The sequence below is a fragment of the Caldalkalibacillus thermarum genome (assembly GCF_014644735.1).
Lineage (GTDB): Bacteria > Bacillota > Bacilli > Caldalkalibacillales > Caldalkalibacillaceae > Caldalkalibacillus > Caldalkalibacillus thermarum.
This window is the reverse complement of sequence record NZ_BMKZ01000002.1, coordinates 1-57,671: the sequence shown is the minus strand read 5'-3', so window position 1 is coordinate 57,671 and position 57,671 is coordinate 1. Positions and strand designations below refer to the sequence as shown.

The following is a 57,671-nucleotide window of genomic DNA, read 5'->3' as shown; positions in this document are numbered from 1 at the left end:
TTACTATACATATGAGAATGCCACAGAGATGGTGGTCCGCTTGGAGGCAGCAAACGGGGATGTTTGGTATAGCTTAAACGATGAAGCAGCTGGTCAGGAAATAGATCAGTTATTACTGACACAAGGGTCAAGTAAGGAGTGGGATCTTTCCAGTTACGAACAAGTAAGATTCCACTTTGGCAATACCCCTGGGGCACAATTATATATTAATGACCAGCCTGTTGATCTCTCCGGTCTGTCCCAGGTTCATCATATTGTGATTAACTTTAATCCGGCGGAGTAAAACTATTTAGCCATGTTGCTAACCCCAATATGGCTCTTTTTTTCTTTAAAACATGTTGCCGTATTTTGACATGCTATATCCCATATATTATACTGATATCAGTATCTTGAAGTCCTGTGACCAAGTGACGTTTCCTACATCACCGCCCTTGATGACTTGGAGGAAAACTGCATGAATCTAGCGAATAAAATTACATTGGCCAGGGTTTTTCTGGTTCCAGTCGTCATGCTGTTCTTGCTCATTCACTTTGACCTTGGTTCGGTCACCTTTGCCGGTGTGTCCATTACATATTCTGAAATCATCGCCACTGTTGTCTTTATTATTGCAGCCAGTACCGATGGCCTGGACGGGTATATTGCCCGCAAAAAGAAAATGGTGACTAATTTTGGCAAGTTTTTAGATCCTTTAGCCGATAAATTATTGATTACGGCAGCCTTAATTTCCTTGGTGGACCGAGGCAGTATTGAAGGGTGGATGGCCATCGTGATTATCAGCCGTGAGTTTGCTGTTACAGGATTGCGGCTGGTGGCGGTAGCAGAGGGCCATGTGATTGAAGCCAGCCCGTTGGCCAAGTTAAAAACACTGACTCAAATTGTTGCCATCGTGGCTGTTATGCTGAATAATTTTCCGTTTAGTCTCGTTGGCATTCCCTTTGCGCCGTTTGCCATGTGGGTGGCTGTCATCGTCACGATTTGGTCAGGAGTTGATTACTTTGTTAAAAATCGAAAAGTGATCCAATTTAAAAGGTCGATATGAAAGTCACGGACAAGGTTGAGGCAGGCACCTTGTCTTTTTTACACTTAATGAGGGTCAACCACTAAGATGTGAGGAGTGGAAGTGTGAAGGCGGAGATTATTGCGGTTGGTACGGAGCTGCTGTTGGGACAAATCGTCAATACTAACGCCCAGTTTTTGTCTGAACAACTAAATGCCCTGGGCATTTCTGTTTACTTTCATTCTGTTGTAGGTGACAACCCCGACCGTTTGGCTGCACAGCTGGCTATTGCCCATTCCCGCTCTGATCTGGTGCTTTTAACCGGGGGGCTGGGACCGACCAAGGATGATTTAACCAAAGAGGTGGTGGCCCGTCATGTGGGACGCTCCTTAAAGCTTGAGCCACAAGCCCTGAAGAGGATTCAACGTTTTTTTGAAGCCAGACAGGTGCCGATGACTGAGAATAACAAGCGCCAGGCCCTGATTATTGATGGGGCCCGTGTCTTTCCCAATGAGACCGGGTTGGCCCCAGGAATGGCCGTTAAACATGAGGGGGTTCATTATTTGCTGTTCCCAGGTCCGCCGGGCGAACTGAAGCCGATGTACTTTAAATATGCCCGTCCATACCTTGTAGAGCTTTCGCCTGACCAACACGTGGTTCACTCTAAAGTGATGCGATTTTGCGGAATTGGTGAGTCAGCACTCGAAAGTCGGCTTTTAGATCTTATTAATAACCAGACCAATCCCACCATTGCCCCGCTAGCCAAAGAAGGGGAAGTAACCTTAAGGCTCACCAGTTTCGCCAAAAGCAAAGCCGATGCGGAGCAGAAGATGGCCAGTCTGATCCGTGAAATCCAGGCGCGGGTGGGGAAGTACCAGTATGGCTGGGATGAGGAGACACTGGAAGAAGTGCTTGTCCGCCAGTTGCATCACAACAACCTTACTGTGGCTGCCGCGGAAAGTTGTACCGGGGGACTGGTATGCCATTCTATCACCCGGGTAAGCGGAGCCAGTCAGGTGTTTCCCGGGGGCATCGTTTGCTATGCCAATGATGTGAAAATGGGCGAGCTGGGTGTTCCTCCTGAAGTTTTGGGCCAAGATGGCGCGATTAGTGAAAGAACGGCACGAATTTTGGCTGAAGAGGTGCGCAAAAAATTTAAAACTGACTTGGGAGTGTCAGTTACTGGCGTAGCTGGCCCTGAGCAACAGGAAGGAAAACCGGTGGGGCTGGTGTTTATCGGTGTGGCCGGTGAACATAAGACAAGGGTTTATAAAGTGAATGTGGGAGGCTTGCGTCACACCGTTCAAACGCGGGCAGCTAAATTAGCTTTGTTTTACCTGATCAGAACCGTTAAAGAACTGGTAGGGAACCAATCTGGTTGAGATGGTCTCAAGAGGGAATAAATGTTCGATTTTGCTATTGGCAAATGGACAAAAAGAGGGTATGATAATTGTTAAAGAGAATATTCGGTATACATAGCTCTGTTGAAATCATACGGATTTTAAATTTAAAGACAAGGGAGAGTTGGATGAATGATGTCTGATCGTCGGGCAGCCTTAGACATGGCTTTGCGTCAAATTGAGAAACAGTTTGGAAAAGGATCGATTATGAAATTGGGGGAGGCGGCCGTTAACAATCAAGTCTCCACTATTTCCAGCGGGTCACTTGCTTTGGATATTGCTTTAGGTGTAGGCGGCTATCCGCGGGGGCGGATTGTAGAAATATATGGGCCTGAGTCGTCAGGTAAGACAACGGTGGCTTTGCATGCCATTGCCGAAGCCCAAAAAATGGGAGGACAAGCTGCATTTATTGATGCTGAACATGCCCTTGACCCCCAATATGCCAAAAACCTAGGGGTTAACATTGATGAGTTGCTCCTGTCTCAGCCTGATACAGGGGAACAAGCTTTGGAAATTGCTGAAGCTCTCGTGCGCAGCGGTGCTATTGACATTATTGTCATCGACTCAGTGGCAGCACTGGTTCCCAAAGCTGAGATCGAAGGGGAAATGGGAGATTCCCATGTGGGTTTGCAAGCCCGGCTTATGTCCCAAGCTCTGCGCAAACTTTCCGGAGCCATCAGCAAATCAAAAACGATTGCCATCTTCATTAACCAGATTCGTGAAAAAGTTGGCGTGATGTTTGGCAACCCGGAAACCACTCCCGGTGGGCGTGCCTTAAAGTTCTATGCCAGCATTCGCCTTGACGTGCGCAGAGCAGAGACGATTAAACAAGGGAACGATCTGATCGGTAACAAGACCAAAATCAAAGTGGTCAAAAACAAAGTGGCCCCGCCTTTCAAGTCATGCGATGTGGATATTATGTACGGTGAGGGCATTTCCCGTGAAGGCAGCGTGCTGGACATGGCTTCAGATCTGGATATTATTCAGAAAAGCGGGGCCTGGTATTCTTATAATGATCAACGATTAGGACAGGGCCGCGAGAATGCCAAGCAATACTTAGTGGAACATCCGGACCTGTGTTTGGAAATCGAAAATAAAATCAGGCAACACTTTGGACTGGAAGCTGTCACCTATCCTGAGAACCAAAATCAAGAGGTAAAGGAAGAATTGACCCTTGACTTAGACTCATGACGTTTGGAAGGGGGAATCTCCCCCTTCTCTTTGTTTAATCACCACAAGAAAAAAGGTGATCGTGATGAGCAGGAAAATAACGAAAATTAAACAGCATGGCCGTGATGCTCACCGCTATGATGTTTATCTTAATGATGAATATGCTTTTTCGGTTCATGAAGACGTTCTGGTGGATAAACGGCTGCTCAAAGGCAAGCAAGTCAATCAGGCCGACTTACAGGAGATTCTAAGGGAGGAAGAGAAAAAAAAGATTGAACATGCTGGTTTGCGCTTGCTCAGCTATCGTCCCCGTACAACGTTCGAAATGAGAAGTTATCTCCAGCAGAAAGGGTTTGACCAGGAGCTGATAGAAGAAGTAGTACAAAAGTGGATCAATGAAGGTTACCTGGATGATGAAGCCTTTGCTTGGCAATGGATAGAGGAACGGGTGAAAACCAAACATAAAGGGCGCTATCTTCTCCGTCAGGAATTGAAAGAAAAAGGAATTGAAGAGTCTGTTATCCAGCGGGCATTAGAGCAGATGGATCAGGAAGCTGAGTATGAGGCCTGTTTTACTCTGGCCAAAAAACGGGCGAAAAAGTATGACAGTTCAGATCCAAAATTACGGAAATACAAACTATTCACTTACCTTAGCCGGAGGGGATATCCGTCACATGTGATTGAAAGGGTCTGTAAACACCTTGTAGATGAGGAACAGGAAGATTGTTAGCCGGACCCATCAACTTGACATGATGTTGGGACAAATATACAATTATAATGCACATTTATTGTGTGCACAGCCAGACAAACATAGTTGACAGAGAGCTTTTTTCTTTTTTTTGCCAAAAACATGGTGCATGGATGGACGTAACCGTATGAGAGGGAGTCACCGAGCCAGCAATGAGTGCAAGAGGAGGTGAAATGATGACGATAACGATTTCCTTGCTCCCAGGCATCTCCATTTTGCTGGTCTCAGTTGCTGTCGGTGTAGGTGCTGGGTACTTGATTCGCAAATCGATTGCTGAGGCAAAAATTAAAAGTGCCGAATCAGCTGCTGAGCAAATCATAGATGACGCTAAAAAGGAAGCCGAAAGGTTAAAGAAAGAAACAATCTTGGAAGCGAAAGATGAAGCGTTTAAGATTCGCTCGGAAGCGGAGGAAGAGTTTAAACTGCGCCGACAAGAAATTCAACAACAAGAGCGCCGGATCATCCACAAAGAAGAAGCGCTGGACCGCAAATTAAATGCTCTGGAGCAAAAAGAAGAATCCCTCAGCCAAAGGCAACGGCAAGTTGAAGAGATGGAAAGCAAAGTAGAAGCATTATATAAAGAACAGCAGGCAGAGCTGGAACGCATCGCTAATTTGAGTCATGAGGAAGCCAAACAGATTATTCTCTCCAATGTGGAGAAAGAAGTCCGGCATGAAGCCGCCATGTTAGCGAAAGAGATTGAAACACAAGCAAAAGAGGAGGCAGAGAAAAAAGCCAGGAAAATTTTATCATTAGCCATACAGCGTTGTGCTGCCGATCATGTGGCAGAGACAACGGTATCGGTTGTCAATCTGCCTAACGATGAAATGAAGGGCCGGATTATCGGCCGTGAGGGACGTAACATCCGGACGTTGGAAACATTGACGGGTATTGATCTGATTATTGATGATACGCCTGAAGCGGTTATTTTGTCAGGCTTTGATCCGATTCGTCGAGAGATTGCCAAAACGGCACTGGAGAAATTGGTTGCTGATGGACGCATCCATCCGGCACGAATAGAAGAGATGGTGGAAAAAGCACGCCGTGAGGTGGATGAACGTATCCGTAACTACGGCGAACAAGCCACCTTTGAAACGGGTGTTCATGGTCTTCATCCTGACCTTATTAAAATCCTGGGACGTTTGCACTTTAGAACAAGCTATGGCCAAAATGTGCTTAAACACTCCATGGAAGTGGCCTTCTTAACGGGCCTGATGGCTGCTGAGTTAGGGGAAGATGTGAACCTGGCTAAGCGGGCTGGCTTGTTGCATGATATTGGTAAAGCCATCGACCATGAAGTGGAAGGCAGTCATGTGGAGATTGGTATTGAATTGGCCAAAAAGTACAATGAACCTGAAGTGGTGATTGACGGGATTGCTTCCCACCACGGAGATGTGGAGCCCGCTTCGGTCATTGCCGCCTTAGTTGGGGCTGCTGACGCCCTTTCTGCTGCACGGCCAGGAGCACGGCGTGAAACACTGGAAACATACCTTAAACGTCTGGAAAAATTAGAGGAAATTACTGAATCATTTGAGGGTGTAGAGAAATCTTACGCGATTCAAGCTGGCCGTGAAGTACGGATATTGGTTAAACCAGATATGGTTGACGACCTTGAAGCTTATCAGCTGGCCCGGGAAATCAGTAAAAAAATTGAGGCTGAACTGGATTATCCCGGCCATATCAAGGTCACTGTCATCCGTGAAACGCGAGCGGTGGAATATGCAAAATAAAGCAGAGGGTAAAAAAATAAAGTGGCCTAAGTGCCACTTTATTTTTTCGACTGCTAAAATATTTTTTTCGACTCGACTGCTAAAATATAATAAAATTAAAGTAATAAAGGAGGGAATCCATGAAGGTTTTGTTTATTGGCGATATTGTTGGTTCGCCCGGCAGGGACATGGTTAATAAGTACTTGCCAAAGCTTAAAGCTAAATACCAGCCAACCGTTACAATTGTTAACGGTGAGAATGCAGCGGGCGGAAAGGGGATTACAGAAAAAATTGCCAAGCAATTATTTGAAGTTGGGGCCCAGGTCATTACACTGGGTAATCATACTTGGGATCAAAAAGATACAGGAGACTTCTTGGAGCAAGCCACCAATGTGATTCGCCCCGCAAACTTTCCGGAGGGAGCTCCGGGAAGAGGATATACAATTCTAAATGTAAACCAGCACAAAATAGCGGTGATCAATCTTCAAGGACGCACTTTTTTACCAGCCATTGATTGTCCGTTCCGAAAAGCTGATGAATTAATTGATCTGGTTAAAAAAGAAACACCCATTATTTTCGTAGATTTTCATGCTGAGGCCACAAGTGAAAAGGAAGCGATGGGATGGTACTTGGACGGAAGAGTGTCCGCAGTGGTAGGCACCCATACCCATGTCCAGACAGCCGATGAGCGCCTGTTGCCTAAGCAAACCGCTTACATAACAGATGTAGGCATGACAGGTCCCCGCAATGGTATTCTGGGCATGAAAAAAGAAGCGGTTTTATACCGGTTTTTGACCGCATTACCCGCCCGCTTCGAGGTTTTAAAACAAGGTCCTGTCCAATTGAATGCCGTATTGATTACCATCGACAGTGAAACGGGAAGAGGGCTTGATATTGTGCGGATCCGGATTGATGATGACCATCCCTTCAATTCTGATCAATAGCAACAACCAAAAGGAAAAAAATTTAGAATTTTTAAGTCCAAAAGCAGGAATTATTACCGGCCATCGCGAATAGTATTTAGAAGTGATATCAAACATCACACTAAATGAGGAGGAACAAATCATGGAAGTGTTAAAAGTTTCAGCAAAATCTAACCCTAATTCTGTAGCTGGTGCACTTGCTGGTGTGTTGAGAGAACGTGGCTCCGCTGAAATTCAGGCGATTGGTGCCGGTGCACTTAACCAAGCGGTAAAAGCCGTAGCAATTGCAAGAGGATTTGTAGCACCAAGTGGTATTGATCTCATTTGCATTCCTGCTTTTACTGATATTTTGATTGATGGAGAAGAACGGACGGCGATTAAACTGATTGTGGAACCTAGATAATCCTGTGGGGACCTGTCTGCCTTTTAGGGCAGGCAGGTTTCTGTTTTCAGATAGTGGTTTTTCTAAAAAAACCATGCTCATTTAAATCTAATTGCGACTGAAAAAAGGATGAATCAAGAGTATAGAGCAATTTAAAAAAATACGTTACAATAATAAAAAAAATACGTTACAATAATAATAGATGAAAATCAACAGATGAAAATCGGCCTTTTTTTAAATGAAAAGGGTTGCAATTTTAGGCCGATAAGTCTACAATTGTAAAAGTTTAAAAAGTAGTTTTCCAAGCAGTTTTCTATTTTTCTATAATATTTATTTTTATTGCTTATAAATACAGTGTCGATAATGATGGTAAGGGTAGAAGGAGTGGAAATAGTCATGATGAATCAACTTTCGTGGAAAGTTGGCGGGCAACAGGGAGAGGGAATTGAAAGTACAGGGGAAATTTTCGCTGTTGCCCTCAAACGCATGGGTTATCATTTGTATGGTTATCGCCATTTTTCATCTCGTATCAAAGGGGGACACACGAACAACAAAATCAGGGTCAGCACCAAGCCGATCCGTGCCATTTCAGACGATTTGGATGTCCTGGTTGCCTTTGATCAGGAAACGATTGACCTAAATATTCACGAGCTGGCTGAACACGGCATTGTGATTGCGGACAGCAAGTTTAATCCCAAGCTGCCAGATGGAGCCCATGGGACTTTGTACTCTGTCCCTTTTACCCAAATCGCGGATGAATTAGGCAGCTCATTAATGAAAAATATGGTTGCTGTTGGTGCTTCGGCTTCCGCACTAGGGATTAACATTGAAGCGTTTCATGATGTGGTTAGAGAAATTTTCAAACGTAAAGGCGACAAAATTATTGACATGAATATTCAAGCCTTAAATAAAGGCTATGAAGTGTTTAGCGAGCAGGCAGGAGGAGAGCTGGAGAACCTGCGGCTGGAGCCGGGGGATGGCAAAAAACGCATGTTTATGATTGGTAATGATGCTATTGCCCTTGGGGCCATTGCGGCTGGTTGCCGCATCATGGCAGCCTATCCCATCACCCCTGCTTCTGAAATTATGGAATATCTAATTAAGAAGTTACCTGACCTGGGTGGAACGGTGGTACAAACAGAAGACGAAATTGCAGCCATTACCATGGCCATTGGTGCTAACTTTGGTGGTGTAAGAGCTATGACAGCTTCAGCAGGACCGGGCCTCTCCTTGATGATGGAAGGTATCGGTCTGGCTGGAATGACCGAAACACCGGTGGTCATTGTCGATACACAGCGAGGCGGCCCCAGTACAGGTTTGCCGACTAAGCAGGAACAAAGTGACATCAATGCTTTGATTTATGGTACCCATGGTGAAATACCTAAAGTGGTCATTGCACCAAGTACGGCAGAAGAAGCATTTTATGATACTGTAGAAGCTTTCAATATTGCAGAAGAGTTGCAATGCCCGGTTATTATCGCTTCAGATCTGCAATTATCTCTGGGCAAACAAACGGTTGATCCTTTTGATTACAGCCGGATTGAAATCCGCCGCGGCAAGTTGCTCGATGAAGTGCCTAAACAAGAAGACGAGTTGTTTAAACGTTATGAAGTGACCGAGGATGGCATCTCTCCCCGGGTGCTTCCCGGCACCAAAAACGGTTTGGTCCATGCCACTGGAGTGGAACACGGGGAAAACGGCCGTCCGTCAGAAGATGCTGTCAATCGCAAATTACAAATGGATAAACGTCTGCGCAAATTAAAAAACCTTAAATTTTATAAACCTTTAACGATGGATGCCAAATATGAGCATCCCGAGATTCTCGTCCTGGGAATGGGTTCAACTGTGGGAGCGATTAAGGAAGCAAAAGAGCGTCTGGAAGCGGAAGGGCACAACATAAACCACGTGCATGTCCGCTTGTTGCACCCATTCCCCGCTGAAGAATTAAAACCTTACCTCGAAAAAGCCAAGCAAGTCCTGGTCGTTGAGAATAATGCGACAGGACAGTTGGCCAATCTGGTTAGACTGAACGTAGGATATGCTGAAAAGATTCGTCAATTAAATAAATATGATGGTAACCCGTTCTTGCCCCACGAAATTGAAAAAGGACTAAAGGAGCTGTTATGAACATGGCTACTTTCAAAGATTTCCGCAACAAGGTTAAACCAAACTGGTGCCCTGGCTGCGGCGATTTTTCCGTTCAGGCTGCCCTGCAGCGTGCTGCTGCTAATGTGGGATTGGAACCTGAAGATTTGGCTATCGTTGCTGGTATTGGCTGCTCAGGCCGTATCTCAGGATATATCAATTCCAACGGATTTCACGGCGTGCACGGAAGAGCGCTGCCTATTGCCCAAGGATTGAAACTAGCCAACCGCGATTTGACGGTGATAGCAGCAGGTGGAGACGGAGACGGCTATGCTATTGGTTTGGGTCATACCCTCCATGCCATTCGCCGTAATATTGATATCACCTATATTGTCATGGATAACCACATCTATGGCTTAACCAAAGGGCAGACATCTCCCCGCTCCCAGGTTGGCTTCAAAACGAAAAGCACGCCTGAAGGGCAAATCGAATCGCCCATTGCCATTCTTGAAGCAGCATTAACAGCAGGTGCTACGTTTGTGGCCCAGGGCTTTTCTAGTGACCTGAAAGGTCTAACCTCATTAATTGAACAGGGCATCAAACATAAAGGGTTTGCTTTGATCAATGTGTTTAGTCCTTGCGTCACTTACAACAAAGTCAACACTTACGATTGGTATAAAGAAAACTTGACTGATCTGTCTGCTATCGAGGGTTATGATCCTCACAACCGGCTGCAAGCCATGCAAGTCTTGATGGAACACAACGGCTTGGTTACCGGGCTGATCTATCAAGATCTTGAAAAACCGTCTTATGAAGAGCGTCTAAAAGGATTTAAGAAAGAACCGCTGGCTCATCAGCCATTGCATTTGAATGAAGAAAAGTTTAATCAGCTGGTTCAGGAGTTTATGTAAAAAATAGATGTGAAAGAATAAGGTAAAAGGGGGAAGGGTAACCTTCCCCCTTTTTTACGGTTCAAGTGGTCATGAGTCAAAGAGGATCGTAACAGGAGGTAGAAAGTGTGAAATTAACAGTCATTGGTTGTTATTCTCCGTTTCCCGCCCCCGGTCAAGCCACACCAGGTTACCTGTTCGAAGATGGCAGCGGAACGCGCATCCTGTTTGATTGCGGCAGTGGGGTAGCCAGCCACATCCAACCCTGGATTCACCCGGCACAAGTGGATGCGATCATTCTGTCCCATTACCACCATGACCATGTAGCCGATGTGGGAATTTTTCAATACGCTGCTTATATGTCCTTGTTGAAGGGCTTCCGTTCCCATTCACTCGTGATTTATGGGCCGTCACTTCCTGAGGTTAAAGCCAGATGCAGGGCTTATAAGGACGTTAGTGTAGCTGTGGATATTGCCCAGGGCGAAGAGTTAGAGCTGGGCCGCTCCCGTTTCCGCTTCTTTCAAACTGACCATCAGGGGCCATGTTTTGGCTGGAGCGTGACGGATGGACAATTCTGCCTGGTTTATGGAGCAGATAGTGGTCCTGACACGGATTGGAGCCAACTTCCTTCCCAGCCAGACGTTTTGATTTTGGAGGCTTCATTTTTAGAAGAGAATAAAAGGACGGGAATTAAGCATCTTTCCGCCAAAGAAGCGGCTGTGGTTGCTGAGCGGCTGCACGCAAAACACTTGGTTTTGACCCATTTTTATCCTACTGTTGATCCCCAACAGTATGTGGAAGAAGCTCAGTCGTTTTTTACAGGAACAATCACTGCTGCGTACAAAGGTCTTTCCCTTTCACTGTCGTAAGTTTCTGAGGTTCCCTGTTCCCGCGAATATACACCTAGAATGGACAATGTGTTTTACATCTCCTGTCGTTCAGTGATATAATCCTATTGCAATAGCATTTGTATTATGTAAGCGGTTGAAAGGAGATGTACGCGGTGAATGGAAAGATGAAAGCGATTGTGAAAGACCGGCCCGGCCCGGGGGCAAGACTGGAAGAAGTGGATATTCCCAGCATTAAGGAGAATGAAGTATTAATCAAAGTTGAAGCCACTTCTGTTTGTGGGACAGATGTACATATTTATGCTTGGGATGCTTGGGCAGAAAGCAGAGTACACCCCCCTTATGTTTTTGGTCATGAATTTGCTGGCACCGTTGTGGAGGTAGGCAGCCAAGTTCAGCATGTGAAGGTAGGGGATCAAGTTTCGGCAGAGACACATATAGTCTGTGGCACATGCCCCCAATGCAGAACAGGAAAAGCACATATATGCCAACAAACAAAGATTATTGGCGTAGATACAACAGGGTGCTTCGCGGAATATGTTGCCTTGCCAGCGGCCAATGTATGGAAGAATGATCCTGCCCTTCCCTTTCACATTGCTTCCATTCAGGAGCCGCTTGGTAATGCTGTCCAAACTGTGTTATCAGGTCCCGTGGCCGGAAAAACGGTTGCTGTGGTCGGCTGCGGCCCAATCGGGCTTATGGCTGTTGCAGTGGCTAAAGCATGCGGGGCGGCACAGGTTTATGCTCTTGATGTTAATGATTACCGCCTGCAGATTGCTGAAAAAGCAGGGGCATCAGCCCTCATCAACAGTGTAAAAGAAGACCCTGTACAAAAAATAATGGAATTAACTGATCATGCCGGAGTGGATGTGGTCTTGGAAATGAGCGGCCATCCCGTAGCTATTAAGCAGGGATTCAGAATGGTTACGAATGGAGGACGGGTCTCCATGCTGGGACTGCCCACCAGAAACGTTGAACTGGATATAACCAACGATATTGTGTTTAAAGGGATCCAGGTTCATGGCATTACAGGGCGTCTCATGTATGAAACCTGGTATCAGACAGCTGGCTTATTGCAGTCGGGCCGCGTGAATGTGGAAGAGATTATCACCCATCGTTTTCCTCTGGATCAATTTGAACAAGGCTTTGAACTGATGATGAATGGAAAATGTCTTATCCTCCATGTTGACTGATCAAGATGTTGTCATTAGCGATGAATTGAATCATGCATCCATTATCGACGGCATCCGCTTAACGAAAGCTAAGCGCCGTATTTATAAACATTGCGATATGAATGATCTGGAACAAGCATTGCAGGAGACCCAAAGCTGTCGTGTCCGCCTTGTGGTCACGGACGGTGTGTTTAGTATGGACGGCAATATTGCGCCACTGCCTGATATTGTGGATTTGTGCGAAAAATATGACGCCTTAGTGATGGTTGATGATGCCCATGCCAGTGGCGTGTTGGGCAAGAATGGCAGAGGGACAGTGGATCACTTTAATTTACATGGACGGGTACATATTCAAGTAGGAACCCTTAGCAAGGCGATCGGGGTTTTAGGGGGATATGTGGCCAGCACTCAGACGGTGCGGGACTACCTCATTCACCGGGCGCGCCCATTTTTATTCAGCACCTCACATCCACCTGCCGTCACAGCCGCCTGTCTGGCAGCAATTGAAGTTTTACTCGAAGAACCGGAGCTTATTGACCGCTTGTGGGACAACACCAAGTTTTTTAAAAACAGTTTACAGCAACTTGGGTTTGACACCGGAAACAGTGAAACCCCGATTACTCCAGTGATCATCGGCGACGGCGCAAAATGTATGCGCTTCTCCGATGAACTGTTTGAAGCAGGCATATTTGCCCAAGGTATTGTTTATCCAACTGTCCCCAAAGGGAGCGCCCGTATCCGGACCATTGTCACTGCCAGTCACTCTAAAAGGGAACTTGAGCAGGCCTTGGACGCCTTTGAAAAAGTGGGCAAAAAGCTGGGGGTTATTTAATCCCCGGCTGTTTTCAATGAAGTTCATCATATAGAGATATGACAAAATTGTGAAAAACTTGTCGGTGGGTAGTCGGTGTGCTATTATGTATCTGAGCTTGAATGATGAAATAATAGGAATCAAAAGCCGTTTTGCCACGCTTCAACATGCTGCTCCGGAAGCCAGCGTTAAAAGTGGGTAAATGGCAGACAATGACAAAAGAGAAAGAAAGTGGGGTTGATGAATTAATGAGTCGTAGCATGTGGCGAACACTATTTTTATTTTTAGTGCTCGCACTCGTTTTAACAGGTTGTGGCAAGCCATATCTGTCTGCATTGGATCCGGCCGGCCCGGTGGCTGAGAAACAGTTGTCTTTGATTAAGCTCAGCCTTTACATTATGATCGTTGTGATTGCTGTGGTCATGATCATTTATGTCTATGTTTTGGTCAAGTTTAGACAACGCCCCGGTCAAAAGGGCTATCCCGAGCAAGTGGAAGGGAGCCATACACTGGAGATTATCTGGACTGTCATTCCGATTATTTTACTTATTATTTTGGCCATACCGACGGTTGTCACCACGTTTACCCTTGCTGAAACCTACTCAGAAGAAGAGGAAGGCGATGCATTGTTAATCAAGGTGACCGCCCATCAATACTGGTGGGAAGTGGAATATCCGGAACAAGGTATTGTCACTGCCCAGGATATTTATATTCCGACCGGCCAGCGTGTTTATTTTGAATTAACGTCCAAGGATGTGATTCATTCTTTCTGGGTTCCCAGCTTGGGAGGTAAAACAGACACAAACCCGGGACTGACCAATAACATGTGGCTACAGGCCGACGAGCCTGGTGTGTATCACGGTAAATGTGCAGAACTTTGTGGTCCGTCGCACGCCTTGATGGACTTTAAAGTGATTGCTGTGGAGCCGGAGGAGTTTGAACAATGGGTAGCAACCATGACCAATTATGATGACACACCCAAAACAGTGCTGGCAGAACAAGGACGTGCTGTGTTTGAACAATCCTGTATTGCTTGCCATGCCACTGACGGTGTGACCAAGTCTCCATATCCCAACTTAGCTGGCATTGGGGATCGGGAGAAAATTGCAGGCATTTTGCAAAATAATGAAGAGAATCTAGCGCGTTGGATTGAAAATCCTGAAGAGGTTAAAGAAGGAAACTACATGCCCTCAGCCAGTGAATTAGGCTTGAACGAAAATGATATCGAAGCCTTGGTTGAGTACTTAATGCAGTTAAAGTTGCAATAGCACTGGCAATGTAAGGCCTTAAGCTGGATATTGTTTGTGATGAAGGGGGTAATGATGTATGTCTACACATGCTGTTGGCCAGAGCCATGTCTCAACAGCGGAACCAAAAGCTGGCTTTGGAAGTGTTTTATGGGATTGGCTGACGACTGTTGATCATAAGAAGATCGGTAAAATGTACTTCTCCGCAGGCTTTTTCTTCTTTTTACTTGGTGGAATTGAGGCTATCTTAATTCGTTTGCAACTCATGTACCCGGAAAATACGCTTGTTAGCGGTTCCACATTTAATGAACTGATTACTATGCATGGAACAACTATGATTTTCTTTGCGGCCATGCCCCTTCTGTTCGGTTTGATGAACGTCATTGTTCCGTTGCAGATTGGGGCCAGGGACGTTGCTTTCCCCTTTTTGAATGCTCTGGGTTTCTGGTTGTTTCTGTTTGGAGGCATTTTGTTGAACCTGAGCTGGTTTATGGGTGGCGCACCTGATGCCGGCTGGACAGCTTATGCACCATTGTCCACTCAATATAGTGGTTCTGGACTTGACTTTTATGTGCTTGGTTTGCAGATCTCTGGTGCGGGAACACTCATCAGCGGGATTAACTTTTTGGTGACCATCTTAAACATGCGGGCACCTGGCATGACTTTGATGCGCATGCCTATGTTTACTTGGACAACGTTTATTGCTTCTGCATTAATCGTGTTTGCTTTTCCACCGTTAACGGCCGGGTTGTTCCTGCTTATGTTCGAGAGAATATTTGACGCTCAGTTTTTCAACGTTGCCGGTGGAGGAAACGTCATCATTTGGCAGCATTTGTTCTGGATTTTCGGACACCCCGAAGTATACATCTTGGTATTGCCTGCATTCGGGATTATTTCTGAAGTGATCAGCACTTTCTCCAAGAAGCGTTTGTTTGGTTACACCTCCATGGTCTTTGCTACCATATTAATCGGTTTCATCGGTTTTATGGTTTGGGCTCACCATATGTTCACTGTTGGTATGGGTCCCGTAGCTAATGCTCTGTTTGCTGTGGCGACCATGGCCATTGCTGTGCCGACCGGGATTAAAATTTTCAACTGGCTGTTCACCATGTGGGGCGGCCGGATTCAGATGACAACGGCCATGCTGTTCTGTCTCGGTTTTCTGCCCACCTTTGTGATGGGTGGTGTCACCGGTGTTATGCTGGCTGCAGCTCCTGCTAACTATCAATACCATGACTCCTATTTTGTGGTGGCACATTTCCATTACACGATCATTGGTGGCGTTGTGTTAGGATTGTTTGCCGGTATCTATTACTGGTGGCCCAAAATGTTTAATAAGAAGTTAAACGAAACCCTGGGTAAATGGATGTTCTGGTTGTTCCTGATTGGCTTCCATCTGACTTTCTTTATTCAACATTTCCTGGGATTACAGGGCATGCCTAGACGCGTATTTACCTATCTTGAAGGTTTGGGTTTGGAAACCGGTAACTTTATCAGTACCGTGGGTGCCCTTTTAATGGGAGTGGCAACCATCCTGTTTGTGATCAATGTAATTTATACCCATTTGCGGGCTGACTTGGCTGAAGCTGATCCTTGGGATGGACGTACATTGGAGTGGGCAACCAAAACACCGATTCCGGAATATAATTTTGCCCAAACCCCTAAAGTGCGTGGATTGGACCCGCTGTTTGTGGAGAAAACTAAAGGTAACGGCAAAATTATTCCTGCTGAGCCTTTAGGTCCTATTCATATGCCTAATCCATCCATTTTACCGTTTATTATGGCTTTTGCGCTGTTCATCGCCGGATTCGGTTTCTGCTTGCATTCTTTCTATGAATCCAATGTGATTCCGTTTACCATTGCCGGTGTTGGCATTGCCGGAACGCTGCTGTGCATGTTCTTGCGCTCTGTCATTGAAGACCACGGTCATCATATCGAACCGCATGATGAGGGTATGGATAAGGGGGTTGGGGCATAATGCAGGTGAACCAGACTAACAGTCTTCCTGCCCATCCTGAAAAAGCCACGTTGGAAGGTAAAAACAAAATTCTTGGCTTCTGGTTCTTTATCGGAAGTGACGTTGTCTTATTTGCTTCCCTGTTTGGGACCTACTTGGGCCTGAAAGGGTCAACGCAAGGTGGCCCTGGGCCCCAGGATCTGTTTCATTTAGAATACGTAGCGCTGATGACATTTATTCTGTTGCTCAGCAGCATGACCAGTGTTTTGGGAATCAAAGCAATGCAGCGCAATGACTTTGCCAGAATGCAGTTGTGGTTCTGGATCACCATTTTGTTGGGTTTGGCATTTCTTGGATTGGAGATTTATGAGTTTTATCAGTTTGTCGTTCATGAGGGACTTGGGTATACGACAAGTGCTTTTGCTTCTGCTTTCTACACCCTTCTTGGCTTCCACGGGGCTCACGTGACCTTTGGTGTGCTGTGGTTTGCAACCCTGTTGATCCGCTCCCGCACACAAGGTATTAATACCTACACGGCACCTAAATTTTATGTGGCTAGCCTGTATTGGCACTTTGTAGACGTAGTGTGGGTGTTCGTCTTTACCCTGGTTTACCTCATGGGAAAGGTGGGTTAAGCTGATGGCCAATGTGAATCATACCTCACACGGGCGGCATACAGTTGACGAAACCATTAGAGACAAGCAGGCTGAAAAGAAAGAGAACATGCAGCTCTATGTGTCATTCGCCTTAATGATCGTGTTAACGGCGATGGCCTTTGTTGCAGTGGCCAGTGAGCAAATTCCGGCCGGTTTTGCGGTTCCCTTCATTCTGTTGCTGGCATGTATACAGTTTATTTTGCAACTGTTCATTTTCATGCACTTGAATGAGAAAGGCAGCGAATATCCCATTCTATTTATGTTCAGCGGTGTTTTTGTGGCTATCCTGACCATTGCCGCTTTGATGTTATTGATTTGGTGGTAAAACATATATCTGATGATCATTCAACCCCTGGCATGTACTTTGACAATTCCTTGTCATTGCTTGCAAAGGACATGCAGGGGTTTTAAAATATGGTTGAACCCATAAATGATTAATTGGTTGTTTAATCGGCTTTTGTGCAGGCTGGAGAAAGGAGATCTCGGCCATGACATTGCGTGATGCGCTGAACAATTACAGCTTTTTTGAGCTGTGGCGTCCAGATATATTGGCTGTACTGCTTGTTGTTGGGATGCTCTATCTGCTTTTGACAGATCGGCTGCGAGAACAATTGCCCTTTGCAACCGCTCCCGTGTCCCGGGGGAAAAAAGCGGCTTTTCTGTCAGCACTGCTGATATTGTATCTTGTCCACGGCACACCGATTCATGTGCTGGGATACTATTATTTGTTTAGTGCCCATATGCTGCAGATGGCTGTCAGTTACATGGTGGCGGCACCGCTATTGATTATTGGTATCCCACAATGGGGATGGAATGCTTTGTTAAGTGTACGGACTGTGAAAAGCGTGTTTGCCTTTATGACTCATCCTTTTGTAGCCGTGATAAACTTTAATGCCTTTTTGTCTTTTTACCATGTACCCATTGTGTTTGACACAGTGATGCAATACCACTGGCTGCATGCCGTTTATCATTCTTTTCTCTTTGTGGCAGCCTGTTTCATGTGGTGGCCCATTATCAGCCCATTGTCTGGTGAACGGCAATCGACCTTTTTGCGCAAATTTGGCTACATTATTACAGGAAGCGTTTTGATCACGCCTGTATGTGCACTGGTTATATTTGCCCAAAAGATCCTGTATACCACCTATATCGACGCACCCCAAATATTTGCTACACTCTCTCTTTTGGATGACCAGCAATTGGGGGGCGTGATCATGAAGCTGGTCCAGGAAGCTGCGTTCGCAACAGCCTTAATTATCATCTATTTCCAGTGGGCGCAAAAGGAGCGTAGCAGACGAGAAATTGATCCCGTTGAAGAAAAAGATTTAGGCTATGTAACCAGTCATTCTCAGTCCAATCATGTTGTGATCAAACAGCCTTCTACCCAACGGAGCAACTAAAACTTTATTTTGTCAGTATTTGTCAGTGTCAGAAGAGCTTAAGGATACTGGTAGTTGAAGGAGAAGGGATTCCATGGCATACATTTTACCCCTGATAAGCACTTTATGTATAGTGATCAGTGCCATTCTGGTCGCGATAGGCTGGGTTGTGATCCGGCGTGGGGATACGAAGCGTCATATTCAGGTGATGGCATTTGCTTCAATCTTTGCTGTGATATTTTTTGTTATTTATATGTCCAGAACCATTTTTATAGGCAATACCGCTTTTGGCGGCCCAGACCATGTCGCGCCATATTATCATCTTTTTTTGCTTTTCCATATTGTTCTGGCCACATTAGCCGCTGTATTGGGCCTGTTAACACTTTACTATGGTTTTAAGAAACAATATAACCAGCATAAACGGATTGGACCCTTAACCTCGGTGATCTGGTTTTTAACAGCTGTGACCGGCGTTACTGTTTATCTCTTACTTTATGTGATTTATCCACCCGGTGAAACAACCAATATGTTGCGGGCCATTATCGGCGGATGAGGGAGACTGGCAGACAGTCTCCTTTTGTTATCTGTTGTGTTTTCTCGTTTGCTATATGATGCTAAATTAACCAAACTGTTCGTTTGCCCATCATTTTAAATTTCGTTATAATGTATATGTTATAGAAAACAAATGCATCCTTGTTGTAGGAGTTGATATAGATGGCAAAAGACTACAGCAAATACTTTGATTCCTTTAAAGTCATTTCCGAAGAGAATAACCGTAAACGGATACGCATAAAAGGACGCCAAGTGACCATTTATTCTGAGCCGGACTTTAAAGAAGGACGCCGGCGCGGCAAAGAAGATATTAAGGTGTTTCAAGCAGAGATACCTGAAGAGATGCTTGATATCGGCAAGGGTAAAAAGTACTTGCTGGTTACTTATGGGTGTCAAATGAATGTACATGACAGTGAGCACATTGCCGGTTTGCTGGAAAGCATGGGCTATACGCCAACAGAAGATGAAACAGAGGCGGATGTAATTCTTTATAACACCTGTGCCATCCGTGAAAATGCAGAAGACAAAGTGTTTGGTGAGCTTGGCCGGCTTAAACGTTTAAAAACAGAAAAACCAGAGCTGATCTTGGGCGTATGTGGCTGCATGTCCCAAGAGGAGGCGGTGGTGAATAAGATACTGCGCAGCTATCATCATGTCGATCTGATTTTCGGCACGCATAACATCCACCGGTTGCCGGTTCTTTTGCGTGATGCCATCCTTTCCAAAGAAATGGTCATCGAAGTGTGGTCCAAAGAGGGAGATATCATTGAGAATCTTCCTCAGAAAAGAGAAGGGGGCATCAAAGCCTGGGTCAATATCATGTACGGCTGTGACAAGTTTTGCACCTACTGTATCGTGCCATTTACCCGAGGGAAAGAACGCAGCCGCCGTCCAGAAGATGTGCTGGCTGAAGTGCGTGAACTGGCCCGACAAGGCTATAAGGAAATTACGGTCCTAGGACAAAATGTGAACGCATATGGCAAAGATTTTACAGACCGCCGCTACCGTTTGGCCAATCTGTTTGATGACATCCGCAAAATTGATATTCCCCGGGTCCGGTTTACAACAAGCCATCCGTGGGATTTTGATGATGAACTGATTGAAGTGCTAGCCAAAGGCGGCAACCTGGTTGAGCATATTCACCTTCCTGTTCAATCAGGAAACAATGAGATTCTCAAACTCATGGGGCGGAAATATACACGGGAAGAATATTTAGAGCTTGTCCGTAAAATCAGGGCAGCCATTCCAAATGTTTCTCTGACCACAGACATTATTGTCGGTTTCCCCAACGAGACAGAGGAGCAGTTTGAGGACACTCTCTCCCTGGTTAAAGAGGTAAAATTTGATTCGGCGTTTACCTTTATCTATTCTCCGCGCCATGGCACTCCGGCTGCTCAAATGGAGGACAATGTACCAGAAGATGTGAAAAAAGAGAGGCTGTACCGCCTGAATGCCCTGCAAAATGAAATCAGCCGCCGTAAGAATGAAGCCTTAAGAGGACAGGTTGTTGAAGTGTTGGTTGAAGGGGAAAGCAAAAATAACCCAGATGTCCTGGCCGGCCGGACACGAACCAACAAACTGGTCAACTTTAAAGGTTCTAAAGATGCAATTGGCAAGCTTGTTCATGTAAAAATCACTGAACCTCAAACATGGACATTAAAAGGAGAACAGGTTCAGCCAGTGGAGGTATGATTTATGTCAAAGTCTGAAATTGTGACCCGGAAAGAAATTATTGAGCAAGCGGAAAAATTGGCCGTTCTCATTGCCCAGTCTGCAGAAGTGGATTTCTTTAAACGGGCCGAGCAACAGATTAAAAAAAATGAAAAAGTGCAACGTTTGATTGCCGAGATCAAGCGCTTGCAAAAGCATGCTGTTCACTATGAACATTACAAAAAAAGTAAGGCTTTGGAAGAAACAGAAGCCAAATTGGAACAACTTCACCAAGAGTTGGATCAGATTCCCATTGTCCAAGAGTTTAAACAATCCCAGAGAGATGTCAATGATTTGTTACAGATGGTGACCAATATCATTTCTAATACGGTTACCGATAAAATTATTGAATCAACAGGTGGCAATGTGCTCACAGGAGAGACCGGAGGAGGGTCTAACTTCTCTTGCCCCATTCGATAATCCCTGCTCTGTTAAACTGACACAAAGGCCTCCTTTGTCGCGTTCTTGATACAGGCACTGGATTTCATTGAAGAAATTCAGTGCCTTTTTTGCACCATAGACGATTGTCATGCATACAATTAACTGAACGCGATGTATGGAGGAGGTAGCGTTAATGTCTCAAACAGAAAGAGATATTCAATGTCGTGAAATTGTTACCAAAGCAGTTTGTGGTAGGGGTCGTAAATTTACTCAAGCTACTCACACCATCACTCCAGCTCATGCACCCACCAACATCTTGGGCTGTTGGATTATTAATCATACCTATACAGCTTCCAATGGGGGAGACATAGTTGAAGTAAGTGGTTCTTACGACATCAACATTTGGTACTCATACAACAAAAACACACAAACACAAGTGGCAACTGAAACAGTCAGCTATGTTGATCAAGTTCCGCTCACCATGATGGATAAAAACTATCTGGATGGCGAATTAGAGGTTGATGCCAGGGCGACTCAACAACCAACAGCGTGTGAGGCGACAATTGCAAACACTGGAGATGCTGTCCTTGTTCAAGTGGAACGCGAGTTTTTGGTTGAGGTGATCGGTGAGACTAAGGTGTGTGTCGTGGTTTGCCCAGGTGGTTGTGAAGGATTGGATGATGACAAGGAATTTTCCTTTGAGGATGATCAAGAGTTCGAAGAATTGGATCCTGACATTGTGATTGATGAATTGGATTAACTTAATATTTATTATGTAAAGTGGAGGGTTCATCCTCCATTTTTCTTTGCTCACTCTTTTAGTGGCGTCGCATATCTTGATACGTAGGAGGGTTGATCGACTCTAAGCAGAGGAGCTCGTATTCATATGACCGTCAAATTGGAAGAGCTGGACTTTCCCTATGTCATCGCGGATCCTGATCAGGTTGACCGATACCCACCAGGAAAAATTGAACTTCGCTTATATGTGCCTCCTCCTACTGAAACGGAAAAGCAACTTGAACAAAACTTGCTGCAGTCAGGCGGAATTGCGGTTGTTAGAGATAAAGATCCAAGACCGAAAAAAATATTGCGCTTTGCCATTTGCCAATTGGAGTGTTTTGCTCTTTGGCAAGCAGACCAAAGCGGAGAAGAAAACAGCCCCCTGTTAAAAACCCGGCCTGGCCGGAGAAGTTCTTTTCGTGCTTTGCCGCTTCAAACCTCTACACGGGATGTCAGAAAATCTCGGCAATTGGCTATACGTGCTTTATATTCATTAGGCTATGATTTAGGATTGGTTGATGTGGGGGTGTTTTCCGTCAAACCCCGGTACCGTGTGTGGCGTATGAGCAACCGTATTCCTCCTGGCAATAAGGAAGCTTTGAATCGTCTGATTGAAAGACAAGTAACAGAATATGCCCAACACCATAATCCCGTTCTGGGAGCCGATTTAGAGTTTGTTTTAAGGCACCGGAATGGGAAGTATGTTTTAGCTTCTAACTATTTTCCCAAGTTGGGCAGGGTGGGCTACGATTCAATCTGGATTCCTGGCCGGCGCAACAAACATCCTATTGCTGAACTTAGACCTAAGCATAGTCCTGATCCCAGGGAGCTTTTTAAAAATATTTTTCTGTGCCTGCGGCTTGCGGAGAGGAAAATCAATAACCCTGACATCCAATGGCTGGCCGGGGGCAAACCGCTGAAGGGTTTTCCCATAGGGGGGCACCTTCATTTTAGCGGTGTTCCGCTCAATACCCGTTTTGTCCGTGCGCTGGATAATTATCTGACACTGCCTTTATTTTTAATGGAAAGCCCTATCTCTCTTTCCCGTCGCCCGAAGTACGGCTATATAGGGGATATACGTGAGCAATTTCACGGGGGTTTTGAATACAGGACACCTCCAAGCTGGCTGGTTCGTCCCCGGATCGCAAAAGGGGTGGTTTGTTTAGCCAAGGTATTAGCCAATGATTACCAGCATCTGGAGTGGATGCCGCTGAATAATTGGCGAGTTCAAACAGATTTTTACCAGGAGGAACAAGATAAATTGAGAGGCATTGTTCACCAACTGTGGCAGGAGTTAAAGTTGCGCTGTCCTTCTTATAGGGAATACCAGCACGAGCTAGATCCATTCTATCAGCTGATTGAAGCTCACTATCGCTGGGATGAGTATCAGGATATTCGGCCTGCATGGCGCTTGACTTCACTCTAGTCTATCTATGTTATAATCAATAAATAGATTCAAGTATAGTGGAGGAAAGCCATGGTACACTACACACCGATGATGGAGCAATATTTGTCGATTAAAAAGGAATATCCTGATGCTTTTTTGTTTTTTCGTCTGGGAGATTTCTATGAATTGTTCTTTGAGGATGCTAAGCGGGCAGCCCAAATCCTGGAGATTACGTTAACCAGCCGCCCAGCGGGAAAAAGTGGTGAAAAAATCCCGATGTGCGGCGTTCCCTATCATACAGCCAACCAATACATAAAAAAGATGATTGATCAAGGCCATAAAGTAGCCATCTGTGAGCAGGTAGAAGACCCCAAAGAGGCCAAAGGGGTGGTCAAGCGCGAAGTCGTGCGTGTGATTACCCCGGGCACCTTAATGGAAGAGAGCATGTTAGCTGAAGATGAAAATAATTTCATGTTGTTTTTGACCAAAGCACCTGACCTGTATGCTGTGGTAGGCTGCGATTTGTCTACAGGCGAAGTGACAGGCACCGAAATAGGGGATTGGGGGTTGTTTGTTGAAGAGGTCAGTCATTTTCAACCTAAAGAAGTCATTATGTCTACTTCCTTTTCACAAAATGAAATCAAGGGTTTGAAACAACACTACCCAGGCATTATAACCGTGCGGGAAGTTGGTTCAGCGGACGTCGTCAATGCTTCTGAATGGCTGAGGCTTCAAACGGCCTCAACACAGAGCGAAGTGATCAACGAAGCTCTGGTGCTCATGTATGAGTATTTGCTGGATACCCAAAAAAAGGTTGTTGATCATTTGCAACCGTTCCATTATTACCGGCCTCAGGCCTATTTATCATTGGATACCCATGCCAAACGTAATCTTGAGTTATTGGAAACATTGCGTGAGCGCAGCAGGAAAGGATCATTATTGTGGCTTTTGGATCAAACCTCTACAGCGATGGGTGGACGACTGCTTAAAAAATGGCTGACAAGACCCTTGCTTGATCAGGAGTTAATAGAACAGCGCTTAGATATTGTTGAGACATTGGTGAACAACCCCTTGGTTCGTGAAGAAATCATGCTCATTTTAAAAGAGGTTTATGACCTGGAGCGTTTGGCGGCCAGGGTGGCTTTTGGCAACGTTACACCAAGGGATTTGTTGCAATTGAAACGGTCTTTACAGGCGCTTCCCGATCTGTTGGAGCAGCTTGACCAGTTGCCGAACAATTGTATGCATCCCCTTATCGATTCCATAGACCCTTGTCCGGAGTTGGTCAGATTACTGGACCAGTCCCTTTCAGAGGATGCTCCAGTTACGATTAAGGAAGGGGGCATCTTTAAGCCAGGATATAACGAGGAGCTAGACCAGCTGAACAAAGCAAGCCGGGAAGGAAAGAACTGGATCTCTGAACTTGAACAGAAGGAACGGGAACGGACGGGGATCAAATCGTTAAAAGTAGGTTATAATAAAGTGTTCGGCTATTATATTGAAGTGACTAAAGCCAATGTCCATCTTCTTGATGAGGGACGTTACCAACGTAAGCAAACCTTGAGTAATGCCGAACGGTTTATTACGCCTGAGCTCAAAGAGAAAGAAGCATTAATTTTGGATGCCAGTGAACGGGCCATTGAATTGGAGTATCAGTTATTTATAGAATTAAGAGATAAAGTGAAAAACTATACGGACCGTTTACAAAAACTGGCCGGTATCATTGCCCAGATTGACTGTTTATGCTCTTTTGCCAAGGTCAGTGAGAAGTACCATTATGTTCGACCCCGCTTTAGCCAGAATGGAGAACTGGTGATCCAAGAAGGGCGCCACCCTGTGGTGGAACAGGTGCTGCCTAGCGGGGAGTTTGTGGCCAATGATCTCTACATGAATGATAAAGACCGGCAGATCTTGTTGATTACTGGTCCTAATATGGCTGGTAAGAGCACGTATATGCGACAGCTGGCCCAGATCGTCATCATGGCCCAAATGGGCTGTTTTGTCCCGGCTAAAGAGGCAACTTTACCTATCTTTGACCAAATTTTTACCCGTATTGGGGCAGCAGATGACCTGGTTGGCGGTCAAAGCACGTTTATGGTTGAAATGATGGAAACCAAACGGGCGATTACCAAGGCTACCCCGAACAGTTTGATTTTACTTGATGAAATTGGCCGGGGAACGTCAACGTATGATGGCATGTCATTGGCGCAAGCCGTAATAGAGTATATTCATCACCAAGTGCAAGCCAAAACCTTATTCTCTACCCACTATCATGAATTGACCGATCTGGAACAGGAACTGGAGCGAGTTAAAAATATTCATGTGGCTTGTTCTGAACATGAAGGGCGTATTACGTTCTTACATAAAGTGTTGGAAGGGAAAGCAGATCGCAGTTATGGAATCCATGTTGCTGAGCTGGCAGGTATGCCCAAGGCTGTAATAGAACGGGCAGCTGCTATTTTACAGGTATTAGAGTCCAAAGCAGAAACAGCTGTGGCCACCGATCAGCACGGAACGCACAGGGACAAGGGTCCTGTGCAGCTCTCTCTGTTTGGAGATGAAGCACAGGAAGAGCCGTACAGGCGGGAGCCAAAATGGCAGCAAGAAATTTTAGAGGAAATTGAAACATTGGATTTAATCAATATGACACCCCTTGAAGCATTAAACACCCTTTACCGCCTGCAGCAACACCTGAAGCGTAAAGGGGGTAGAACATGAACCACATCCAGGTGATGAGCGAAGATCTGGCCAATAAAATTGCTGCGGGGGAGGTAGTGGAGCGTCCTGCTTCAGTCGTTAAGGAACTGGTTGAAAATGCCATTGATGCCCAAAGCACAGTCATTGACGTGGAGGTAGAGGATGGGGGCTTAAAGCGGATTAAGGTGACAGATAATGGGACCGGCATGTCCCGTCAAGACAGTCAATTGGCTTTTGAACGTCATGCCACCAGCAAAGTTAAAACGGAAAGGGATTTGTTCCGGATCAAAACCTTGGGATTTAGAGGAGAAGCGTTACCCAGCATCGCTGCCGTCTCCAAAGTGACGCTAGAGACTTGGAACGGACAAGACGAAAAGGGAACGCTCATCCGTTTGGAGGGAGGGCAAGTGACAACGGTTGAAGATGCCCCTCTCCGCCAAGGCACCATGGTGGAAGTGACCGACTTGTTCTTTAATACCCCTGCCCGCTACAAATATTTAAAAACCGTTCACACTGAGTTAAGCCATATCAGCGACTTGATCAACCGTTTGGCCCTGGCCCACTCCACCATCTCTTTTCGCTTGCGGCATAACGGAAGAACCCTGCTTTCAACCAGTGGGAATGGGAACCTGTTGCACATATTGGCTCATATTTACGGACATCAAGCAGCCAAACAGATGCTTCCTTTTCAGGCGGCCCATCTGGATTTTGAAGCAGAAGGCTTTTTGAGCAAGCCTGACCTAACCCGGGCGAACAGGCATTATCTGACCGTTATTATTAACGGCCGCTTTGTTAAGCATCAAGGGATTAACAGAGCCATTTTACAAGCCTATCACACCTTATTGCCGGCACACCGTTACCCGGTTGTACTCTTGAGCCTGAAAATGGATCCCAGCTTACTGGATGTCAATGTCCACCCAGCAAAACTGGAGATCAGGCTGAGTAAAGAGAATGAACTGTTAGAATGGCTGGAGGAAGAAATAAAACGAACGTTACAGGAACATTGCCTCATTCCTTCGCCTTTATCCAGTATGAAACGGCGTACACAAGGTCAACACAAGCCTGTCCAGCAAACGCTCGACCTGAGTTTGCCACAGGAAAAACCTTCTCGTCCTGAGGAAGTTCAAAAACCAAATGATGGCAACTCTGTTCATCAATCCCATGTACAGCATTCTTCTCAGCCTGACCAGATTCACGATCAAAGCGGCGAATATGCCGAAACAGAAGGTTTACCTGTGAAAGAGGAAGAAAAGCTTGGAAAACAGACATCTCATCCTGTCGCAGAACCCCCCGCAGTAAAGGCAATGGAGCAACCTGTTGCTGAACAAATGAAGCGGCCAGCTGAGAAGATCCCCCTATTGTACCCTATAGGCCAGCTTCACGGCACATACATTCTAGCCCAGAATGAAGAAGGGCTGTACATGATCGATCAGCACGCCGCACAAGAACGAATATGGTATGAACATTTCACAGAGAAACTGAATCAGACAGAGCGAGCCAGTCAAGAACTGGCCATTCCGCTGGTTCTCGAATTTACCGCAGGTGAGGCTGCACTCATCAAAAAGCATCAACCCATACTGGAAAAAGCAGGTCTATTTTTAGAAGAATTTGGGCATCATGCATATATGATCCGGTCTCATCCTAATTGGTTCCCACAGGGTGAAGAAGAAGCGTTGATTCGGGAAATGATTGATTTTGCTATTCATCACAAGGGAAAATTGGAGTGGATGACCTTTAGGGACGAAGTGGCTAAAATGATGGCTTGTAAACAATCCATTAAAGCGAATCAGTATTTGACCCGCAAGGAGATGGAAGCTTTGCTTGAGAAGCTTCGACTCAGTTCCAATCCCTTCACTTGTCCCCATGGACGACCTATTACGGTGTTACTCACCAAATATGAGATCGAAAAAATGTTTAAAAGAGTGATGTAGCCATGTTAGTCACCACAGCAAGAAAACAAGACCATCTCGAATCTAAAGCCAAGCAAGTGGCCCAAAGGCTGGGTGTTCCGTTCGTTAAGCGGCGATCTTACTCCATTCAGGCTCTGTGCCGTACGTATGAAGCGGATCATATTGTACTCGTGACATCAGAAGGAATCAAATGTGCTTTTTGTGATGGGAAGGAGAAGCCTTTTTTCTTTCATCCTAACTCTGCAATGTTGCGCATCCGCCGCCTGATGAGGGGGGAAGAGGACCCTTTAGCAAAAGCAGCGGGGCTTAAAGAGGGTATGTCCGTTTTAGATTGTACCCTTGGCTTAGGTGCCGATGCCATTGTAGCCAGCTATATTGTTGGCGAAAAAGGCAGGGTGGTAGGCATAGAGTCTGTTCCAGTACTGGCCTGTATTGTGCAAGACGGTCTTAAAACATTTGAGACTGAGCAAAAGGCCGTCAATGAAGCGATGCGGCGCATTGAAGTGATTTGTAATCATCATTTGTCTTACCTCAAACAATGTGCTGACAATCAGTTTGATGTGGTCTATTTTGATCCCATGTTTGAACGAACCGTTCAGCGCTCGATGGGAATCGCCCCATTAAAACGGCTGGCTAACTATGAAGAACTCAAACCTGAAGCGATCCAAGAGGCAAGGCGGGTGGCTAGAAAGCGTATTGTGCTGAAAGACTCCCGGGAAAGCCCTCGTTTTGAAGCTTTAGGTTTTACTCCCCTTATTCGTCCCCATGCCTCCTTTTGGTTTGGGATTATAGACTTGGAGTCCGATCATCATGAATAAAGACCGGTTGTTATCTATTGTGGGTCCCACGGCAGTTGGGAAAACAAAATTAAGTATTGAGCTGGCCAAAGCCTTTGATGGGGAAATCATTTCAGGAGATTCGATGCAAGTATATAAAGGGATGGATATCGGGACAGCCAAGATTAAGGAAGAAGAAAAGGAAGGCATTCCCCATTACTTGATCGATATCCTTGAACCCCATGAGGACTTCTCTGTCTCTCACTTTCAGAACTTGACAAAGTCTTATATCAAGGAAATCAATAGAAGAGGGCGGCTTCCCATCTTGGTCGGAGGGACAGGGTTGTATGTGCAAGCGGTCACCCATGACTTCCACTTTGCTGAGAAGAACAACCCTGCCCTGCGGGAAAAGTGGAAAAGATTTTTAGCTGAACACGGCAAAGAGGCTCTTTACAAAGAATTGCAAACTCGTGATCCGGCCTATGCGGCCAGGCTGCATCCAAACAATACCAGGCGGGTGATACGAGCGCTGGAGATTCTGGAGACAACAGGCAAAAGCATGGCACACTATCAACAGGACTGGCACCGCCGTTCTCCCTATGATCTTGTCATGATTGGGTTAACTATGGAACGGGAAAAACTGTACCAACGCATTAATCAACGGGTAGACCAAATGATGGAACAAGGTTTGGTGGAAGAAGTCAAACAACTGCTAGCACGAGGGGTGCCAAAATCGTCTACGTCCATGCAGGCAATCGGCTATAAAGAGATTGTTCGTTATTTAGAGGGCGAATTGACATTGGATGAAGCCGTGGAATTGATCAAGCGCAACACACGGCGGTATGCCAAGAGGCAGCTCAGCTGGTTCCGGCGCATGGACGAGATTCGCTGGTTTGAGGTAACCGATCATCGCCAGTTTTCTGCGGTGGTCAAAAATATTATCCACTATGTGGCAGGAAAATGGCAGATGATCTAGAATAGATTAAAGTAAGCAAAAAATGAGGAGGAACATAGAAAGATGAAACAAAACGTCAATATTCAGGATTTCTTTTTAAATCAGATTCGCAAAGAGAATATTCCCGTTACAGTTTATCTTGTGAACGGGTATCAACTTAGAGGCTTTGTCAAAGCCTTTGATAATTTCACTATCGTGATCGATTCTGAAGGAAAGCAACAACTTGTGTATAAACATGCCATTTCTACCTTTACACCAGCCCGTCCTGTATCCCTCAATCATGAGCAGGAAAAATAAAAACCCCATCATATTAAGGAGGTGAGTGCGGATGAATATGTTTTTCCAAAATCAGATGGATCTGATGATTCGTCCGATGCGAGAAGAGCTGACCCGGCACGGCTTTGTAGAATTAAAAACACCGGAAGAAGTAGACGAAGCGTTTAGGTCTGCCAAAGGGGTGGCGCTGGTAGTGGTGAACTCTGTTTGTGGCTGTGCAGCCGGATTGGCCCGCCCCGCTGCTGTTCAATCCCTTAATTACGACAAAAAGCCTGATCATCTGTTCACCGTCTTTGCCGGACAGGATAAGGAAGCAACAGCACGAGCCCGGGAATATTTTGAAGGTTATCCGCCTTCATCACCTTCATTTGCCGTGTTAAAAGATGGAAAAATCGTGGGCATGGTACAGCGCCATGAAATCGAGGACAGTGATATGGAGAGCATTATCGCCAAGCTGCATGCCTTATACGACAAAGCCCACGAAGCGTAATCACAAAGATTAACATACAAAAAACGCTTGGACTTCCACATCAGCCAAGCGTTTTTTGTTATGCTTTAGGCTTCCAGTTGTTGCTTGAGATCTTCACTGGAATGCTCCCACATGTTTTGATTATGATTTTGGAGAAAATCCTTGAGGATTTTCTTGGACTTCTTATCCATATGGTTAACCACGATTTTGCGTTTAAGCGCTTTGTCCATATGATTGACATGTTCGGCTAAATTCTTGTAGCCCCGCCGTGCTTCCCGGTCCACTGTCATCTCACAAGCAGCTACCCCGGCGTAATAGGGTCCATGCTCATTACGATCCACAGTGACCCATACGATCCAGTAGGGGCGGCCATTGGGCACCTCTTCTTTATTAGGGGTAAATTTGATCCGCTTTTCCACTTCACTTCTGGCATGTAAAGCACCCATGTCTACAAAAGCCCGTTCATTCTCTACATCAATGATGACAGGAGAAACATTATTCAAGTTGAGTGTGCCTACCCCAAAACCGCCATGTCCATCTGTAGAATCATTGTTCAAAATTGTAAATTGTGATTTGTTCTTTTTATTTTTGTTTAATAAATCCATCGTTTTCACCCTTTCAAAAGCTAATGGGTTATCACCGCTTTTAGTTCATATTTTATCATATTTTTGAACAGATAGATACGCAGCCTGTAAAGTATAATTGGTGTACAGTGCCACAATAAATTGCCACAATAAATGAAGAGGATCATCGTTCTTGTGTCTGTTTATTTGACGCGTTATAATAATCATAAAGACTCCATAAGGAGGGAGCTTAAAAATGATCACCATTACCGAGAGTGCTAGTGCTAAAATTAAAGAAATGCTGGCTGAAGAAGAAGGTAACCCATACCTGCGTATCGGTGTCACCTATGGCGGATGCAGCGGATTGACCTATGGTATGGGATTTGATACAGAAAAAAAAGATGGCGACGAGGTGTTTGAACAAAACGGAATCACCATCGTTGTGGACGCAAACAGCAAAAAATTTTTGGCAGGGACCAAAATCGACTACAAAGAAAATTTGATGGGCGGGGGTTTCACCATCGATAATCCCAATGCCATTGCCACCTGTGGTTGTGGAACTTCCTTCCGGACAGCGGAAGATGCCGGAAAACCGGAAGAGTGTTAAACACGTGAACGCAAGCCTTCCTTACACTTAAGCGGTGGAGGGGAGGCTTTAATTTTTATGGGACTGTCTGATCTCATGGTTTTGATAAGGGGTGAGCGCTTTTGAAGTTTAAGGTTTATCATTATCACGATTATCAGCCCAAGAAAAAATTAAACAAGAAAAAAGCATACTGGCTTGCTGCAGCCGGTCTGTTTTTGATGATTTTCGTGATTGGTGACTTTTTATTTTCTTTGTTGGCTGAATACATATGGATGGATTCATTGGGTTATAGCGATGTCTTTATCACCATCCTATCTGCACGTATCCTGCTATTTGCTGCAGGTTTCCTGTTATTTAGCTGTACGTTATTCCTGACCCTGCTAGGCATCAGACGCGCCTATTTACACCACTTTTTCCCTGAGGAATTACCATTCATATTCCGTCAGCGCAAGCTGTTTATGATCAGCAGTCTTGTTATGGCCTCCCTTTACGGTTTATTGGGTTCAAGTGTTGTCCAAGGATTAGGTTGGGAGCGGTTTTTAACCTATCAAAACCAAGTGTCATTTCAGGTCAGAGATCCTATTTTTGGTCATGATATCGCCTTCTATGTTTATTCTTTGCCTTTCTGGAATTTTGTGGTCAGTTCATTGCTTGGTTTGGTGATCGTCATATTAATCATTCAAGGTACAGCTTACGGGCTAGCCAAGTTGTTGTGGAGGGATCGGGGAGCCAGGATCCAGTTTACGTTGAGCGTGATGTTGTTAGGAGGGCTTCTGGGAACGAAACATTTTTTGGGCCGCTACGACACCGTGTTAAGCGATACGATTAATGGCTTTCAACAGAAAAGTGTAGTTTACGGCGCCAGCTACACAGATGTAGTGATTAATATTCCCTCTGCCTATCTTTTGGGCGTGACACCGGTCATGGCTGCGGTGGCCATCTTAGTTGGCCTGTACAGAAAAAACTGGCGCTTGATCGCAGCCGGTCCAATCCTGTACGTGCTTGTGCTAATCGGTGTTCAACTGGCCGCCTGGGGTGTACAACAGTTTGTGGTCACACCAAATGAATTTGAGCGGGAAAAACCCTATCTTGAACATAGTCTGACCTATACCCGCCAAGCCTATGGCTTGGACAATATTCGCCAATATGTCAATACAGGCAGCGGTGTGCTATCGGAGGAGTTGCTGGAGAGAAACCGCCTCACTTTAAATAATGTGCGCATTAATGATCCACGGCCCCTCCTTGATGTGTACAACCAGATGCAAACCATCCGCACGTACTACCAGTTTAATGATGTAGATGTGGACCGCTACCCGATAGATGGGGAGTATCACCAGGTGTTTATTGGGGCTAGGGAATTAAATACGGAAAACTTACCCGCCCAGGCTCAAACATGGGTGAACCGGACTTTGCGCTACACACATGGATATGGCATAGCGGCCAGTCATGTCAACCATGTTACACCTCAAGGGCAACCGGAGTTTTTGGTTAAAAATTTGCCGCCTGAGGGCAGCCTGAACGTGACCCGCCCCCAGATTTATTTTGGAGAACAAAATTATTCCTCCGTGATCGTCAATACCAAGGTCGATGAGTTTGATTATCCAGAAGGGGATTCTAATGTAACCTACCGCTATACTGCAGATAGCGGGATTCCTATGACCCGTTTTCATCGTTTTGTGTATGCCTGGGAGGAAAAATCGCCGCGCATCTTTATCTCTGGTTTGATTACTGAAGAAAGCCAGCTGCTCAGAAAACGAAATATTATGGAGCGTATTAAGTCCATTGCCCCTTTTTTGCAATATGACCAAGACCCCTATATTGTGGTCAGAAATGACGGGACGTTGGTTTGGATTGTGGATGCTTATACAACCACCCGCTACTATCCTTATGCCGAACCAGTGAGAACGGGTTTCAATTATATCCGGAACCCAGTCAAAGTAGTCGTAGATGCTTACACGGGCGAGGTTCATTTTTATGTTGTTGACCGGGAGGACCCCCTGTGGCAAACGTATGCGAACATTTTCCCCGGTTTGTTCGAGGAAAAGATACCAGAAGACATCCGGGCCCATTTCCGCTACCCCGTCAATTTGTTTACCTATCAGGCAGATATCTTCAGAACCTATCATATGAGCGATTTAGAAGTTTTTTATAACCGGGAAGACATGTGGGCTTTTCCCACAGAGAAATATTATGACCAAGATATTTTGATGGAACCTTACTACATTACCATGCAGCTACCCGATGAAGAGCAGGAAGAGTTTATCCTGATCCAGCCTTTTACCCCGAATAACAGGCAAAACATGATTGCCTGGCTGGCAGTGCGAAACGATTGGGAATACTATGGTGAGCTGCTCTTGTACCGCTTCCCCAAACAACGGACCGTTTACGGACCGCAACAAATTGAGAACCGGATTAACCAAGATCCGTATATCTCTCAGCAATTAAATCTTTGGTCACAAGGTGGTTCACGGACCATCAGAGGCAATTTATTGGTGATCCCCATAGAGGATACGCTGCTTTATGTGGAGCCTGTCTATATTGAATCCGACTCGCACACTTCACTGCCTGAAGTGGGGAAAATTATTGTGGCTTATCAAGATTACATTGTGATGGAAGACACCTTTGAAGAGGCGATAGACCGCCTGCTGGAAATGGAAGCAGGAGACGTCCGGGCGGATGGACAGCAATCTGGCCAAGACGAACAAACGCCACTCATCGTGACTGCCGAAGCTTTGGTTGATCAGTTGGCCGATCTATTTAATGCCTACCGGGACGCAATGAGCGCTGGTCAGTGGGAAAAAGCAGGCCGGATTATGACTGAAATTGAAAAGCAGCTGGAGACTTGGCAACAGCAACAAGTGATAAACCAAACTGCTCCCGGGGAAGAAGCTGAACCGGTGGATGGGGAAGAAGCAGATGCAGAAGGGTAGGTGTAAGATGCCGGAACAAGTTCATTCTGTAGCTCAAGATAGAGAAAATAATGGAAAAATGATATAATGAAAAAGGCAACTATATAGGCAGGGTGGGCGGTGGCCACCCCTTGATTTTGGTAAGAAAGGGGGTGGTGCCGTATGCTGACAACTTATGAAGCGATGTTCCTTATGATCGCCTTTGCTTCTTTGATCGTAAGTGTCATCGCCGTAGCTCAAAAAAAGAAGTAACCCACCCTGTTGGAGGCTGAGGGTAGGTTACTTAACACTTGCCCAAAGGCCACCGCACTTCTTGCGGTATGGTTGCCAGTCTGAGCATCGGTGCGGCAACACCGGTGCTCCCTTTTATTATATACTCTAATGATCAGAACATGCTAATTCTGGTACTAAAAACGTATTTTAATGCTCTCTTTATCTTCATTATAAAAGAGTGACGGTTGTATTGCAAATGCTTTATGACCAAAAAGAATACCATTATCGCTCACGACCATAAGATGATAAAAATGAGGGGAATCGGATGATTTACCATCACTTGTATCTATTATATCTGTACTATTTTAACATTAAAAGGGATTACTACGAGTGCCATGATGTCCTGGAGGAACTGTGGCTGGAGGAAGGTTGTTATTCTTTTTATCAAGGTCTGATCCAAGTGGCAGTAGGTTTATACCATTTCCGTTGGAATAACATTGAGGGGGCTAAATTACTGTTTGAAGGTGGCTTGAAGAAGCTGGAGGCGTATCCGGACCATCATTACGGGATTAACGTTCAAAAACTTCGTCATGATGTGAAACATTATCTATACAAGCTGAATCATATAGAAGAGGACCCGTTTGAGTTTTATGACTTAACAATTGAGATTGTCGATGAAGATCTGCAAGAGATGGTGGAAGGGATTGCACGGGAGATGGAACAAGAACAAAACTCCCCTTGATCTGGAATGGAGAGTGAGAACATGATCGTCGTTGATTTTCAGGATCATTTTGTACTGATTCAACAGTATGATCACGCCCAGCTTTCCGGAGATATCGCCACAAACTGGAATCCCCGGCATTTTTATGGGAGCCCCAAACGGCAGGATGTCCTGTATGCAATCTATGAGCATGACCGGGGCTGGATTGACCTCGACCACACACCGTTTTGGAACGATGCCGAAAACGCACCATATTCGTTTATGGAATTTCCTTTGCGTCCTAAATTGACATTTTACCGGAAGGGAGTGGATGAGGTCCAAAGATACAGCCCTTATGCTGCCCTATTATGCAGTATGCATTACTGTTCGTTCTTTGCCAGTACATCCGAGCCGGCTGCCGAACAGTACATGCAGGAAGAAAAAGAGCGGCAACGGCTGATCAGAGAAGATTTACACCTTTCTACTCCCCAGGAAGATGCCGATCTGAAATTCCACTTTGACTTGCTCCAATTTTGTGATAACCTTTCCCTCTATGTGTGCCTGAACCGGCCAGGTGTATCCAAAGAAGAGGAGATCAGCTGGTACCGCCAGGGGTTTCCACAGCGTTTTTCTCACCTGGACCATCAGACCATCATGGCCCGCTGGCTGGATACTGAAACGATCCAACTCAACCCTTTTCCCTTACAAGAGGGCTGCACTTACGGTGTTAAATTGAAAAAGGTGCCCAAACAAGCCATTAAAGAAAAAGGGCTTGCCGAAGCGTACCGGCAAGCAGGATGGGAATTGCGGCATGTCCGTTTCACTCTGTAGCATTATCTCTTACTTTTTTGCTTTAAAATGAACCACAGCACTATACAAGGGCTGGCCAGTCCGGGGATCAAAAGCCACTTGATGTTGGACAGAATGGACTTCCAACAGCAGGGCTTTATTGTTCTCAATTTGCTCGTCAATTTTTTTCTCCAGTGTTTTTATGTCGGTTGCCTCAAAAAATTCTACTTTGTCCTCAATGCGTTCCAGCTTTAATTGCATACATCATCACCTCACCAAATCCCTATTATACCACATTACTTTACCATTCTAGTGTCTATGCCCTTGAGTCACCATTGTCTGGGCTCCTGCGTATGATACTTATACATTGACACAAAAAGAGGTGACCGATTGTGTCTAAGCCTGTCATTCGTCACGACGGGGGACATATTAACATTAAGTTTATGCCAACGTCCCATCAAGTTCATCAACCACAGGCTGCCCATCAGCGCGCGTTTATCCCTGACTCACCAAAGCATATGATTCTGGAGCGGGCTATGAAACAACTTGAGCGCCTCGTGGGCTTGGAGAATGTAAAAGACTTTATTTATGAAATCTATGCCTGGTTATATATCAACCAAAAGAGAAAAGAGCTGGGTTTAAAAACAACATCCCAAAGCTTGCATATGATTTTTAAAGGAAACCCGGGCACTGGAAAAACGACAGTGGCCAGGATTTTAAGCCAGATGTTCCGCGACATTGGGGTGTTGAGCAAAGGACATCTGGTAGAGGTAGAGCGAGGAGATCTGGTTGGGGAATATATCGGTCATACGGCACAGAAAACACGGGAAACCGTTAAAAAAGCGTTGGGAGGGATTTTGTTTATTGATGAAGCTTACTCATTAGCCAGGGGAGGGGATAAGGATTTCGGAAGGGAAGCCATTGACTGCCTGGTAAAGGCAATGGAAGACTACCGGGATCAATTTATCCTGATTTTAGCCGGTTATCCACAAGAAATGGATTATTTCCTGTCATCCAACCCTGGTTTGCCATCCCGTTTCCCCATTGTGCTGGAGTTTAAAAACTACACCATTGCTGAACTGTTAGCCATTGCTGACATCATGGCTGAGGACCGCGAATACCGGTTAACTGCTCCGGCCAGGAAAAAGCTGCGCTTGATCCTGGAACAGGATATGCGCTTGAACCCTCACAACTTCAGCAACGCCCGTCTGGTACGCAATGTGATTGAGAAGGCCATCCGCGAACACGCCGTGCGGATGCTGTCTGCTGAGTTCCACACCCGTGAAGAGTTAATCACACTGTCTGCTGAAGATTTTATCCTGCTGGAAGATGGTACTTACTTCAACTAGAAAAGATGCTACAGTTTTGATACCATAATTTTGGTACCAGCAAGGATCAAGACACGAAAAAAGGACTGAACGGAAGAATGATTGAAAAGGCCGTATTGGTTGGCTGTCTGTTACCCCATCAACAAGAGCGGGAAGTTGAAAGCTCACTTTATGAGCTCTCTTTATTAGCGGAGACAGCGCAGGCCCAGGCAGTGTGTACGGTGATCCAGAAGAGGGATCGGGTTGATCCCGCTTATTACATCGGCAAAGGAAAAGTGCTGGAAGTGGCCAGTTTGGTAGAAACCTACCAAGCAGACCTGGTCATCTTTAATGATGAGCTGTCACCCAGCCAAATCAACAATCTTGAACAGCTCCTGCCCTGCAAAGTTATTGACCGCACTCAGCTCATTCTGGATATTTTCGCCCTCAGAGCCAGGTCAAAAGAAGGTAAGTTGCAGGTCGAACTGGCCCAGCTTAATTATTTATTGCCCCGCATCGTGGGTAAAGGAACGGAGCTGTCCCGGCTCGGAGGCGGCATTGGCACCCGCGGTCCCGGTGAAACGAAACTGGAACTGGACCGCCGCCATATCCGCCGCCGTATCCGGGATATTAGACAAGAATTGGACAAGATTGTTGCCCACAGGAAACGCTACCGGTCCCGGCGAAAGAAGCAGCAAATGTTTCAAGTGGCCCTGGTAGGGTATACCAACGCCGGCAAATCCACTCTGTTAAACCAGCTGACAGAAGCAGAGGCTTATACGGAAAACCAGCTGTTTGCCACGCTGGATCCCTTAACGAAGCAAATGCGCTTACCGTCCGGGCATATTGTTCTGTTAACGGACACTGTCGGCTTCATTCGGGATTTGCCCACAACCCTGGTTGCCGCTTTCCGTTCTACTCTCGAAGAGGTGAAAGAGGCCGATCTGATTTTGCACGTGATTGATAGTCATGATGACAACCATCAGGATCAGATTGACGTGGTGGAATCCCTGTTAACAGAGCTGGATGCCGGTCATATACCCGTTGTAAGGATTTTTAACAAAAAAGACTTGCCTCCAGCTCCTGAACTCATGGTTCGTCCTGAAGATCTCTATATTACTGCACTTGATCCCCATGATTGCTGGAGGGTGAAAGAACGGATTGAAACGGTATTGAAGCAACAGATGCACACTTATCAGCTCTTGCTTCCTGCCAGCGAAGCCCAGCTCATTCCCAAGCTGCGACAGGTTGGTTTTGTGGAGCAGCTTACTTGGGATGAGGGACAACAAGGTTATCGGGTCACGCTGCATTTACCCGTTTACCACCCCTTGAAGAATAAAATTGAACCGTTTCGGATTCAGCATTAATCCGGTTATTAGTGTGAGAAATATTTTACCAAGGAGACATGCAGACAATGAGCGTGTACGACCAACTAAACTATGGCCACCAACTAAAACCTTACGTTGAACAAGCTGAAGCCAAAATTAAATCAAGATTGGATGAGATCCGGCAAATTGTTGAACTGAACCAGTGGAAGGTGTTGCAAGCTTTTCGTCTCCATGAAGTAGGCGATCATCATTTTGCGCCAAGTACAGGTTACGGCTACGATGATACGGGGCGGGAGGTACTGGAAAAGGTCTATGCCACCATCTTTCAGACAGAAGCTGCTATTGTACGCCCCCAGCTTATTTCAGGCACTCATGCCATCGCCACCTGCTTGTTTGGATTGCTAAGACCGGGTGATGAACTGGTTTATATCACGGGTAAACCTTATGACACACTAGAGCAAGTGATTGGCCAACCAGGTGCAGGATCCTCCCCTGTGCCTGGTTCTTTAGCTGACTATGGCATTGGTTACCGGGAGGTCCCTTTAACCGAAGAAGGTCTCGTTGACCTTGAGGGTATTCGCTCCGCAATCTCAGAAAGAACTAAAGTGATTGGCATTCAGCGTTCAAGGGGTTATGCCAACCGACCTTCGTTTACCATTGCCCAAATACAGGACATGATTTCCTTTGTGCGGGAGATTAAGCCAGAGGTCATTGTTTTTGTGGATAATTGTTACGGGGAATTTGTAGAAGAGCAGGAACCTACCCAGGTCGGAGCAGATATCATGGCCGGTTCCTTGATCAAAAACCCTGGAGGAGGGCTGGTGAGAAGCGGGGGTTATATTGTGGGTAAAACGACGCTGATTGAACAGGTGGGCACCCGCCTGTTTGCCCCAGGAATCGGTTTGGAGGGAGGGGCTAACCTGAACACGCTGCCGGAGATGTACCAAGGCCTGTTTCTCGCCCCCCATATTGTAGGAGAAGCGTTAAAAGGAGCCATTTTTTCTTCTGCCTTGCTGGCTGAGCTGGGATTTAAAACTACGCCGGCCTGGAATGAAAAACGAACAGATTTGATACAATCCATCCAATTTAACTCCAGGGAAAAACTAATTGCTTTTTGCCAAGGGATTCAAAAAGCCTCCCCTGTTAATTCACATGTTACCCCATATCCCAGTCCCATGCCAGGATACGACGATGAGATTATTATGGCGGCGGGCACCTTTATACAGGGGGCAAGCATTGAATTATCTGCCGATGGTCCGCTACGTCCGCCCTATTTAGGGTTTGTACAGGGAGGATTAACCTACGAACATGTTAAAATTGGTATTTTATTCGCCCTGAATGAACTGCTGGAAAAAGGATTGTTAAGCTTATAGTTATGTTTTCACGGGTCATTTTTGGTTGGGCCGCTTGTAGAACTTTTTATGTAAAAATACCTAACATGTGTTGACAACTTTGCTAACTTCATTTACACTAGGGTTAGGTTAAAGATTCAAACAATTACTTCACTTGATGACAAGGGCTGGAGGAAAATGGTGGAGGCGATCTTGATGAGTCAAGAGATTCGTCGCAATATGGCCCTTTTTCCCATTGGCATTGTGATGAAGTTAACTGACTTGACAGCACGGCAGATCCGCTACTATGAAGAGCAAGGCTTGATCAAACCGGCACGTAACAAAGGAAATCAGCGGATTTTTTCTTTAAACGATATTGACCGCTTGTTAGAAATCAAAGCACTAATCGATCAGGGCGTCAATATTGCCGGGATCAAAGCCATTTTCGAAAATAAAAAAGCCCCTGAAGCCAATATCGTGCCAGCGGAAAATGAAAACAAAAATAAGAAACGGAATTTGACAGATAAAGAAGTTCACGACTTATTAAAGCGAGAGCTATTACATGGGTTGTCTAAAGAGAAAGTTTCCCTTATTCAAGGTGAACTGACCCGTTTCTTCCGTAATTAACCACATATTATCTTTCTTTTTATGTGATCTATTTTTTATATATATTTTTAAAATTTGTTAGGGAGGGGAACCTGCTGTGCGCAAAAACTACACTAAAGAAGACATTTTAAAAATGGCAGAGGAGGAAAACGTCCGCTTTATTCGTCTTCAGTTTACTGATCTCTTGGGAACCATAAAAAATGTGGAAATCCCAGTTAGCCAGTTACCCAAAGCGCTGGATAACAAAATGATGTTTGACGGTTCATCTATTGAAGGGTTTGTCCGTATTGAAGAGTCGGACATGTATTTGTACCCTGAACTGGATACATGGATGATCTTTCCGTGGATCACTGATGAAGGAAAAGTGGCCCGTTTAATTTGTGACGTGTATAATCCTGACGGTACACCGTTCGCCGGTGACCCTCGTTACGTTTTGAAACGGGTGCTCAAGGAGGCTGAAGAACTAGGGTTCTCAACCATGAACGTGGGCCCTGAGCCAGAGTTTTTCCTGTTTAAAACCAATGAAAACCTGGAGCCTACGCTGGATGTAAACGATGACGGCGGTTACTTCGACCTGGCTCCCCTTGACCTGGGAGAAAACTGCCGTCGGGATATTGTCTTGACCCTGGAAAAAATGGGCTTTGAAATTGAAGCTTCACACCATGAAGTGGCACCAGGTCAACATGAAATTGACTTTAAGTATGCCGATGCGGTGACTGCTGCTGACTACATCCAAACATTTAAGCTGGTGGTCAAAACTATTGCCAGAAAACACGGGCTGCATGCTACATTTATGCCCAAGCCGATATATGGCATCAACGGTTCTGGCATGCATTGCCACCTCTCGTTGTTCCGCGGTAACGAAAATGCTTTTTATGACGAAAACGATCCTCTGGGTTTAAGTGAAACAGCCAAACATTTCTTAGCAGGGTTGCTGAAGCATGCCAAAGGATTTGCTGCGATCACTAATCCAACCGTAAACTCTTACAAACGTTTGGTTCCTGGTTACGAGGCACCGTGCTACATTGCCTGGTCTGCTAAAAACAGAAGCCCCCTTGTCCGTATTCCTGCTTCAAGGGGATTAAGCACACGTGTTGAATTACGTAACCCTGATCCTGCTGCCAATCCATATCTGGCTTTGGCTGTCATGCTCGCTGCCGGCTTGGACGGCATCAAGAACAGGCTGCCGCTTCCAGAGCCAACTGACCGGAATATTTATGTTATGAATGATCAAGATCGTGCTGAAGCAGGGATTGAGAGCTTGCCTTCAACCCTCAAAGAAGCAATCGAAGCCTTAAAACAGGATGAGGTAATTGTGAAAGCGCTGGGTGATCATGCCTTTACACATTTTGTAGAAGCAAAAGAAATCGAGTGGGACATGTTCAGAACCCAGGTTCATCCTTGGGAACGGGATCAATATATGACTCAATATTAATCTTCAACTGCACAAGCACATACATGATCACATCAGAGAAATTGTTAGAAAAAACAAGCAAGGAAAAAGGGGAGCAGATATTTCTGTTCCCCTTTTACAGTTGGACTAAGCAACCATCCATAATCAGACAGTGTTGCTTGGTCTAAAATCAACTGTCTGTTGCAGTATCATGTCACATTTTAGTGAATATGGCGGAAAACCCCTATTACCTTTCCTAAGATGGTGACATCCTTAAGGATAATAGGCTCCATGGCAGAGTTTTCAGGCTGCAGACGGATCACATTTTTCTCCTTAAAAAAGCGCTTCACGGTTGCTTCATCATCTTCTGTCATGGCTACAACAATGTCACCGTTTTTTGCATGATTTTGTTTGCGAACAATCACATAGTCCCCGTCATAAATACCAGCTTCAATCATACTATCCCCATGTACGATAAGCATAAATAGTTCATTATGATCTGCGGCGAACTTGTCTGGTAAGGGAAAATACTCTTCAATGTTTTCCACGGCTGTAATGGGTTGTCCAGCTGTCACTTTACCGATCACCGGCACGTAGGTGGTACTGACCGTCTCAGGCTGGTTACGGACATCCTCGTCCAGAATCTCAATCGCCCTGGGTTTGGTAGGATTACGGCGTATATATCCTTTTTGTTCCAGCCGGGCTAAATGACCGTGCACCGTCGAACTGGACGCCAACCCCACTGCTTCTCCAATTTCTCGCACAGAAGGTGGATATCCCTTTTCACGGACTTCCTTTTTAATGAAATCGAGTATTAACTTTTGGCGTTTGGATAATGACATACATTTCACCCCAATAACAGTAAATCAGTTACGTCATGTTGGCAAGTTTTGACTATGTATATCTAGAAGCTATTATAACAAATACAAAAAACAAACACAAACATAAGTTCGAAATTTTATAATTTACTTTATGGATTGACGAAAGGAGTCAAAAGTATTACTGTAATAATATAGAATTATTTACAGACAACAAACAGTCAAGTAAAGGGGATCATGATGCTGCCGAAGAGTAAAATTCAGCGGATTAATCAGCTGGCCAAAAAAGCGAAAAGGGAAGGGCTCACGAAAAAAGAGAAGGAAGAACAGGCCCAGTTGCGTCAAGAATACATTCAATCCTTCCGCTCCGCATTCAGAGCCAATTTAATGGGAATTAAAGTAATTGATCCGACCGGAAGAGATGTAACACCGGGCAAACTTAAAAAAGCTCAAAAGCTTTATAAGAAAGAGCACTAGCTAAAGGGGTGGAGTGATTGATGAACAAAGAAAACAGATGGCAATTGCTCTTATTAATGGGCTGTTTGGTAGTCCTCATTCTATCAGCCTGTGGCCAGCAAACAATTGATACCCAAACGGGGGCAGGGGATGAACAAGAGCAAAGTCAAGAAGCGGAAGAGCCTGTAGTTTCTGAACCAAATGAAGAAGCTAATGAAGAAGCGAATAAAGAAGAAGGGGAAAGTGAGAACAACGCTGATGAACAACAGGGTGAAACGGTGAAGATCACATTTTATTATGCAGATCATGATTTGTTAGAGGTTGTTGAGGAGCAACATGAAGTAGTGTTCGAAACTGATGAGGACAAATTGCGTGCCGTATGGAACCACTTACAAAATCCACAGACCGAAACAGCCAATCCCCTGTGGAAAAATTTTGATCTGAACGATATTAGATTGGAAGGGACTACGGTTATTATTGATGTCTCCATGCATGATGGTGCCTATTTTGGGGCAAGTGCTGAAGGAATGGCCATCCAAACCCTGTTAGATACATTTGCCCAGCTTAATGGGGTTGAATACATCCACTTATTGGTTGATGGCAAAGTGAGTGAAACACTGGCTGGCCATGTGAGCATTGAAGAACCCATCCCAGTAGATACGGGAATATATTCTGACCAGTAATCCATAAATCTTAATCATATTGGCCGATCCAAAAAAACATTTACGAAAAATGCCTGAAAAAAGCTGACTCTGTTGTAGAGTCAGCTTTTTTGGTATGGTTATAAGCTATAAATCGATAATCAGTGAGCGATCAAGGAAAAAGTAAACAAAGGCAGCCAGGACATAGCAATAAACAGCAAAGTAAATCAGCCGGCTTTTTTTCAAAAAGTCAATTAACCAAATGATCCCGATGATAGAAAAAATAAAGGAAGCAACAAAAGCGATGAACAAAGGGAAAAGACCGATTTCCGCCACTAGTCCAGGCTCCAGATCTTTAACCATTAACACTGTTGACCCTAAAATAACTGGAATGGCCAGCAAAAACGAAAAGCGTACAGCGGTTTCTCTGTTTAATCCTGTCCATAATGCAGCAACTAAAGTGGAACCTGAACGGGATATTCCAGGGATAACAGCCAGTGTTTGACCCAAGGCAACAACGAAAGTATCTTTTAAGCCCATCGTTGCTTCATTTTTATCGCCGAAGCGGTGAAAACGCTCAATAAAGATAAGCAAACTTCCTGTTACAACCAATGAAAAGGCAATTACAGGCGGTGTTTTCAGAGACTCGTCTATAAAATCGGTCAGCACTACACCTAAGACGCCCGTGATGATGGTGGCCAAGATGATGTAAAGGCTAAATATAAACGAAACTTTATCATGGGGATTACGGTAACGTATGTAAGCAAAGAACCCTTTAATAATCCGGGCCAAATCGTGACGGAAATAGATGATCACAGCCAAAACAGAAGCTAAGTGCAAAAAAATCTCCATGACCAAACCTGGAAACCGCAGGTTAAGCAATAGGGAAGCAATAACAATGTGAGCAGTACTCGAAATGGGAAGAAACTCTGTAATCCCTTGAACGACTCCCAAAATAAGTGCTTCAAGTATCGACATGGAGAAACTCCTTTCGGTTTAACTACTATTTGTCACACAAAACCCATTTTATCACAACTCTATGGGGAGACAAATAGATTTATGACAAGTTTAATGATTGGCAAAGAGCAGCAAAAATAAGTAGAGATTACAGACAAGCAGGATGAGAAAGATCAACCGTTCCGATAAGCTCTTCCCGTTCTTATGGGGAAAGGAAACGAAAAACGTTTTTTGTAAGGGTAAAACAAAGGGACTCCGCCTTTTGTAAGGAAATCACCTACCACTCAGTCTGATGACCATTGAGGGTATAAATTGACAAGATAAAACAAGCAATAAGTAATCCACCCGACGCCCGACGATGCTGCGTCAAGGTGGATGAAAGGGTTAGCCTCAGTCTTCATGCGTTGAAGGAATTTAAGGCAAGATGGTTCACCGAACCCACATATTGGTTAAGCTTAAACCCTTGACGGATAGCCTGTGTGATAAATTTTTTGGCTTGCTGAACTGCTTCTTGAACAGAGGTTCCTTTGGCTAACTCAGCCGTAATCATCGCTGCAAACGTACATCCTGCCCCATGAGTATAAGCAGTGTCTACCCGTTCCCACTCGAGTATTTCAAAGGAGCGGCCGTCGTACAAAACATCAACAGCCATATTATTGTCCAGTTTTCCACCTTTAATGACCACGTAGCGCGGACCTAATTCATGAATGATCGTCGCTGCTTCTTTCATATCATCAATAGATTTAATGGCAGGACGCTGACTTAACTGTGCTGCCTCAAATAGATTAGGCGTAACCACAGCAGCTTTCGGAACAAGCACCTCTCTTAAACTGGCAGCAGCGTCGGGGTTAACAGGTTCATCTGCACCTTTACATACCATTACCGGATCAACCACAACTCGATCAAGATTATAGCGGTCAATGGTATCAGCTACCAATTCGATGATATCAGAGGTGGGCAGCATCCCTGTTTTCACTGCCTCAACACCAATTCCGGAAAGTACTGTGTTTAATTGTGCTCTGACTGTATCTGTGGGAAGAGGGTAAACAGCATGAAACCAGTCGCGGTCAGGATCTTGTGCCACGATTGTGGTCAACACTGTCAAACCGTACACATTGCGAGATTGGAAAGCCTTAAGGTCAGCTTGGATTCCTGCTCCGCCACTCGTATCTGAACCGGCAATGGTCAAAGCTTTATACACTTTAGTGTCCATTGTTTCATCTCCTTTGGTTTGGGTATGCTGTTACTTAATATTTTAACATTGGACCTTCATGTTGTGATCATTTTATTTCAACAAAACATCGTTTCACCAAAACAAACAAAACAGCGGAGAGGAAAGAGTGAGGGGAGAGTGGTTTTTATTTTATTCAGATACCTGTTCCCCTTTAAATATAAAGCTCAGAATTGTTAAGCCCAACAACCAAAGTGAAAAACTAAGCAACCCTTCAAGCCATTCCACCATTTCAAATTCCTCCTCACAAAACGCCAACAAGCATTCTTAAGAATATATGTTCTAGGAACGTTTGTTCTTATTATACATAGACCAAAAGAAAAAGACAAGCGATTGAGAAAAATTTGATTTGGATAGGATACATATGTGCATCTGGTAGATGTGAGCACCTGATATATGCAAGAGTTTTTAGCAAGCAATAACAATAAGAAAAATCCAGACAGATAAGTGACGTCTTGGGGATCAAACAGTTAGTAGTGTCAGTTACAACGAGGCGTCACGAAAAGCGGTCATGAAGAGTATCAATCATTTGGATAAGATAATTTTTGATGATTGGGATAAGGGTTTGTCAGCAGCCTCAATTTTTTGGTTACATTATGTCCGATAATATATATTATGTAAACTAAACTATTAAAATGAACTGCCATGCCTCTGTCGTGATAAGCTCCCATCTCCCCCATGTTAAACATAAGCTCGTTGTCGTTGCACAGATCGTCTTTTCTCTTCTCAGTTCCTCTTTTCATCAGCGCTCCTGATTTCAAGGCAGTCAATGGTTTTCTCACAGCGGGCTTTGATAAGCATGATAAACCCAATGACAAGCAAGAAGAAGTAAAATTGCCGGGGCTCTATCAGTCCCAAAAGTGGCATCTGTTCACGCGCGGCAGTGCTGATCAACAGTTGGCCGCTGCTGAATCCGGCCAAGGCTTGGCCCAACCAACGGACGGATTGGGGATGAAAGCCTTGCCAGACAATCCACATCAGCAATAAGACATGCCAAAACATTTGATAAAGATGCACAGGATGTGCTTCTAAGGACAACAGGTCTGCTAACCAGGTCCATTCTATCTGGTTTCCTCTCTGGCGGGTCAACACTGATTGGATGAAACCCGCCACAATTGTAATCAGGATCAACAGATTAAGCTGATTGACAAGAGGGAGACTTTGTTTTTTCGTTTTAAAGAGCAAGTAAACACTGAAAACCAGAACAGCCACCCACAGCTCTTTGTACCCACCCCGGTAAAATAGCAGGAGTACTGGATCTTGCAGAAAAAACAGAGGTCTGAACAAAAGCGGACTTAGCTTCCAGGCCAGTAAAGCATAGAAAAACGCACTGAGCAAGATATCAGCACTCAACCTCTTCTCCCTGTCTGCAACCGCTGTGTGCCATTTGAGATAATAGAGCAGGACAGCAAAAATAGCTAAACCATAACTCACAAAGTTGACGGGTATTACCAGCGGACCGATAATCACACTCTCATTCATTATCAAAATCTCACCTTCTGTATCTCAAATTGCCCCAGTTCTTAACGGCTCTTCACCAGCAGTTGAATCGCTTCTTGAATCACCTTGTCTGCGCTTTCGCCCTTTTCCATCTGCTGCAACATGCACTGTTCCATATTCTTCCCGATGATATAGGCCGTTGCTTTATCCAGGGCTGCACGAATGGCAGTCAGCTGGTAAATCACTTCTTTGCAATCCTTCTCTTCTTCCATCATTCTCAACACGCCGCGCACTTGTCCTTCCACCCGTTTGAGACGGTTTTTCATATCATTAGTATACTTCATGATTTCACCTCCCGCCCATCACAAAGATATCACATTGATGCGGTCCGGAGCCGCCGCCTGTCTAAGGGGCATATTGCAAACCCAAATCTTCCACTGCCTCAGCCACAGACATGTAATAAAGATGTTTGCCCACTTTATTGTTCCAGTTGGCTCGGTGCACCACATCTAAAACCGACCCCTTCATGTTTGCAAAGGCAAAGCGAATGCCCCGCTGTTTCAAATTGTCCATCACAGCTTCCAGCGCATCGACCGCGACAGCATCCATATCATTGACGCCGGACATGTCCATCACGATCCATTGGAGTTCAGGCCGCTCTTGACTATAGTGCTCTAATTTATTTTCTAAAAAGGCCATATTGGCAAAATAAAGGGAAGCATCCACTCGAAGTAACAGAGCATTTTTAAACGTTTTGGCCTCTGGATAGCGCCGGATGTTGCGAAAGACCCTGTCCTGCTCCAAGTAGCCCAGTTCAGCCACGTGAGGATAGGCACTTCGCCAGATAAAGAGCAGAAGTGAGACAGCTACACCAATCATAATACCTGGCTCGATCCCTATCAACAGCGTGCTGAAAAAAGTGATCAGCAATATCCAGCCATCACTTTGTTTAATCTTAAAAAGGTGCAACGCTTCCCGCACGTCAATCAAATCATAGACCGCCACCATGATAATGGCAGCCAACACCGCGTGAGGCAAGTAATAAAATAGAGGTGTCAGAAAGAGCAACGTCATGATGACCAGCACAGCGGTGACGATGGAAGCCAGTACGGTTTTGGCTCCGGACTGGTAATTGACTGCCGTCCGAGAAAAACCACCTGTTACTGGCATGGAAGAGAAAAATGAACCGGCAATATTGGCCAGACCCAAGCCCCGCAACTCCTGATCAGGATCCACTTTGTATTTTTCCTTGGCCGCAATCGCTTTAGCTACGGCAATCGATTCCATGAAACCAACCAAAGCGATTGTAAATGCAGTTGGCAGCAACAATTGCACTGCTTCCATACTCAAATCCGGCACAGAAAATCCTGGAATACCACGGGGAACATCTCCAACGATGCTGACCCCGTGTTGATCCAAATTGAAAAAGCGAATCAGCACCACAGCCAACAGGACGACCACAATGGGTGCGGGCAGACGGGGAGTGACCCGCTTCAGCACCACCAATAGAGCGATACTGCCCAAACCAAGGGCCAGGGTGATGGGATCAATCTCCCTCCAACGCCCGATCGCTTCCAGGATCAATTGATGGGTATACTCATGTGTAGCCAATGGAACCCCCAACAGATGTTTCAGCTGACTTAAACCGATAACGATGGCGGCCGCTGACGTGAAGCCACTGATCACAGCATGGGACAAAAAGTTGACCAAAAACCCCAGGCGCATCACCCCCATCACCAACTGGATCAGCCCAACCAACAGTGACAACAACAGGACATAAGCCACAAATTGAGGGCTTCCCGGTTCTGCCAGCGCCGATACACCGCTGAAAACCAAGAGAGAAACCATGGCGACTGGTCCGACAGCCAAATGGCGTGAAGAAGCAAAGAGTGCATAGACCAGCAAAGGGATGGTGACTGAATAAAGCCCGATGACCGGATCAACACCAGCCAACATGGCGTAGGCCAATCCCTGGGGAATGAGCATGACGGCCACAGTCAGTCCGCTGGTCAAATCACCACTCAAATGTTCCCGCTGATAAGGGATGAGCTGACTCAAACCTGGCATCCACTGTTTACTCATGCACACGTCCGCCTTTCATTTAAAGATCGCTAAACAATGAGATCGCTCATCTGCAGAGAAAGGCTGACCCCCTTGTGGTTAGGCCGGGGTCAGCCGCTGAGTGTAGAAGGAAGTTATCCTTTTTTTATCCAGAACTTGTAACAACCGTTCTCTTCTTTTTGCTCAATAAGCTCATGCCCTGATGCTTTAGCCCAGGATGGAATATCTTTAACCGCTCCTTTATCGCTGGCATGAACTTCCAGTATTTGACCGGTTGACAGGGTATCAATCGCCTTTTTGGCTCTGACCACAGGCATTGGGCAGGACAGCCCGGTAGCATCCAGAACTTTGTCACTACGCAACAGATCTTCTCCTCCTTCTCAGTCATGGTAACATCTCAATCAGAATAGATGGCTAAATTTCCTTTTCCGTGGGTCCGTTCCATTCAGACATGCCCGGAACCACATTAAACACCTTTTTAAAGCCTTTGTCAGCCAGTATTTTGGCAGCCATATCGCTACGGTTGCCGGTCCGGCAGACAACATAAATGGTCTCTTCCGGATTGAGTTCCTGCAGGCGGTCTTCCAGTTCACCCAGGGGAATGGATCGCGCCCCAGGAATGTGACCAAAGGCATATTCGGCCGGCTCGCGCACATCAAGAATAGTTACATCTTCCTGATTCAGCATCTGGGCCAGTTCTTCGTTTGGGATGACATGTGGGAATTTCGTCTCCGGCTTCACTTCACCAGGATCGGCTTTGCGCACATAATGGATAAGCACATCCCCTTCTTCTTTGGTCCCCAAATAGTGGTGTCCCGTGCTTTTGGCCCATCCTTGAAGGTCAGCCAGTGAACCGCGGTCGGTGGCTTGAATTTCTAGCACCTGGCCCGGTTGCAGCTCTTCTATTGCTTTTTTCGTTCTGACGATAGGCATGGGACATGACAATCCCTGGCAATCCAGCACTTTATCCGCTTTGATCGACATGGTGCATTCCTCCTGTCAGTTGATATTATTGTAAAACGAGTCTTAATAAAGCTAAATAAACAGGTTGATATTGGATTCGTTTGCTTCAGACAAATAGTGTGCCACGCCGGCAAATTCAAGGCCATCGATCAGTTCCTCTTTGTGGAGCCCGAGAGCGTCCATGGACATGGTGCAGGCCACCAATTTAATGTCCAGTTCCCGGGCCAACTCGATCAGCTCTTTCAAAGAGGTGATGTTTTTTTCTTTCATCACTTTTTTCATCAGTTTCGCACCCATACCGCCCAAATTCATTTTGGATAAACCTAATTTTTCCGGACCACGGGGCATCATTTTGCCGAACATTTTATCTAGAAAAGGTTTGTCAATATGAACGTATTGCTCCTTACGCAAAATGTTCAAACCCCAGAAGGTGAAAAACATGGTCACTTCCTTTCCCATTGCTGCCGCACCTGTACCGATGATAAAGCTGGCCATCGCCTTGTCCAAATCACCGCTGAAAACGATGATTGTCGTCTTCTTGAATTCTGCCATTACATGCACTCCTCTCTATTCCGCTTAACCAAGGACTTATTAACGGTCATGTACCGCACAGCGGTTGGGACCGATCTCCATTTCAGTCTGCTGTTCAGGACCGGGAGTCAGCTTGCCCATGTTGGTCTGTCTGATTTCCTGGTAACTGTTGGGCTGAGGGGGCAGCTGTTCCGTGACCGTCTTTCTGAACTCAGCTTCGTCTTCAATGTTTAAGCCTTGGTTAGAGGCATACAAGTCACCCAGGCGAGCCGAAATACTGCCATCTTCATTCATTTCCGTGATTTTACCAAAGTGCGCCGGCAAAACGATTAAATCTGGATCTAAGGACCGATATAAATGATAAAGCGTGTGCCGCAAATCACCGACCCAATCTTCGGCCTTGCCGGCCAGATCCGGTCGGCCGATCGAGTCGACAAATAAGATGTCACCGGTCAACAAGTACTGATTGTCTACGATCAAAGAGGTGCTGCCAATCGTATGGCCTGGAGAGTGCAGGGCATGGATGGTTACCTTCGTCTGGCCAATGGTGATCTCTTGTCCGTCTTGCAAAGGTTGGTAGCTAAAAGTGACTTCACCAGCGTCTTTGGGTGGCAACCAGTAAGTGGCCCCCACTTTCTGGGCCAGATGGCGTCCGCCCGAAATATGATCGGCATGCAAATGCGTATCAATAAGGTGAGTGATGGACACTTTCTTCTGCTCGGCAAACTGCTCATAGGTGTCGATCATACGCAACGGATCGACCACTGCGGCTTCTCCGTCAGAGACAATCATGTACGACAAACATCCTTTGCCGAGGCGGACAAATTGGTACAATTCACCCCCGTGAGCCAGATCACCAATTTTGACCGGCTCCAGATGTTCACTCCATGCTTTCATGCCGCCTTGAAGATAATAAACATCGCGTCCGGTTGCTTCCACAATCTGTTGGGCCACAAATTTAGAAGAACCTTCTTTGGCGCAGACCACTAAAATCTCTTTTTGCTCCGGCAACTTCTCCAAGACACGCTCAACATCATCAATCAATTCAAAATAAGGGATATTTAACGTTTCGACAGCGTGACCTTCAATTTTCCAATCGTTAAAATCGGATTCGTTGCGGACATCAAGGATAAACAGTGGTTCTCTGTCCATCACTTTACGGGCCAATTGATCCGCCGCCATCACCTGTATACTCATCGTCAACAACTCCTTCTTAATTTTTGTTACGATTATACCCCCTTGGGTAATTTTATAATATACCAATAGGGGTATATGTGTCAATGGATTTTGTTAAAAAAATAGTTGATTAGTCATCTCTTTAGCTGCCTTTATCTCATCATGCCCAGATACAGCACTTAAACATTCTAATTCACCTGTTTCAAGATGAAACAAGCACGGAATGATTTCGACTCCTTTGCCGCACTGTTGAAAGACAGGATGACGTTTAAGTTCTTCCACTTGTTGGAACACATTAATCTTGGCCAGTTCATCAATGCTATATTCACCATCTTTCGGTAGTCCTGCACGAATGTGGTTTAACTATTTTTGCCATTGTGGCTCATCGTTATTTTGCCAAGCAGCGGTTAACCCACCGCAGCCAGTGTGACCTTGAATCACGATTTTCTTCACTTTCAAATGTTTAAGTGCATAGTAGAGGCTCGCAGAAAAACTTTCATCCTCTGGATGCACCTGATTCGCAATATTGCGGTGAACAAACAGATGCCCGAGAGGCATTTGGGTAATCACCAACGGACTAACGCGGGAGGCACTGCAGGATAAGTCAAAAAACTCCTTCAGTTCACCATTTCTTCAAACATTAATTTGGATACCTTCGTCTGGCCAATGGTGATCTCTTGTCCGTCTTGCAAAGATTGGTAACTAAAAAGTAAAAAAGTACCCCTGTCTCAACTAAAGGGTACTCTTATATATAACCATCAGATTGATATCCAAATTGCTCCATGAAAAGCAAATAAAAAGGAAGGGTTTCCCGATTAAATTGCACAATCATGGCTACTCCCGAAATGAGAACGATGAGCGCAGAAGGTAAGAGGATAGTATTTACCCAACGTTTAAGCCGCGTCAAAAGATAGTGTAATAATTCTTCGCCTTTTTCAGTTTGCTTTAACGACCGCAGTATATAGACCAACATGAGAGCCGAACCAAGTCAAACAACGATACCTATGATGTGCAGAAAGTAAAATAACATCAAAATTAATATTCAGACTGAAGACAAACCTCTTTTGAACCGAAGGTTCAGAAGGGGGTTTGTTGTAAATGAAGGCAAAAAAATAAGAGAACCGCTGGTTCTCCACTTCCACGTGGCCAGCTTTTTCATATTCATGGCAGCAAAAACAAGCATCGCCTGCATCGTGTTTTTCTTCTTACCCCTAAGGGTAGTCCAACGCATGCCATGCTTCTCCTTTAAATCAGCAAATACGCGTTCAATTGTTTCTTTGCACATTGCATATATTTTCTTGTTTTCATTGGTAAGCCTCAAATGCTCTACCTCGTCCAGATAATCCTGCCAAATATGCCGATGAATAATTTTTGTATGATCTCGACTTTGGGTACATTGTGAGAGCATCGGGCAATTCTTGCAAAACTCTGGATCAGATTTATATTGGCGATATCCTTCACGGGTGGTTGTACAATACTCAAGGGTTTGCCCTGCCGGGCAAATATAACAGTCATAATACTCATCATAAACATATTCATGTTTTCGAAAGAATCCTTTTTTCGTTTGGGGGCGTGTATAGGGCATAACAGGACGGATATGATCATCAATGAGCATCTTACTAATGTGTGGCGTTTTATAACCCGCATCAAGAGCAACAGTTGAAGGCTTTCCTATCTGAGTTTTAATTTTTTCAAAAAGGTCCGCAAAGACCTGGCTATCGTGGATGTTACTAGGCTCTACAACGGCTCTCAAAACAAATCCATTCTTGTCACAAGCCGTGTGATAAGAATAAGCAAACAACCTTTCCTTTCATTCTTAACAAAATAACCACTCTCAGGATCCGTTGTACTTTCCTTAACTTCTTTTGTTTCAGTTGTTGTCTTGGGAGCCAAAGGCTTTTTTCCACGATTCACCCGATCTTCGTTAATTTCTTTCATGAGTTGCTCTTGATAGCGCCGGGTTTCAGTTCTGACTTTCTTCTTGATAAATTTCTTTTTATTGGCATGAGCTTTAACGTGGGTAGAGTCGATAAAGACGACCTCCGGATCAACAAAGCCATGCTCTACAGCTTCTTTCAGAATACGATAGAATATGGTTTCAAACAGGTCAGTGTCTTGAAAACGACGAACATAATTTTTGCCAAAGGTTGAGAAGTGCGGAATTTTTTCCGTTAAATCGTAACCTAAGAACCATCGATAGGCCACATTCGTTTCAATCTCCTTGATCGTTTGGCGCATAGACTTAATACCAAACAAATATTGGATTAAAGCAATTTTAATAAGCACCACAGGGTCTATACTTGGGCGTCCATTGTCTGGTGAATAATAATCAGCAACCAAATCGTAAATAAAGTCAAAATTGATGGCTTGGTCGATTTTTCGAACTAAATGATCCTTCGGGACCAAATCATCAATAGAAACCACTTCAAGCTGATACCGAGCGTCTTTATTTCGTTTCGATAACATGCCGTAAGCCCCTCAAAACATAATCCTACTTTATATATTCAACAAAAAAGCTTGTAGACTGTGAGCGTCAAGTACAATTGAACAATTTTCGCTAAATAATTTTGAGCACCTAGTCATTTCCAAATATGGTTTTCCTGTATTTCAAACGATAACTGTCACCGGTGAGATGAATCACCTCGCTTTTATGGAGTAGCCGGTCCAGAATGGCTGTGGTAATGGCCGGATCACCTAATAACTCTCCCCAATCTTCCGGTCCTTTGTTAGAGGTAATGATCACAGATGATTGGGCATAGAGTTTGTTGATGAGTTGAAAGAAAAGATTGGCTTCATGCCGGTTGATGGCTATGAACATCAAATCATCAATGATGACAAGATCTGACTGAGTGATTCTTTTCAATTTGGTTTGGGCGCTTCTTGTTACTTCTTGGGTACGCAGCAACTGGATTAAATGATCCATGGTCACAAAGCTGACTTTGTATCCTTGCTGAATCGCTTCTACTCCTATGCCAATGGCCAGGTGAGTTTTACCCACCCCCGGCGGGCCCAATAAGATGAGGTTATAAACCTGTTCAATCCATAAGAGTTCACGCAACTGTTGAAATTGCTGCCGGCTTAGGGCAGGCTGGGCGCTAATGTCGAACTCATCAAGGGATTGGTGGACAGGAAAGCCGGCCCACTTGAGCCGTTTGGCCAATTGTTTTTCTTCCCGCTTGCGTATTTCGTATCCCAACAGTTTCGTCAGAAACTGTTGATAACTGAATCCATTTGTTTCGGCTTCCATCAGTTGTTCCTCAATCACTTCGGCGATGGAGGCCAATTTGAGTGTTTTCAAGCTGTGTTTCAATTGCACTAAGCTTTCTGACATAGCCTCTCTCCCTCCAGGATACGAATGTAAACTTGAGGATCTCGAATGTCTGCTTTCACTTGCGAGTGTGATTGATGTCCGAGCATGGTGGGTTTGATCTCAGGTTGATGTTCATGATGGTGTGCTTGTTGTCTCTGTGCTTGTTGCATAAAATGTTGCACTGCATCGCTAGAGGCTCTACACTGTACAGTTGGTATGTCAGACAGTAGGCTAAAGCTTGTCCAATCACTCCAGAATGAGGGTTGGCTTTGTTCATGACTTCCTGTATCTTTTGCAATTGATCTCTCATATAACGCTGCTTCCGCTGATAGATTTCTTTCAAAAAGAGGGTGGCTTGATCCGGTTCTGGAAAACGCCCGGCCACTTGTTGCATTAATGCTTGAATTCCTTTGCTGCGGTCCCTTTTATGATTCGTATTTTGAATCAACTTGCCTTTTTCGTGGCAAATCGCGTGTTGGGCAAGTACTTCGCCTGTTTCCCAGTCGTAGATGGTCAGGGTATCGTTTTGAATCTTTAGTCCAACTCTTTTACCCTTGTCATCATAGGTCCCTAGAGGGACCGAGTAGCGGTTCCCGGCATAAAGAATGGTATTGTCTTTTCGGACAACTCTTGTTATACTGGCCTTAGCTTGATTGATATAGTATTTTTCTTGGACCGGGCGAAGGTAAAGACGTTCCTGTTGGAACACTTCGGCCGGTATTTTTTTGGTTGTCTGATGCACTTTGCCATTGCCTGTTCGCTCAAGCCAGGCCAGACAGTCTTCACTCCATTGGGCCAGATTGTAGTAGGTCCGGTGACGGGTAAAGTTCTTTTTCACATAGCCAACAACGTTTTCCACTTTTCCTTTGCTTTCCGGGTCTCCTTTGCGGCACATGCGAACCTTAAATGCCCTGTGCTTCAGATAATTGGCAAATTCTTTTGTGTAAATAAGATCTCCACCATTTTCACTCACTAAGATGAGATGGTCTTGATCATAAACAATTTCTTGAGGAAGACCGCCGTAAAAGGCGAAAGCTTGTTCATGAGCCTGAATGACATCTGCTGTTGTAAAGGGACGGTCCAGCCAATACACAAATTTGTAACGGGAATGGGATAATACACAAGCCATAAACCACAGTTTCTGAGGTTGATGAAACGTATTTCTGAAGGTGACCTGACCAAAGTCAACTTGCATTTGTTGTCCCATAGGCGGGTCGAGGGCCGCTTCATATTGCCGAGTCGTCTTTATTTTTGGAATGCTATACTCCTTTCTCAGTTGACTAACATAGCACCTGACGGTACTTTCACCGACCGTAAGGTCAGGATATCTCTCCTTAATCCAATCATGGATCTGTGCACTTGAAATATCGGGATACTGTTTCAACCAGGTGATGAGCTTCTCTTTGATACAGTCTAATTTCTTTTGTCTCACTTCCATGTGCTCCAACATATCTTCAAATTCTTCAGGTGTCATATTGATATATTTGTAAACTGTATTGCGGCTAATCCCCAATCGTCTGGCAATTTGCGATTTGTTAAGTCCCAGTTTCTTTAGCTGTTGAATCTCTAGGTACATGTTCCACCTTTCCATTTTATTCATATTTTCCTCTCCCAACTGTTTTGATGTTTCCAGTAATATGATACTGGGAGAGGAATGTTATGGTAAATAGTGTTCACTGTTATCCAGCGATTTTTGTTAATTCTAATTTAGCATTCACAATGCTTTGCTTCACACGTTCTCCTGCGCGCCTACTGCGCACATAAATGTTACAATCATCCGCGTAACGGCAGAAGCGCAACCCTCGCTTTTCAAGTTCCTTGTCTAGGTCATCGAGAAGAATATTGGCCAATAACGGGTTCAGTGGACCTCCTTGCGGCGTTCCTTCTTCTGAGCGAACTTTGATGCCAGCAATCATGATCCCCGCTTTTAAATAGGGTTTGCTGAAAAACAAAAAATTGTTGAGATGAAAGGGAAAAGACCTATTTTTGGCGAAATTAAGTGCAAGGGTTTTTCAAAAACCACCTACAAAAACCTTGCACTTGGAGGTATTGCTGTGTATCGCCATAACCAGGATCAGCTGATCATGCCGCATGAATT

55 protein-coding genes and 3 pseudogenes (1 of these 58 running past the window's edge) are annotated in these 57,671 nt (G+C 45.1%); 41 read left to right on the top strand and 17 right to left on the bottom strand.

What is annotated here, in order from left to right; translation table 11 throughout:
• The 29 genes and pseudogenes from IEW48_RS01385 to IEW48_RS01245 form a co-directional block, all read left to right on the top strand.
• Positions 1 to 283: the 3' portion of a helix-turn-helix domain-containing protein gene (locus tag IEW48_RS01385; protein ID WP_188622264.1), read on the top strand. Its footprint begins 608 nt before the window's first position; 283 of the gene's 891 nt are visible here — the last part of the coding sequence; the start codon falls outside the window, past its left edge; it ends in the stop codon at positions 281 to 283.
• A 171-nt stretch (positions 284 to 454) separates the two neighbouring features.
• On the top strand, positions 455 to 1,039 hold the full coding sequence (gene pgsA / locus IEW48_RS01380) for a CDP-diacylglycerol--glycerol-3-phosphate 3-phosphatidyltransferase (RefSeq protein ID WP_188622263.1): 585 nt from the start codon (positions 455 to 457) through the stop codon (positions 1,037 to 1,039).
• An 83-nt stretch (positions 1,040 to 1,122) separates the two neighbouring features.
• Complete coding sequence (locus tag IEW48_RS01375; protein ID WP_188622262.1) at positions 1,123 to 2,379, top strand: competence/damage-inducible protein A; 1,257 nt, start codon at positions 1,123 to 1,125, stop codon at positions 2,377 to 2,379.
• Positions 2,380 to 2,532: 153 nt separating this feature from the next.
• Positions 2,533 to 3,588: a recombinase RecA gene (recA, locus tag IEW48_RS01370; protein WP_042685965.1), complete on the top strand. Its 1,056-nt coding sequence runs from the start codon at positions 2,533 to 2,535 to the stop codon at positions 3,586 to 3,588.
• 64 nt (positions 3,589 to 3,652) lie between these two features.
• The gene (locus IEW48_RS01365; RefSeq protein WP_188622261.1) at positions 3,653 to 4,297 is read left to right on the top strand and encodes a RecX family transcriptional regulator; all 645 of its coding nucleotides are present in this window, start codon (positions 3,653 to 3,655) and stop codon (positions 4,295 to 4,297) included.
• Positions 4,298 to 4,491: 194 nt separating this feature from the next.
• Positions 4,492 to 6,045 carry a ribonuclease Y gene (gene rny / locus IEW48_RS01360; protein WP_188622260.1) on the top strand — a complete coding sequence of 518 codons (1,554 nt, stop codon included), beginning with the start codon at positions 4,492 to 4,494 and terminating at the stop codon, positions 6,043 to 6,045.
• 119 nt (positions 6,046 to 6,164) lie between these two features.
• Complete coding sequence (locus tag IEW48_RS01355; protein ID WP_188622259.1) at positions 6,165 to 6,968, top strand: TIGR00282 family metallophosphoesterase; 804 nt, start codon at positions 6,165 to 6,167, stop codon at positions 6,966 to 6,968.
• A gap of 121 nt (positions 6,969 to 7,089) precedes the next feature.
• Positions 7,090 to 7,350 carry a stage V sporulation protein SpoVS gene (spoVS, locus tag IEW48_RS01350; RefSeq protein ID WP_007505960.1) on the top strand — a complete coding sequence of 87 codons (261 nt, stop codon included), beginning with the start codon at positions 7,090 to 7,092 and terminating at the stop codon, positions 7,348 to 7,350.
• 375 nt (positions 7,351 to 7,725) lie between these two features.
• A complete protein-coding gene (locus IEW48_RS01345; RefSeq protein ID WP_188622258.1) occupies positions 7,726 to 9,456 on the top strand; it encodes a 2-oxoacid:acceptor oxidoreductase subunit alpha in 1,731 nt (576 codons plus the stop codon).
• A gap of 2 nt (positions 9,457 to 9,458) precedes the next feature.
• Positions 9,459 to 10,325: a 2-oxoacid:ferredoxin oxidoreductase subunit beta gene (locus tag IEW48_RS01340; protein WP_188622257.1), complete on the top strand. Its 867-nt coding sequence runs from the start codon at positions 9,459 to 9,461 to the stop codon at positions 10,323 to 10,325.
• 107 nt (positions 10,326 to 10,432) lie between these two features.
• A complete protein-coding gene (locus IEW48_RS01335) occupies positions 10,433 to 11,173 on the top strand; it encodes an MBL fold metallo-hydrolase (protein WP_188622256.1) in 741 nt (246 codons plus the stop codon).
• Positions 11,174 to 11,307: 134 nt separating this feature from the next.
• Positions 11,308 to 12,345 carry an L-threonine 3-dehydrogenase gene (gene tdh / locus IEW48_RS01330; RefSeq protein WP_188622255.1) on the top strand — a complete coding sequence of 346 codons (1,038 nt, stop codon included), beginning with the start codon at positions 11,308 to 11,310 and terminating at the stop codon, positions 12,343 to 12,345.
• Positions 12,323 to 13,156 (top strand): annotated as a pseudogene (locus IEW48_RS01325) (aminotransferase class I/II-fold pyridoxal phosphate-dependent enzyme); the annotation flags it as partial. The gene tdh and the pseudogene IEW48_RS01325, both read left to right, overlap by 23 nt.
• A 227-nt stretch (positions 13,157 to 13,383) precedes the next feature.
• Positions 13,384 to 14,403 carry a cytochrome c oxidase subunit II gene (gene coxB, locus IEW48_RS01320; RefSeq protein WP_188622253.1) on the top strand — a complete coding sequence of 340 codons (1,020 nt, stop codon included), beginning with the start codon at positions 13,384 to 13,386 and terminating at the stop codon, positions 14,401 to 14,403.
• A gap of 58 nt (positions 14,404 to 14,461) precedes the next feature.
• Positions 14,462 to 16,360 carry a cytochrome c oxidase subunit I gene (gene ctaD / locus IEW48_RS01315; RefSeq protein ID WP_007505953.1) on the top strand — a complete coding sequence of 633 codons (1,899 nt, stop codon included), beginning with the start codon at positions 14,462 to 14,464 and terminating at the stop codon, positions 16,358 to 16,360.
• Entirely contained in the window at positions 16,360 to 16,974 is a 615-nt protein-coding gene (locus IEW48_RS01310) for a cytochrome c oxidase subunit 3 (RefSeq protein WP_188622252.1), read from the top strand. Before ctaD ends, IEW48_RS01310 begins: the two co-directional genes overlap by 1 nt.
• A gap of 4 nt (positions 16,975 to 16,978) precedes the next feature.
• The gene (locus IEW48_RS01305) at positions 16,979 to 17,320 is read left to right on the top strand and encodes a cytochrome C oxidase subunit IV family protein (RefSeq protein ID WP_007505951.1); all 342 of its coding nucleotides are present in this window, start codon (positions 16,979 to 16,981) and stop codon (positions 17,318 to 17,320) included.
• A gap of 163 nt (positions 17,321 to 17,483) precedes the next feature.
• Positions 17,484 to 18,392, top strand: coding sequence for a cytochrome c oxidase assembly protein (locus IEW48_RS01300; RefSeq protein WP_188622251.1), 909 nt, complete (start codon positions 17,484 to 17,486; stop codon positions 18,390 to 18,392).
• A gap of 73 nt (positions 18,393 to 18,465) precedes the next feature.
• Positions 18,466 to 18,924, top strand: coding sequence for a DUF420 domain-containing protein (locus IEW48_RS01295; protein ID WP_188622250.1), 459 nt, complete (start codon positions 18,466 to 18,468; stop codon positions 18,922 to 18,924).
• Between the two features lie 161 nt (positions 18,925 to 19,085).
• Positions 19,086 to 20,615 carry a tRNA (N6-isopentenyl adenosine(37)-C2)-methylthiotransferase MiaB gene (gene miaB / locus IEW48_RS01290; RefSeq protein ID WP_188622249.1) on the top strand — a complete coding sequence of 510 codons (1,530 nt, stop codon included), beginning with the start codon at positions 19,086 to 19,088 and terminating at the stop codon, positions 20,613 to 20,615.
• A 3-nt stretch (positions 20,616 to 20,618) separates the two neighbouring features.
• The gene (locus tag IEW48_RS01285) at positions 20,619 to 21,053 is read left to right on the top strand and encodes a YlbF/YmcA family competence regulator (protein WP_007505947.1); all 435 of its coding nucleotides are present in this window, start codon (positions 20,619 to 20,621) and stop codon (positions 21,051 to 21,053) included.
• 154 nt (positions 21,054 to 21,207) lie between these two features.
• Positions 21,208 to 21,774, top strand: a complete 567-nt coding sequence (locus tag IEW48_RS01280) for an outer spore coat protein CotE (protein WP_007505946.1) — start codon at positions 21,208 to 21,210, stop codon at positions 21,772 to 21,774.
• Positions 21,775 to 21,900: 126 nt separating this feature from the next.
• Positions 21,901 to 23,220 carry a putative amidoligase domain-containing protein gene (locus tag IEW48_RS01275; RefSeq protein ID WP_188622248.1) on the top strand — a complete coding sequence of 440 codons (1,320 nt, stop codon included), beginning with the start codon at positions 21,901 to 21,903 and terminating at the stop codon, positions 23,218 to 23,220.
• Positions 23,221 to 23,271: 51 nt separating this feature from the next.
• The gene (gene mutS, locus IEW48_RS01270; RefSeq protein WP_188622247.1) at positions 23,272 to 25,899 is read left to right on the top strand and encodes a DNA mismatch repair protein MutS; all 2,628 of its coding nucleotides are present in this window, start codon (positions 23,272 to 23,274) and stop codon (positions 25,897 to 25,899) included.
• Positions 25,896 to 27,809 (top strand): DNA mismatch repair endonuclease MutL, encoded by a 1,914-nt coding sequence (gene mutL / locus IEW48_RS01265; protein ID WP_188622246.1) that lies wholly within the window; start codon positions 25,896 to 25,898, stop codon positions 27,807 to 27,809. The genes mutS and mutL overlap by 4 nt, the downstream gene beginning before the upstream one ends.
• Before the next feature lie 2 nt (positions 27,810 to 27,811).
• A complete protein-coding gene (locus IEW48_RS01260) occupies positions 27,812 to 28,606 on the top strand; it encodes a class I SAM-dependent methyltransferase (protein WP_007505942.1) in 795 nt (264 codons plus the stop codon).
• A complete protein-coding gene (miaA, locus tag IEW48_RS01255) occupies positions 28,599 to 29,540 on the top strand; it encodes a tRNA (adenosine(37)-N6)-dimethylallyltransferase MiaA (RefSeq protein ID WP_188622245.1) in 942 nt (313 codons plus the stop codon). Before IEW48_RS01260 ends, miaA begins: the two co-directional genes overlap by 8 nt.
• A 42-nt stretch (positions 29,541 to 29,582) precedes the next feature.
• On the top strand, positions 29,583 to 29,816 hold the full coding sequence (gene hfq / locus IEW48_RS01250; RefSeq protein ID WP_188622244.1) for an RNA chaperone Hfq: 234 nt from the start codon (positions 29,583 to 29,585) through the stop codon (positions 29,814 to 29,816).
• A gap of 31 nt (positions 29,817 to 29,847) precedes the next feature.
• Positions 29,848 to 30,285 carry a BrxA/BrxB family bacilliredoxin gene (locus IEW48_RS01245; protein WP_007505939.1) on the top strand — a complete coding sequence of 146 codons (438 nt, stop codon included), beginning with the start codon at positions 29,848 to 29,850 and terminating at the stop codon, positions 30,283 to 30,285.
• A 65-nt stretch (positions 30,286 to 30,350) separates the two neighbouring features.
• On the opposite strand, the gene IEW48_RS01240 is transcribed toward IEW48_RS01245, so the two are convergent.
• Positions 30,351 to 30,869, bottom strand: coding sequence for a YwhD family protein (locus tag IEW48_RS01240; RefSeq protein ID WP_188622243.1), 519 nt, complete (start codon positions 30,867 to 30,869; stop codon positions 30,351 to 30,353).
• A 214-nt stretch (positions 30,870 to 31,083) separates the two neighbouring features.
• Here IEW48_RS01240 and IEW48_RS01235 point away from each other — a divergent pair, with 214 nt between their 5' ends.
• The 5 genes from IEW48_RS01235 to IEW48_RS01220 all read left to right on the top strand — a co-directional run bounded on the left by IEW48_RS01235 (position 31,084) and on the right by IEW48_RS01220 (position 36,066).
• Positions 31,084 to 31,434, top strand: coding sequence for a HesB/IscA family protein (locus IEW48_RS01235; RefSeq protein ID WP_188622242.1), 351 nt, complete (start codon positions 31,084 to 31,086; stop codon positions 31,432 to 31,434).
• A gap of 101 nt (positions 31,435 to 31,535) precedes the next feature.
• Entirely contained in the window at positions 31,536 to 34,343 is a 2,808-nt protein-coding gene (locus tag IEW48_RS01230; RefSeq protein ID WP_188622241.1) for a UPF0182 family membrane protein, read from the top strand.
• A gap of 141 nt (positions 34,344 to 34,484) precedes the next feature.
• On the top strand, positions 34,485 to 34,574 hold the full coding sequence (locus tag IEW48_RS16950) for a putative holin-like toxin (RefSeq protein WP_222822582.1): 90 nt from the start codon (positions 34,485 to 34,487) through the stop codon (positions 34,572 to 34,574).
• A 286-nt stretch (positions 34,575 to 34,860) separates the two neighbouring features.
• The gene (locus IEW48_RS01225; RefSeq protein WP_007502578.1) at positions 34,861 to 35,277 is read left to right on the top strand and encodes a DUF309 domain-containing protein; all 417 of its coding nucleotides are present in this window, start codon (positions 34,861 to 34,863) and stop codon (positions 35,275 to 35,277) included.
• Positions 35,278 to 35,298: 21 nt separating this feature from the next.
• Positions 35,299 to 36,066 carry a DUF3891 family protein gene (locus IEW48_RS01220; RefSeq protein ID WP_188622240.1) on the top strand — a complete coding sequence of 256 codons (768 nt, stop codon included), beginning with the start codon at positions 35,299 to 35,301 and terminating at the stop codon, positions 36,064 to 36,066.
• Positions 36,067 to 36,075: 9 nt separating this feature from the next.
• Here the strand turns inward: IEW48_RS01220 and IEW48_RS01215 are convergent, their stop codons facing one another.
• Complete coding sequence (locus tag IEW48_RS01215; RefSeq protein ID WP_007502580.1) at positions 36,076 to 36,285, bottom strand: YrzA family protein; 210 nt, start codon at positions 36,283 to 36,285, stop codon at positions 36,076 to 36,078.
• 128 nt (positions 36,286 to 36,413) lie between these two features.
• On the opposite strand from IEW48_RS01215, the gene spoVK reads away from it, so the two are divergent.
• The 5 genes from spoVK (at position 36,414) to glnA (ending at position 42,031) form a co-directional block, all read left to right on the top strand.
• Positions 36,414 to 37,373: a stage V sporulation protein K gene (gene spoVK, locus IEW48_RS01210; RefSeq protein WP_371874793.1), complete on the top strand. Its 960-nt coding sequence runs from the start codon at positions 36,414 to 36,416 to the stop codon at positions 37,371 to 37,373.
• A 77-nt stretch (positions 37,374 to 37,450) separates the two neighbouring features.
• The gene (hflX, locus tag IEW48_RS01205; RefSeq protein WP_188622238.1) at positions 37,451 to 38,698 is read left to right on the top strand and encodes a GTPase HflX; all 1,248 of its coding nucleotides are present in this window, start codon (positions 37,451 to 37,453) and stop codon (positions 38,696 to 38,698) included.
• 53 nt (positions 38,699 to 38,751) lie between these two features.
• Positions 38,752 to 40,032 (top strand): methionine gamma-lyase family protein, encoded by a 1,281-nt coding sequence (locus IEW48_RS01200; RefSeq protein ID WP_188622329.1) that lies wholly within the window; start codon positions 38,752 to 38,754, stop codon positions 40,030 to 40,032.
• Between the two features lie 174 nt (positions 40,033 to 40,206).
• On the top strand, positions 40,207 to 40,617 hold the full coding sequence (locus IEW48_RS01195; protein ID WP_188622237.1) for a MerR family transcriptional regulator: 411 nt from the start codon (positions 40,207 to 40,209) through the stop codon (positions 40,615 to 40,617).
• Positions 40,618 to 40,693: 76 nt separating this feature from the next.
• The gene (gene glnA, locus IEW48_RS01190) at positions 40,694 to 42,031 is read left to right on the top strand and encodes a type I glutamate--ammonia ligase (RefSeq protein WP_007502587.1); all 1,338 of its coding nucleotides are present in this window, start codon (positions 40,694 to 40,696) and stop codon (positions 42,029 to 42,031) included.
• Positions 42,032 to 42,210: 179 nt separating this feature from the next.
• Here the strand turns inward: glnA and lexA are convergent, their stop codons facing one another.
• Positions 42,211 to 42,831 (bottom strand): transcriptional repressor LexA, encoded by a 621-nt coding sequence (gene lexA, locus IEW48_RS01185; protein WP_188622236.1) that lies wholly within the window; start codon positions 42,829 to 42,831, stop codon positions 42,211 to 42,213.
• A gap of 216 nt (positions 42,832 to 43,047) precedes the next feature.
• On the opposite strand from lexA, the gene IEW48_RS01180 reads away from it, so the two are divergent.
• Together IEW48_RS01180 and IEW48_RS01175 are read left to right on the top strand one after the other, a co-directional pair.
• Positions 43,048 to 43,284 carry a DUF896 domain-containing protein gene (locus IEW48_RS01180; RefSeq protein ID WP_188622235.1) on the top strand — a complete coding sequence of 79 codons (237 nt, stop codon included), beginning with the start codon at positions 43,048 to 43,050 and terminating at the stop codon, positions 43,282 to 43,284.
• 20 nt (positions 43,285 to 43,304) lie between these two features.
• Positions 43,305 to 43,946, top strand: a complete 642-nt coding sequence (locus IEW48_RS01175) for a GerMN domain-containing protein (protein ID WP_188622234.1) — start codon at positions 43,305 to 43,307, stop codon at positions 43,944 to 43,946.
• Positions 43,947 to 44,051: 105 nt separating this feature from the next.
• Here the strand turns inward: IEW48_RS01175 and uppP are convergent, their stop codons facing one another.
• The 14 genes and pseudogenes from uppP to IEW48_RS01105 all read right to left on the bottom strand — a co-directional run.
• Positions 44,052 to 44,882, bottom strand: coding sequence for an undecaprenyl-diphosphatase UppP (gene uppP, locus IEW48_RS01170; protein WP_188622233.1), 831 nt, complete (start codon positions 44,880 to 44,882; stop codon positions 44,052 to 44,054).
• A gap of 376 nt (positions 44,883 to 45,258) precedes the next feature.
• Complete coding sequence (pdxK, locus tag IEW48_RS01165; protein WP_188622232.1) at positions 45,259 to 46,074, bottom strand: pyridoxine/pyridoxal/pyridoxamine kinase; 816 nt, start codon at positions 46,072 to 46,074, stop codon at positions 45,259 to 45,261.
• A 744-nt stretch (positions 46,075 to 46,818) separates the two neighbouring features.
• Positions 46,819 to 47,574: a hypothetical protein gene (locus IEW48_RS01160; protein ID WP_188622231.1), complete on the bottom strand. Its 756-nt coding sequence runs from the start codon at positions 47,572 to 47,574 to the stop codon at positions 46,819 to 46,821.
• 41 nt (positions 47,575 to 47,615) lie between these two features.
• On the bottom strand, positions 47,616 to 47,876 hold the full coding sequence (locus tag IEW48_RS01155; RefSeq protein ID WP_188622230.1) for a metal-sensitive transcriptional regulator: 261 nt from the start codon (positions 47,874 to 47,876) through the stop codon (positions 47,616 to 47,618).
• Between the two features lie 61 nt (positions 47,877 to 47,937).
• Positions 47,938 to 49,614 carry a SulP family inorganic anion transporter gene (locus tag IEW48_RS01150; protein WP_188622229.1) on the bottom strand — a complete coding sequence of 559 codons (1,677 nt, stop codon included), beginning with the start codon at positions 49,612 to 49,614 and terminating at the stop codon, positions 47,938 to 47,940.
• 113 nt (positions 49,615 to 49,727) lie between these two features.
• The gene (locus tag IEW48_RS01145) at positions 49,728 to 49,955 is read right to left on the bottom strand and encodes a sulfurtransferase TusA family protein (protein ID WP_188622228.1); all 228 of its coding nucleotides are present in this window, start codon (positions 49,953 to 49,955) and stop codon (positions 49,728 to 49,730) included.
• Positions 49,956 to 50,007: 52 nt separating this feature from the next.
• On the bottom strand, positions 50,008 to 50,577 hold the full coding sequence (locus IEW48_RS01140; protein WP_188622227.1) for a sulfurtransferase TusA family protein: 570 nt from the start codon (positions 50,575 to 50,577) through the stop codon (positions 50,008 to 50,010).
• A gap of 51 nt (positions 50,578 to 50,628) precedes the next feature.
• Complete coding sequence (locus IEW48_RS01135; RefSeq protein ID WP_188622226.1) at positions 50,629 to 51,108, bottom strand: DsrE/DsrF/DrsH-like family protein; 480 nt, start codon at positions 51,106 to 51,108, stop codon at positions 50,629 to 50,631.
• 39 nt (positions 51,109 to 51,147) lie between these two features.
• Positions 51,148 to 52,284: an MBL fold metallo-hydrolase gene (locus IEW48_RS01130; RefSeq protein WP_188622225.1), complete on the bottom strand. Its 1,137-nt coding sequence runs from the start codon at positions 52,282 to 52,284 to the stop codon at positions 51,148 to 51,150.
• Between the two features lie 342 nt (positions 52,285 to 52,626).
• Positions 52,627 to 52,821 (bottom strand): carbonic anhydrase, encoded by a 195-nt coding sequence (locus IEW48_RS16945; protein ID WP_229703900.1) that lies wholly within the window; start codon positions 52,819 to 52,821, stop codon positions 52,627 to 52,629.
• A 484-nt stretch (positions 52,822 to 53,305) separates the two neighbouring features.
• A pseudogene (locus IEW48_RS01120) lies at positions 53,306 to 54,729 on the bottom strand (IS1182 family transposase).
• A 109-nt stretch (positions 54,730 to 54,838) separates the two neighbouring features.
• Positions 54,839 to 55,594 (bottom strand): IS21-like element helper ATPase IstB, encoded by a 756-nt coding sequence (gene istB / locus IEW48_RS01115; protein WP_188622224.1) that lies wholly within the window; start codon positions 55,592 to 55,594, stop codon positions 54,839 to 54,841.
• A gap of 55 nt (positions 55,595 to 55,649) precedes the next feature.
• Positions 55,650 to 57,173: an IS21 family transposase gene (gene istA, locus IEW48_RS01110; RefSeq protein WP_229703899.1), complete on the bottom strand. Its 1,524-nt coding sequence runs from the start codon at positions 57,171 to 57,173 to the stop codon at positions 55,650 to 55,652.
• Positions 57,174 to 57,270: 97 nt separating this feature from the next.
• Positions 57,271 to 57,513: pseudogene (locus tag IEW48_RS01105) on the bottom strand (reverse transcriptase domain-containing protein); the annotation flags it as partial.
• Positions 57,514 to 57,671 lie beyond the last annotated feature (158 nt).

Excerpts from the sequence above, each read along its gene's own strand:
- pgsA (WP_188622263.1), top strand. The coding sequence starts at position 455 with ATGAATCTAGCGAATAAAATTACATTGGCCAGGGTTTTTCTGGTTCCA.
- recA (WP_042685965.1), top strand. The coding sequence starts at position 2,533 with ATGTCTGATCGTCGGGCAGCCTTAGACATGGCTTTGCGTCAAATTGAG.
- IEW48_RS01365 (WP_188622261.1), top strand. The coding sequence starts at position 3,653 with ATGAGCAGGAAAATAACGAAAATTAAACAGCATGGCCGTGATGCTCAC.
- rny (WP_188622260.1), top strand. The coding sequence starts at position 4,492 with ATGACGATAACGATTTCCTTGCTCCCAGGCATCTCCATTTTGCTGGTC.
- IEW48_RS01355 (WP_188622259.1), top strand. The coding sequence starts at position 6,165 with ATGAAGGTTTTGTTTATTGGCGATATTGTTGGTTCGCCCGGCAGGGAC.
- spoVS (WP_007505960.1), top strand. The coding sequence starts at position 7,090 with ATGGAAGTGTTAAAAGTTTCAGCAAAATCTAACCCTAATTCTGTAGCT.
- IEW48_RS01345 (WP_188622258.1), top strand. The coding sequence starts at position 7,726 with ATGATGAATCAACTTTCGTGGAAAGTTGGCGGGCAACAGGGAGAGGGA.
- IEW48_RS01340 (WP_188622257.1), top strand. The coding sequence starts at position 9,459 with ATGGCTACTTTCAAAGATTTCCGCAACAAGGTTAAACCAAACTGGTGC.
- coxB (WP_188622253.1), top strand. The coding sequence starts at position 13,384 with ATGAGTCGTAGCATGTGGCGAACACTATTTTTATTTTTAGTGCTCGCA.
- ctaD (WP_007505953.1), top strand. The coding sequence starts at position 14,462 with ATGTCTACACATGCTGTTGGCCAGAGCCATGTCTCAACAGCGGAACCA.
- IEW48_RS01310 (WP_188622252.1), top strand. The coding sequence starts at position 16,360 with ATGCAGGTGAACCAGACTAACAGTCTTCCTGCCCATCCTGAAAAAGCC.
- IEW48_RS01305 (WP_007505951.1), top strand. The coding sequence starts at position 16,979 with ATGGCCAATGTGAATCATACCTCACACGGGCGGCATACAGTTGACGAA.
- IEW48_RS01300 (WP_188622251.1), top strand. The coding sequence starts at position 17,484 with ATGACATTGCGTGATGCGCTGAACAATTACAGCTTTTTTGAGCTGTGG.
- IEW48_RS01295 (WP_188622250.1), top strand. The coding sequence starts at position 18,466 with ATGGCATACATTTTACCCCTGATAAGCACTTTATGTATAGTGATCAGT.
- miaB (WP_188622249.1), top strand. The coding sequence starts at position 19,086 with ATGGCAAAAGACTACAGCAAATACTTTGATTCCTTTAAAGTCATTTCC.
- IEW48_RS01285 (WP_007505947.1), top strand. The coding sequence starts at position 20,619 with ATGTCAAAGTCTGAAATTGTGACCCGGAAAGAAATTATTGAGCAAGCG.
- IEW48_RS01280 (WP_007505946.1), top strand. The coding sequence starts at position 21,208 with ATGTCTCAAACAGAAAGAGATATTCAATGTCGTGAAATTGTTACCAAA.
- IEW48_RS01275 (WP_188622248.1), top strand. The coding sequence starts at position 21,901 with ATGACCGTCAAATTGGAAGAGCTGGACTTTCCCTATGTCATCGCGGAT.
- mutS (WP_188622247.1), top strand. The coding sequence starts at position 23,272 with ATGGTACACTACACACCGATGATGGAGCAATATTTGTCGATTAAAAAG.
- mutL (WP_188622246.1), top strand. The coding sequence starts at position 25,896 with ATGAACCACATCCAGGTGATGAGCGAAGATCTGGCCAATAAAATTGCT.
- IEW48_RS01260 (WP_007505942.1), top strand. The coding sequence starts at position 27,812 with ATGTTAGTCACCACAGCAAGAAAACAAGACCATCTCGAATCTAAAGCC.
- miaA (WP_188622245.1), top strand. The coding sequence starts at position 28,599 with ATGAATAAAGACCGGTTGTTATCTATTGTGGGTCCCACGGCAGTTGGG.
- hfq (WP_188622244.1), top strand. The coding sequence starts at position 29,583 with ATGAAACAAAACGTCAATATTCAGGATTTCTTTTTAAATCAGATTCGC.
- IEW48_RS01245 (WP_007505939.1), top strand. The coding sequence starts at position 29,848 with ATGAATATGTTTTTCCAAAATCAGATGGATCTGATGATTCGTCCGATG.
- IEW48_RS01240 (WP_188622243.1), bottom strand. The coding sequence starts at position 30,869 with ATGGATTTATTAAACAAAAATAAAAAGAACAAATCACAATTTACAATT.
- IEW48_RS01235 (WP_188622242.1), top strand. The coding sequence starts at position 31,084 with ATGATCACCATTACCGAGAGTGCTAGTGCTAAAATTAAAGAAATGCTG.
- IEW48_RS16950 (WP_222822582.1), top strand. The coding sequence starts at position 34,485 with ATGCTGACAACTTATGAAGCGATGTTCCTTATGATCGCCTTTGCTTCT.
- IEW48_RS01225 (WP_007502578.1), top strand. The coding sequence starts at position 34,861 with ATGATTTACCATCACTTGTATCTATTATATCTGTACTATTTTAACATT.
- IEW48_RS01220 (WP_188622240.1), top strand. The coding sequence starts at position 35,299 with ATGATCGTCGTTGATTTTCAGGATCATTTTGTACTGATTCAACAGTAT.
- IEW48_RS01215 (WP_007502580.1), bottom strand. The coding sequence starts at position 36,285 with ATGCAATTAAAGCTGGAACGCATTGAGGACAAAGTAGAATTTTTTGAG.
- hflX (WP_188622238.1), top strand. The coding sequence starts at position 37,451 with ATGATTGAAAAGGCCGTATTGGTTGGCTGTCTGTTACCCCATCAACAA.
- IEW48_RS01195 (WP_188622237.1), top strand. The coding sequence starts at position 40,207 with ATGAGTCAAGAGATTCGTCGCAATATGGCCCTTTTTCCCATTGGCATT.
- lexA (WP_188622236.1), bottom strand. The coding sequence starts at position 42,831 with ATGTCATTATCCAAACGCCAAAAGTTAATACTCGATTTCATTAAAAAG.
- IEW48_RS01180 (WP_188622235.1), top strand. The coding sequence starts at position 43,048 with ATGCTGCCGAAGAGTAAAATTCAGCGGATTAATCAGCTGGCCAAAAAA.
- IEW48_RS01175 (WP_188622234.1), top strand. The coding sequence starts at position 43,305 with ATGAACAAAGAAAACAGATGGCAATTGCTCTTATTAATGGGCTGTTTG.
- uppP (WP_188622233.1), bottom strand. The coding sequence starts at position 44,882 with ATGTCGATACTTGAAGCACTTATTTTGGGAGTCGTTCAAGGGATTACA.
- pdxK (WP_188622232.1), bottom strand. The coding sequence starts at position 46,074 with ATGGACACTAAAGTGTATAAAGCTTTGACCATTGCCGGTTCAGATACG.
- IEW48_RS01160 (WP_188622231.1), bottom strand. The coding sequence starts at position 47,574 with ATGAATGAGAGTGTGATTATCGGTCCGCTGGTAATACCCGTCAACTTT.
- IEW48_RS01155 (WP_188622230.1), bottom strand. The coding sequence starts at position 47,876 with ATGAAGTATACTAATGATATGAAAAACCGTCTCAAACGGGTGGAAGGA.
- IEW48_RS01150 (WP_188622229.1), bottom strand. The coding sequence starts at position 49,614 with ATGAGTAAACAGTGGATGCCAGGTTTGAGTCAGCTCATCCCTTATCAG.
- IEW48_RS01140 (WP_188622227.1), bottom strand. The coding sequence starts at position 50,577 with ATGTCGATCAAAGCGGATAAAGTGCTGGATTGCCAGGGATTGTCATGT.
- IEW48_RS01135 (WP_188622226.1), bottom strand. The coding sequence starts at position 51,108 with ATGGCAGAATTCAAGAAGACGACAATCATCGTTTTCAGCGGTGATTTG.
- IEW48_RS01130 (WP_188622225.1), bottom strand. The coding sequence starts at position 52,284 with ATGAGTATACAGGTGATGGCGGCGGATCAATTGGCCCGTAAAGTGATG.
- IEW48_RS16945 (WP_229703900.1), bottom strand. The coding sequence starts at position 52,821 with ATGCCTCTCGGGCATCTGTTTGTTCACCGCAATATTGCGAATCAGGTG.
- istB (WP_188622224.1), bottom strand. The coding sequence starts at position 55,594 with ATGTCAGAAAGCTTAGTGCAATTGAAACACAGCTTGAAAACACTCAAA.
- istA (WP_229703899.1), bottom strand. The coding sequence starts at position 57,173 with ATGAATAAAATGGAAAGGTGGAACATGTACCTAGAGATTCAACAGCTA.